General features: G+C 36.9%; 55 protein-coding genes (1 of these 55 running past the window's edge). 34 read left to right on the plus strand and 21 right to left on the minus strand.

All coding sequences use genetic code 11. The annotated features are described in order from the left end of the window. A protein-coding gene (locus SOLCA_RS20655; RefSeq protein WP_014682427.1) for an elongation factor G crosses the window boundary here: on the minus strand, positions 1 to 942 show its beginning. Its footprint begins 1,194 nt before the window's first position; only the first 942 of its 2,136 coding nucleotides appear in the window; it begins with the start codon at positions 940 to 942; the stop codon falls past the left edge of the window. A gap of 300 nt (positions 943 to 1,242) precedes the next feature. Between SOLCA_RS20655 and SOLCA_RS20660 the strand changes: the two genes are divergently transcribed. Further along, the gene (locus SOLCA_RS20660; protein WP_014682428.1) at positions 1,243 to 1,815 is read left to right on the plus strand and encodes a hypothetical protein; all 573 of its coding nucleotides are present in this window, start codon (positions 1,243 to 1,245) and stop codon (positions 1,813 to 1,815) included. Positions 1,816 to 1,845: 30 nt separating this feature from the next. Beyond that, on the plus strand, positions 1,846 to 2,004 hold the full coding sequence (locus SOLCA_RS23305) for a hypothetical protein (RefSeq protein ID WP_157604618.1): 159 nt from the start codon (positions 1,846 to 1,848) through the stop codon (positions 2,002 to 2,004). A gap of 245 nt (positions 2,005 to 2,249) precedes the next feature. On the opposite strand, the gene SOLCA_RS20665 is transcribed toward SOLCA_RS23305, so the two are convergent. Then, a complete protein-coding gene (locus SOLCA_RS20665; protein ID WP_014682429.1) occupies positions 2,250 to 2,801 on the minus strand; it encodes a C40 family peptidase in 552 nt (183 codons plus the stop codon). 382 nt (positions 2,802 to 3,183) lie between these two features. Between SOLCA_RS20665 and pdhA the strand changes: the two genes are divergently transcribed. The 3 genes from pdhA (at position 3,184) to SOLCA_RS20680 (ending at position 6,878) form a co-directional block, all read left to right on the plus strand. Beyond that, positions 3,184 to 4,179, plus strand: a complete 996-nt coding sequence (gene pdhA / locus SOLCA_RS20670) for a pyruvate dehydrogenase (acetyl-transferring) E1 component subunit alpha (protein ID WP_014682430.1) — start codon at positions 3,184 to 3,186, stop codon at positions 4,177 to 4,179. 151 nt (positions 4,180 to 4,330) lie between these two features. Beyond that, the gene (locus SOLCA_RS20675) at positions 4,331 to 5,956 is read left to right on the plus strand and encodes a pyruvate dehydrogenase complex dihydrolipoamide acetyltransferase (RefSeq protein WP_014682431.1); all 1,626 of its coding nucleotides are present in this window, start codon (positions 4,331 to 4,333) and stop codon (positions 5,954 to 5,956) included. Positions 5,957 to 6,158: 202 nt separating this feature from the next. Next, positions 6,159 to 6,878 carry an alpha/beta fold hydrolase gene (locus SOLCA_RS20680; RefSeq protein WP_014682432.1) on the plus strand — a complete coding sequence of 240 codons (720 nt, stop codon included), beginning with the start codon at positions 6,159 to 6,161 and terminating at the stop codon, positions 6,876 to 6,878. 1 nt (position 6,879) lies between these two features. Here SOLCA_RS20680 and SOLCA_RS20685 read toward each other — a convergent pair whose 3' ends face one another. Continuing rightward, positions 6,880 to 7,353 carry a hypothetical protein gene (locus tag SOLCA_RS20685; RefSeq protein ID WP_042480306.1) on the minus strand — a complete coding sequence of 158 codons (474 nt, stop codon included), beginning with the start codon at positions 7,351 to 7,353 and terminating at the stop codon, positions 6,880 to 6,882. A 94-nt stretch (positions 7,354 to 7,447) separates the two neighbouring features. Between SOLCA_RS20685 and SOLCA_RS20690 the strand changes: the two genes are divergently transcribed. The 3 genes from SOLCA_RS20690 (at position 7,448) to SOLCA_RS20700 (ending at position 8,775) form a co-directional block, all read left to right on the plus strand. Then, positions 7,448 to 8,191 carry an SLATT domain-containing protein gene (locus SOLCA_RS20690; RefSeq protein ID WP_014682434.1) on the plus strand — a complete coding sequence of 248 codons (744 nt, stop codon included), beginning with the start codon at positions 7,448 to 7,450 and terminating at the stop codon, positions 8,189 to 8,191. Positions 8,192 to 8,269: 78 nt separating this feature from the next. Beyond that, entirely contained in the window at positions 8,270 to 8,527 is a 258-nt protein-coding gene (locus SOLCA_RS20695; protein WP_014682435.1) for a type II toxin-antitoxin system Phd/YefM family antitoxin, read from the plus strand. Next, complete coding sequence (locus tag SOLCA_RS20700) at positions 8,518 to 8,775, plus strand: Txe/YoeB family addiction module toxin (protein ID WP_014682436.1); 258 nt, start codon at positions 8,518 to 8,520, stop codon at positions 8,773 to 8,775. Before SOLCA_RS20695 ends, SOLCA_RS20700 begins: the two co-directional genes overlap by 10 nt. 49 nt (positions 8,776 to 8,824) lie before the next feature. Here the strand turns inward: SOLCA_RS20700 and amaB are convergent, their stop codons facing one another. Continuing rightward, complete coding sequence (gene amaB, locus SOLCA_RS20705; RefSeq protein ID WP_014682437.1) at positions 8,825 to 10,369, minus strand: L-piperidine-6-carboxylate dehydrogenase; 1,545 nt, start codon at positions 10,367 to 10,369, stop codon at positions 8,825 to 8,827. Positions 10,370 to 10,742: 373 nt separating this feature from the next. Between amaB and SOLCA_RS20710 the strand changes: the two genes are divergently transcribed. Both SOLCA_RS20710 and hisS read left to right on the plus strand, forming a co-directional pair. Continuing rightward, positions 10,743 to 11,195 carry a low molecular weight protein-tyrosine-phosphatase gene (locus SOLCA_RS20710; RefSeq protein ID WP_014682438.1) on the plus strand — a complete coding sequence of 151 codons (453 nt, stop codon included), beginning with the start codon at positions 10,743 to 10,745 and terminating at the stop codon, positions 11,193 to 11,195. An 11-nt stretch (positions 11,196 to 11,206) separates the two neighbouring features. Further along, positions 11,207 to 12,577, plus strand: a complete 1,371-nt coding sequence (gene hisS, locus SOLCA_RS20715) for a histidine--tRNA ligase (RefSeq protein ID WP_157604780.1) — start codon at positions 11,207 to 11,209, stop codon at positions 12,575 to 12,577. Between the two features lie 70 nt (positions 12,578 to 12,647). Here hisS and SOLCA_RS20720 read toward each other — a convergent pair whose 3' ends face one another. From SOLCA_RS20720 to SOLCA_RS20745, 6 genes are read right to left on the minus strand one after another with little or no spacing between them, the layout of a single operon-like run. Continuing rightward, positions 12,648 to 13,955 carry a DUF58 domain-containing protein gene (locus SOLCA_RS20720; RefSeq protein WP_245536731.1) on the minus strand — a complete coding sequence of 436 codons (1,308 nt, stop codon included), beginning with the start codon at positions 13,953 to 13,955 and terminating at the stop codon, positions 12,648 to 12,650. Positions 13,956 to 13,978: 23 nt separating this feature from the next. After that, on the minus strand, positions 13,979 to 14,953 hold the full coding sequence (locus SOLCA_RS20725) for an AAA family ATPase (RefSeq protein WP_014682441.1): 975 nt from the start codon (positions 14,951 to 14,953) through the stop codon (positions 13,979 to 13,981). A 53-nt stretch (positions 14,954 to 15,006) separates the two neighbouring features. Further along, on the minus strand, positions 15,007 to 16,182 hold the full coding sequence (locus tag SOLCA_RS20730; protein WP_014682442.1) for a DUF4350 domain-containing protein: 1,176 nt from the start codon (positions 16,180 to 16,182) through the stop codon (positions 15,007 to 15,009). Between the two features lie 2 nt (positions 16,183 to 16,184). After that, positions 16,185 to 16,910, minus strand: coding sequence for a DUF4129 domain-containing protein (locus SOLCA_RS20735; protein ID WP_014682443.1), 726 nt, complete (start codon positions 16,908 to 16,910; stop codon positions 16,185 to 16,187). Further along, positions 16,894 to 17,784: a hypothetical protein gene (locus SOLCA_RS20740; RefSeq protein ID WP_014682444.1), complete on the minus strand. Its 891-nt coding sequence runs from the start codon at positions 17,782 to 17,784 to the stop codon at positions 16,894 to 16,896. The genes SOLCA_RS20735 and SOLCA_RS20740 overlap by 17 nt, the downstream gene beginning before the upstream one ends. Then, positions 17,768 to 18,778 (minus strand): stage II sporulation protein M, encoded by a 1,011-nt coding sequence (locus tag SOLCA_RS20745; RefSeq protein WP_014682445.1) that lies wholly within the window; start codon positions 18,776 to 18,778, stop codon positions 17,768 to 17,770. Before SOLCA_RS20745 ends, SOLCA_RS20740 begins: the two co-directional genes overlap by 17 nt. Positions 18,779 to 18,824: 46 nt before the next feature. Between SOLCA_RS20745 and SOLCA_RS20750 the strand changes: the two genes are divergently transcribed. The 3 genes from SOLCA_RS20750 (at position 18,825) to SOLCA_RS20760 (ending at position 20,633) form a co-directional block, all read left to right on the plus strand. After that, on the plus strand, positions 18,825 to 19,550 hold the full coding sequence (locus SOLCA_RS20750) for an RDD family protein (RefSeq protein WP_014682446.1): 726 nt from the start codon (positions 18,825 to 18,827) through the stop codon (positions 19,548 to 19,550). Between the two features lie 94 nt (positions 19,551 to 19,644). Continuing rightward, positions 19,645 to 20,007: a four helix bundle protein gene (locus SOLCA_RS20755; RefSeq protein ID WP_014682447.1), complete on the plus strand. Its 363-nt coding sequence runs from the start codon at positions 19,645 to 19,647 to the stop codon at positions 20,005 to 20,007. Beyond that, entirely contained in the window at positions 20,007 to 20,633 is a 627-nt protein-coding gene (locus SOLCA_RS20760; protein WP_014682448.1) for a DNA-3-methyladenine glycosylase I, read from the plus strand. The genes SOLCA_RS20755 and SOLCA_RS20760 overlap by 1 nt, the downstream gene beginning before the upstream one ends. Positions 20,634 to 20,716: 83 nt before the next feature. Here the strand turns inward: SOLCA_RS20760 and SOLCA_RS20765 are convergent, their stop codons facing one another. After that, on the minus strand, positions 20,717 to 21,433 hold the full coding sequence (locus SOLCA_RS20765; protein ID WP_014682449.1) for a hypothetical protein: 717 nt from the start codon (positions 21,431 to 21,433) through the stop codon (positions 20,717 to 20,719). Between the two features lie 132 nt (positions 21,434 to 21,565). Between SOLCA_RS20765 and SOLCA_RS20770 the strand changes: the two genes are divergently transcribed. From SOLCA_RS20770 to SOLCA_RS20835, 14 genes are all read left to right on the plus strand, one after another. Then, the gene (locus tag SOLCA_RS20770; RefSeq protein WP_014682450.1) at positions 21,566 to 22,354 is read left to right on the plus strand and encodes a PhzF family phenazine biosynthesis protein; all 789 of its coding nucleotides are present in this window, start codon (positions 21,566 to 21,568) and stop codon (positions 22,352 to 22,354) included. A 451-nt stretch (positions 22,355 to 22,805) separates the two neighbouring features. After that, on the plus strand, positions 22,806 to 25,244 hold the full coding sequence (gene thrA, locus SOLCA_RS20775; RefSeq protein ID WP_014682451.1) for a bifunctional aspartate kinase/homoserine dehydrogenase I: 2,439 nt from the start codon (positions 22,806 to 22,808) through the stop codon (positions 25,242 to 25,244). A gap of 92 nt (positions 25,245 to 25,336) precedes the next feature. Next, positions 25,337 to 26,263, plus strand: a complete 927-nt coding sequence (locus tag SOLCA_RS20780) for a homoserine kinase (RefSeq protein WP_014682452.1) — start codon at positions 25,337 to 25,339, stop codon at positions 26,261 to 26,263. 93 nt (positions 26,264 to 26,356) lie between these two features. Then, positions 26,357 to 27,673, plus strand: coding sequence for a threonine synthase (thrC, locus tag SOLCA_RS20785; protein WP_014682453.1), 1,317 nt, complete (start codon positions 26,357 to 26,359; stop codon positions 27,671 to 27,673). A 111-nt stretch (positions 27,674 to 27,784) separates the two neighbouring features. Further along, positions 27,785 to 29,191 carry a S41 family peptidase gene (locus tag SOLCA_RS20790; protein ID WP_014682454.1) on the plus strand — a complete coding sequence of 469 codons (1,407 nt, stop codon included), beginning with the start codon at positions 27,785 to 27,787 and terminating at the stop codon, positions 29,189 to 29,191. Between the two features lie 158 nt (positions 29,192 to 29,349). Then, positions 29,350 to 30,750: a class II fumarate hydratase gene (gene fumC, locus SOLCA_RS20795; protein WP_014682455.1), complete on the plus strand. Its 1,401-nt coding sequence runs from the start codon at positions 29,350 to 29,352 to the stop codon at positions 30,748 to 30,750. Between the two features lie 102 nt (positions 30,751 to 30,852). After that, positions 30,853 to 31,653 carry a S1/P1 nuclease gene (locus SOLCA_RS20800; protein ID WP_014682456.1) on the plus strand — a complete coding sequence of 267 codons (801 nt, stop codon included), beginning with the start codon at positions 30,853 to 30,855 and terminating at the stop codon, positions 31,651 to 31,653. 116 nt (positions 31,654 to 31,769) lie between these two features. Further along, complete coding sequence (locus SOLCA_RS20805) at positions 31,770 to 32,777, plus strand: hypothetical protein (RefSeq protein ID WP_014682457.1); 1,008 nt, start codon at positions 31,770 to 31,772, stop codon at positions 32,775 to 32,777. Positions 32,778 to 33,068: 291 nt separating this feature from the next. After that, the gene (locus SOLCA_RS20810) at positions 33,069 to 34,478 is read left to right on the plus strand and encodes a tetratricopeptide repeat protein (RefSeq protein WP_014682458.1); all 1,410 of its coding nucleotides are present in this window, start codon (positions 33,069 to 33,071) and stop codon (positions 34,476 to 34,478) included. A 284-nt stretch (positions 34,479 to 34,762) separates the two neighbouring features. Then, a complete protein-coding gene (locus SOLCA_RS20815) occupies positions 34,763 to 35,542 on the plus strand; it encodes a phosphosulfolactate synthase (protein WP_014682459.1) in 780 nt (259 codons plus the stop codon). Between the two features lie 178 nt (positions 35,543 to 35,720). Next, entirely contained in the window at positions 35,721 to 36,467 is a 747-nt protein-coding gene (locus tag SOLCA_RS20820) for a shikimate dehydrogenase family protein (protein WP_014682460.1), read from the plus strand. 51 nt (positions 36,468 to 36,518) lie between these two features. Next, positions 36,519 to 37,145, plus strand: coding sequence for a gliding motility lipoprotein GldD (gene gldD / locus SOLCA_RS20825; RefSeq protein ID WP_245536732.1), 627 nt, complete (start codon positions 36,519 to 36,521; stop codon positions 37,143 to 37,145). An 89-nt stretch (positions 37,146 to 37,234) separates the two neighbouring features. Beyond that, positions 37,235 to 37,870 (plus strand): MBL fold metallo-hydrolase, encoded by a 636-nt coding sequence (locus tag SOLCA_RS20830; protein WP_014682462.1) that lies wholly within the window; start codon positions 37,235 to 37,237, stop codon positions 37,868 to 37,870. Between the two features lie 43 nt (positions 37,871 to 37,913). Next, positions 37,914 to 39,152 (plus strand): FtsX-like permease family protein, encoded by a 1,239-nt coding sequence (locus SOLCA_RS20835; RefSeq protein ID WP_014682463.1) that lies wholly within the window; start codon positions 37,914 to 37,916, stop codon positions 39,150 to 39,152. Between the two features lie 194 nt (positions 39,153 to 39,346). Here the strand turns inward: SOLCA_RS20835 and SOLCA_RS20840 are convergent, their stop codons facing one another. The 4 genes from SOLCA_RS20840 to SOLCA_RS22600 form a co-directional block, all read right to left on the minus strand. Continuing rightward, the gene (locus tag SOLCA_RS20840; protein WP_014682464.1) at positions 39,347 to 40,828 is read right to left on the minus strand and encodes a lipopolysaccharide biosynthesis protein; all 1,482 of its coding nucleotides are present in this window, start codon (positions 40,826 to 40,828) and stop codon (positions 39,347 to 39,349) included. A 31-nt stretch (positions 40,829 to 40,859) separates the two neighbouring features. Continuing rightward, positions 40,860 to 41,330, minus strand: a complete 471-nt coding sequence (locus SOLCA_RS20845; RefSeq protein WP_014682465.1) for a GNAT family N-acetyltransferase — start codon at positions 41,328 to 41,330, stop codon at positions 40,860 to 40,862. Between the two features lie 113 nt (positions 41,331 to 41,443). Then, positions 41,444 to 42,322 (minus strand): 6-hydroxymethylpterin diphosphokinase MptE-like protein, encoded by an 879-nt coding sequence (locus SOLCA_RS20850; RefSeq protein WP_014682466.1) that lies wholly within the window; start codon positions 42,320 to 42,322, stop codon positions 41,444 to 41,446. Positions 42,323 to 42,328: 6 nt separating this feature from the next. Further along, positions 42,329 to 43,093 (minus strand): class I SAM-dependent methyltransferase, encoded by a 765-nt coding sequence (locus SOLCA_RS22600; protein WP_014682467.1) that lies wholly within the window; start codon positions 43,091 to 43,093, stop codon positions 42,329 to 42,331. 112 nt (positions 43,094 to 43,205) lie between these two features. Here SOLCA_RS22600 and SOLCA_RS20860 point away from each other — a divergent pair, with 112 nt between their 5' ends. Together SOLCA_RS20860 and SOLCA_RS20865 are read left to right on the plus strand one after the other, a co-directional pair. Further along, positions 43,206 to 44,456: a glycosyltransferase family 4 protein gene (locus SOLCA_RS20860; RefSeq protein WP_014682468.1), complete on the plus strand. Its 1,251-nt coding sequence runs from the start codon at positions 43,206 to 43,208 to the stop codon at positions 44,454 to 44,456. A 9-nt stretch (positions 44,457 to 44,465) separates the two neighbouring features. Then, entirely contained in the window at positions 44,466 to 45,257 is a 792-nt protein-coding gene (locus SOLCA_RS20865; RefSeq protein ID WP_014682469.1) for a glycosyltransferase family 2 protein, read from the plus strand. A gap of 112 nt (positions 45,258 to 45,369) precedes the next feature. Here the strand turns inward: SOLCA_RS20865 and SOLCA_RS20870 are convergent, their stop codons facing one another. The 3 genes from SOLCA_RS20870 to SOLCA_RS20880 all read right to left on the minus strand — a co-directional run bounded on the left by SOLCA_RS20870 (position 45,370) and on the right by SOLCA_RS20880 (position 48,908). Next, positions 45,370 to 47,853 carry a YfhO family protein gene (locus SOLCA_RS20870; protein ID WP_014682470.1) on the minus strand — a complete coding sequence of 828 codons (2,484 nt, stop codon included), beginning with the start codon at positions 47,851 to 47,853 and terminating at the stop codon, positions 45,370 to 45,372. 188 nt (positions 47,854 to 48,041) lie between these two features. Then, complete coding sequence (locus SOLCA_RS20875) at positions 48,042 to 48,587, minus strand: exodeoxyribonuclease X C-terminal domain-containing protein (protein ID WP_014682471.1); 546 nt, start codon at positions 48,585 to 48,587, stop codon at positions 48,042 to 48,044. Positions 48,588 to 48,629: 42 nt separating this feature from the next. Beyond that, the gene (locus tag SOLCA_RS20880) at positions 48,630 to 48,908 is read right to left on the minus strand and encodes a DUF4834 family protein (RefSeq protein WP_014682472.1); all 279 of its coding nucleotides are present in this window, start codon (positions 48,906 to 48,908) and stop codon (positions 48,630 to 48,632) included. Between the two features lie 296 nt (positions 48,909 to 49,204). On the opposite strand from SOLCA_RS20880, the gene SOLCA_RS20885 reads away from it, so the two are divergent. From SOLCA_RS20885 to SOLCA_RS20895, 3 genes are all read left to right on the plus strand, one after another. After that, complete coding sequence (locus SOLCA_RS20885; RefSeq protein ID WP_014682473.1) at positions 49,205 to 49,918, plus strand: murein L,D-transpeptidase catalytic domain family protein; 714 nt, start codon at positions 49,205 to 49,207, stop codon at positions 49,916 to 49,918. Between the two features lie 105 nt (positions 49,919 to 50,023). Further along, positions 50,024 to 51,640, plus strand: a complete 1,617-nt coding sequence (locus SOLCA_RS22605) for a L,D-transpeptidase family protein (RefSeq protein WP_014682474.1) — start codon at positions 50,024 to 50,026, stop codon at positions 51,638 to 51,640. A 60-nt stretch (positions 51,641 to 51,700) separates the two neighbouring features. Further along, positions 51,701 to 52,033 carry a hypothetical protein gene (locus SOLCA_RS20895; RefSeq protein WP_014682475.1) on the plus strand — a complete coding sequence of 111 codons (333 nt, stop codon included), beginning with the start codon at positions 51,701 to 51,703 and terminating at the stop codon, positions 52,031 to 52,033. A gap of 46 nt (positions 52,034 to 52,079) precedes the next feature. Here the strand turns inward: SOLCA_RS20895 and SOLCA_RS20900 are convergent, their stop codons facing one another. Beyond that, the gene (locus SOLCA_RS20900; RefSeq protein ID WP_014682476.1) at positions 52,080 to 53,888 is read right to left on the minus strand and encodes a MutS-related protein; all 1,809 of its coding nucleotides are present in this window, start codon (positions 53,886 to 53,888) and stop codon (positions 52,080 to 52,082) included. Positions 53,889 to 54,015: 127 nt separating this feature from the next. Further along, on the minus strand, positions 54,016 to 55,821 hold the full coding sequence (gene typA, locus SOLCA_RS20905; RefSeq protein WP_014682477.1) for a translational GTPase TypA: 1,806 nt from the start codon (positions 55,819 to 55,821) through the stop codon (positions 54,016 to 54,018). A 142-nt stretch (positions 55,822 to 55,963) separates the two neighbouring features. Between typA and SOLCA_RS22955 the strand changes: the two genes are divergently transcribed. Further along, positions 55,964 to 56,125: a FeoB-associated Cys-rich membrane protein gene (locus tag SOLCA_RS22955; RefSeq protein ID WP_014682478.1), complete on the plus strand. Its 162-nt coding sequence runs from the start codon at positions 55,964 to 55,966 to the stop codon at positions 56,123 to 56,125. A gap of 64 nt (positions 56,126 to 56,189) precedes the next feature. Next, a complete protein-coding gene (locus SOLCA_RS20910) occupies positions 56,190 to 56,975 on the plus strand; it encodes a TrmH family RNA methyltransferase (protein ID WP_014682479.1) in 786 nt (261 codons plus the stop codon). A gap of 59 nt (positions 56,976 to 57,034) precedes the next feature. On the opposite strand, the gene ispF is transcribed toward SOLCA_RS20910, so the two are convergent. Then, positions 57,035 to 57,517 (minus strand): 2-C-methyl-D-erythritol 2,4-cyclodiphosphate synthase, encoded by a 483-nt coding sequence (ispF, locus tag SOLCA_RS20915; protein ID WP_014682480.1) that lies wholly within the window; start codon positions 57,515 to 57,517, stop codon positions 57,035 to 57,037. Positions 57,518 to 57,671: the final 154 nt, after the last annotated feature.

Here is a 57,671-nt window from a genome sequence, read left to right on the forward strand (position 1 = left end):
TAAATGTGGTTCAACTAAGGTTTTAAAAATGAATAGTTTGGTTGGTCCAGTGGGGGTAATTGGAACGTCTTTGTCATTATCAGATTTTTCTGGTGGCATTTCAACAGCAGAGGGTGCTACATTATCAATAAAGCCCATCAATCGTCCACTACCCATGTTTTTTCTGCCTGCGAGGCAAAAAACCGGGAATACCTGATGATTCATCATACCTATTTTTAATCCTAGCCGTAACTCATCTTCATCTAAATTGCCTTTTTCGAAATAGAGTTCCATGAGTTTTTCATCGTTCTCGGCCGCTTTTTCAACTAATTCGTTATGAAGCTTATCTGCAAGATTTTTCTCTTTATCTGGTATAGGTAGCTTTTCCGGTTTTCCTCCATTTACCGGGAATTTATACATGGTCATCTTCAGTAAGTCGATGATGCAGTTAAAATCGATGCCCTGATTTACCGGATATTGCATGACGGTAACAGCCGGTCCGAAGAATTTTTTAGCTTCTTCAATAGTTTGGTTAAAGTTTGCTTTGTCAGAATCTAATTGATTAATGGCGAATATGGTAGGTTTTTGATATTGATCAATATAACTCCAGAGAAGTTCTGTTCCTACCTCTACACCATATTGTGCATTTAACAGAACTACGGCTGTGTCGCAAACGCGAATCGAAGAGATTACTTCTCCAATAAAATCATCCAACCCTGGAGTATCAATAATGTTGATTTTGTAATCACGCCACTCGGTGTGGAGGGATGTGGCGTACACGGAGTTGCCTCGCTCGTGTTCTACTTCATGATAATCAGACACCGTTGTTTTTTCTTCAACGGAGCCTCTTCGGTTAATAATTCCGGCTTCAAACAGCATTGTTTCGGCAAGTGTTGTCTTGCCGCTTTTCGCAGAGCCTACTAAAACGACATTTTTAATGTGTTTTTCATCATAAGTTTTCATAAAGTATCATTTAAATTGGTGGATACTTATGGCTTTGGGTCGACTTTGATGGAACTTAGGATTGGTGCGGGCAATGAAAAATTGAATCGAACAAAAGCCTTTTCGTTATATATGTAATTAGAATTCAGTGCCTTAATATAGGCGTTTTTTGCTAAATAAAAAATGAATTATTATCGAATTAAACGATTGTAATAGTAATAATGTTATATAAAAAAATCTTCAAAGAAATTTTATTTCCTCAAATGCATTGTATTGCGAAAAATAGTAACTTCCCCCCTTTATTAATCAAACCCAGAAACAATGAAAAAAACAAGTACTACAATTTCCATGTTTAAAACCTTGGGATTGTTGTCATTAGCACTATTTGCGGCTTCGTGTGCCAACGACCTGAAATTCGTAAGGGTGAAGGGCAATGAGTCTACTATTGCTCAGCGAACAGAAGCTAAAACAGAAACCAGAGCATACGCAATCCAAAAAACAGACGCTCAACAACCTGTAAGAGAAACCGCTCCAGCTAAACCAGAGGGAACAGAAGTGGCTCCTTCAGAGACGTTAATGGCAGAGCAACAAACAAGTACCAGACAATTGGTGCGTGAAGAAATGAAAAAGAACTCAACTTTTAACGGACTTTCTGAGTCTCAACAGCAAAAAGTTGAAAACATTATTACAAAAAGAGTAGATAAAGTTGTGGCTAAGAAAAAAGCTGCATCTCCTGCTCCTGCTCCTAATGTTGAGTTTTCACGTATCATGTTAATTGGTTTAATAATCTTATTAGCAGGTATCTTACTTGGTGCTATTGTTGGCGGTTTAGGCTGGTTAGCATTTGTAGTTGGTTTAGGATTAATTGTATACGGACTGATTATTCAGTTATAAAAATATTTTAATTAATTAGAACTTCTTAATTTGGGAAAACGCTTCCACTTAATTGTGGAAGCGTTTTATTTTTTAGGATTTGCTGATGTCTTCCGATTCACCTCGGTCAATCCAATAGAATTAGCAAAAGACTTTGTTGGAGGTAAGGAGATGGTTTCGTTTTTAAGAGAAAACTTCGAAGAGGTCTAATCTTTGAAATATTTAACTGCTGATGGAATGAAACTGAAGAAAATGGGTTTCCTAGGTTTAGGTTGTAGAACGATGCATAACCACTAAGGTTACTCTTCTCCGGGATTAAATCCTTTAAGATTCATGAAATTTATATAATCACCAACTTCGGGTTGATCATTTTGTCCATTAAGAGAGGCCCAAAGAAAAAGCCCCGTGGTAACGGGGCTCTTAGTATTGATTTTTAGTTTTGATGGTTTTCTAAGTTATTGAATTCTTCCGCCTTTGAAGAAATATCGCTTAAAGTAAGGGTCATCCAAATCGGCAATACTTACTCCTTTTGAAGAAGAAGAATGTGCAAATTTTCCATTGCCTAAATAAACTCCAATATGCGAAATGTATTTTTTACCTATTTTGAAGAAAACGAAGTCACCTTCTTTTAAATTTTCTTTATCAACAGGCTTAACATTTTTATAAAAGTCTCTTGAGTTAGCCCCGCCTAAGAATGCTCCATAAACTGCATCATACATTTTATTCACAAATCTTGAGCAATCGATTCCTTTTCTGGAGTTTCCTCCGAAACGATAAGGAGTTCCTAACCAATCGTAAACAAAATCAAATAACTTGGTGTTAGCTTTAGAAGCTATACTGAAACCAAATAATTGAGAATAATATAAATAACCTAAAGAATCAGGATCAGAGATCTCTTTATCTTCAGGTTTTGATGTAAAAAAATCTTTCAAGCTTTTCGACTGAGCGCTTACCGCATTTGCCGAAATAACGAAAACCAATAGTAGTAATAGTCTCTTCAAAGCCACTTAGTTTGATCGTTTTAATGGTTTGCAAATTAAAATTATTGTCTCACATACACATGCAAAAATGATACAAAACAACAATTCATTGTTTAATCGTATTCCCTTTTACGATTATGTATACTAAAAGTTACAAAACAACTTTAAATTTTCAAAGTCGCAACTGATAAAATATTAATTCAACTAATATTTTGGAGCGAATATGCTTATTGATATTCGGTTATGTTGTTGTGTATGTATTTATGCTCTTTTATTAACAACATTGCTTTGAACGGCAATTGTTATTATAATATTGTTTAAAAAACAGATAAAACAATACACATTTACATTTTGCTTTTTTATTGATACATTTGCCGACACAAAAAATTTAAAAGCTTAAACTTAAAAAATGAGTTCTATAGCAATAACTAAAGAAACTTATCTGACTTGGTACGAACAAATGTACATGATGAGAAAGTTTGAAGAACGTTCAGGTCAGCTCTACGGACAACAAAAAATCAGAGGATTTTGCCACTTATACATTGGTCAAGAAGCTGTAGCAGCTGGTGCCCTATCAGCTACTCGTCCTGATGATGGTTTTATTACTGCATATCGCGATCACGCCTTAGCTTTAGGTAAAGGTGTTTCTGCTCGCGAATGTATGGCTGAGTTGTACGGAAAGGAAACCGGATGTTCAAAAGGAAAAGGTGGTTCGATGCACTTTTTCTCTAAGGAACATAACTTCTATGGAGGTCATGGTATCGTTGGTGGTCAAATTCCACTAGGTGCAGGTATTGCTTTTGCATCAAAATACAAAGGAACTGATGCTGTTTGTTTATGTTTTATGGGTGATGGTGCTGTACGCCAAGGAGCCTTAAACGAAACATTTAACATGGCGATGATCTGGAATATTCCTGTTATCTTCATTTGTGAAAATAACGGTTATGCGATGGGTACTTCTGTTGAACGTACCACTAACATGCCGGATATCTATAAAATCGGATTAGGTTTTGATATGCCTTCTGAGCCTGTTGACGGGATGAGCTGTGAAGCTGTTCACGAAGCAGTTGATCGTGCTGTACAACGTGCACGTGCCGGAGAAGGACCTTCTTTCCTTGAGATTCGTACATACCGTTACAAAGGTCACTCCATGTCTGACCCAGCTAAATACCGTACTAAAGAAGAGGTAGAAGAATATAAGGCTAAAGATCCTTTAGAGCAGGTAAAACAAACTATTCTTCAGAATAAATATGCTAACGAAGCATGGTTTGAGCAAATTGAAGCTAAAGTGAAAGAAGAAGTAGAAGATTCAGTTAAATTTGCTGAAGAATCTGCATATCCAGATCCTTCTGAGCTTTACAAAGATGTTTACGTTCAGAGTGATTACCCATATATAATGGATTAATAATTGCGGTTATGGGTTACACACTATTCATGTTGATCCTTAACACGTAAAAATACTTTAGAGTTATGGGTGTTAAGCAAATAAGGCTTTCCATTCGTAACTCTTACTTTTATAAACGCAACACACAACACTATTTTTAAAAGAAAAATATATGGCTGAAGTAGTACGCATGCCAAAAATGAGCGATACCATGACCGAAGGGGTATTGGCTAAATGGCATAAAAAAGTTGGTGATAAAGTAAAATCAGGCGACGTAGTTGCTGAGGTTGAAACCGACAAAGCTACCATGGATTTTGAATCGTTCCAGGAAGGAACATTATTATACATCGGAGTTGAAGAAGGCCAGGCCGTTCCGGTTGATGCAGTAATTGCTGTTTTGGGTGCCGAAGGTGAAGATTACAAAGCTGCATTAGCTGCCGAAGGTGGAAATGGTAAAGCTGCTGCTGCACCTGCTGAAGCCAAAGCTGAAGCTGCCCCGGCTCCGGTTCAAAGTAGCGCTCCTGCTGTAACTCCTGAGTCTTTAGGTGCTACTGTAATTCGCATGCCTTTGTTAAGTGATACCATGACTGAAGGTGTTATTAACAAGTGGTACAAAAAAATCGGTGATACTATTAAGTCAGATGATACTATCGCTGATGTTGAAACCGATAAAGCTACAATGGAAGTAACTGCTTATGCAGAAGGAACCTTATTATACATCGGTGTTGAAGAAGGTAAAGCTGCTAAAGTGAATGATATTATTGCAATTGTTGGTAAGCCAGGAACAGATGTTAGTCCGTTATTACAGGCTGCGCCTGCAGCTGCTCCTGCTAAAGAAGAAGCTAGTGCTGGATCAACAGCTGCTTCTGCTACATCAGCACCAGTTGCTGAAGCTTCAACAGCAGACGCCAATGGTCGTGTAAAAGCATCTCCGTTGGCTCGTAAAATTGCAGAAGAAAAAGGCATTGACCTTGCCCAAGTAAAGGGCAGTGCAGAAGGTGGACGCATTGTGAAGAAGGATGTAGAGACCTTTACTCCTTCAGCAGCTCCTACCGCTAAAGCAGCAACTCCTGGTGCTGGTGCAACTACAGTTGCAGCTCCTGCTGTTTATGGTCAGGAAAGCTTTACTGAGGTTGCTGTAACACAAATGCGCAAGACAATTGCTCGTCGTTTGTCTGAAAGTTTATTCACCGCTCCTCACTTCTACTTAACCATGTCTATTGATATGGATCAGGCAATGGAAGCTCGCAAGCGTATCAATGAATTAGGTACTATAAAAATCTCTTTCAATGATATCGTATTAAAAGCGGTTGCAGTTGCATTGAAAAAACACCCTAAAGTAAATTCAAGCTGGTTAGGAGATAAGATCCGTTATAACAACCACGTAAATATTGGTGTAGCTGTAGCTGTTGAAGATGGCTTGTTAGTACCGGTTGTTCGTTTTGCTGATACTAAATCATTGTCAACTATCTCTACTGAAGTAAAAGAATACGCTCAAAAAGCAAAAGATAAAAAATTGCAACCAGCTGATTGGGAAGGCTCAACCTTTACCATTTCTAACTTAGGTATGTACGGTATTGATCAGTTTACTGCGATCATTAACCCACCTGATGCTTGTATCTTAGCGGTTGGTGGTATCAGCCAGGTTCCGGTTGTTAAAAATGGACAAGTTGTTCCTGGTAATGTAATGAAAGTTACTTTATCTTGTGATCACCGAGTTGTTGATGGTGCTACTGGTTCAGAGTTCTTACAAACGTTAAAAGGTTTACTAGAAGAACCATTGAGACTTTTAGTGTAATGGTATTCTAAAGAATTTCATAAAAATAAAAATGCGAGATTTTAACAAAATTTCGCATTTTTTATTTTTATAGCCCTTTGTTTCATCAGTTATTTACATGTTGATAAATAGATGCTAAAAAATGGTTCTGACTAATTAATATTGTTTTAGATAAACCTTCAGCTTAATCTTAAAAACTACAAACAATAGCCAGTACTTACCAATGAACACCAAATCAGTATCAACACTAATATTCATTTTAATCACTTTTCTGGCCTGTGGCCAAACTATAAAACCTAAGCAATCCATTCTGTTTGATAAGTCCAGGAATAGGGAAATTCCTATAGCTGTTTATTCAAATGGCAAGGATCAGAAGCAACCTGTCGCGATTATTAGCCACGGTTATGGAGGAGGAAATACAGCCTATGGATTTATAGCGAACCAATTGGTATCCCTTGGGTATTATGTTGTATCCATTCAGCATGATCTTAAAGGAGATATTCCAATGCCTACTTCAGGAGATATTATGGTGGTTAGAAAACCTTATTGGCAACGCGGCGTCGATAACATTCAGTTTGTAATAGCGGAATTAAAAAAGATTAAGAAGAACCTGGACTTTAATAAATTACTTTTAGTTGGTCATTCCAATGGTGGTGATATGTCTATGCTGTTTGCTACAGAATATCCCGATCAGGTTGATAAAGTTATTTCTCTTGATAACCGGAGGATGACAGTTCCACGCACGCGAAGCCCACGAATTTTATACTTAAAGGCTACTGATACAGAACCTGATCCCGGAGTTCTTCCAACAGTAGATGAGCAGGAAGAGTTTAGTATCAGTATTGTTTATCTAAAAGATGGAAAGCATAATGATCTCTGGGATGGAGCATCTACAATAGTCAAAAAGGAAGTAATGGGTGCAATTGAAGGTTTTCTAAAATAGGTTAATGGAGTTCATCCAATTCTTGTTGGTAATCAAATTGCAAATCTTCGTGTAGTTTATCAATGGCTTTATTGATTTTTTTTAATTGTTGCTGATAAAGGTTCGTAAGCGCAGTGCTATTGTGAATTCTAATTCCAGATTTTTTCATTTTTCTACAGAAATAGATCAACAGTTCGGCTTCAGTTTCTTTATGTCCAGAATATTTGATGAACTTATTCGTGGTTCGTAATGTTTTTCGGAGCATTTTAGAACCTAAATACAAATTGTTTTTGGGGATTAACTCAAATTGCTCATCGATCAATTCTTTTATACTCTCTATATAGCCATGCTCATTATCCGACTCAAAAAGCAAATATGTGAGTAATTCTTTATTCTCTTTTTTGTACTTAGTGATTCTTAAGCAAATCTCAACTAAGCGATTCGGTTCCAAACCAAGAAGTTCTTTTTTTAATTCATTAAGAGATGCCGCTTTCATGCCGACAAAATAAGCACTTTTTAACGGCAAGTGTGCAAGGTCATTAGTTCTATTTTATAAAAACAGTATTTTCGAGACTTTAACAAATACCCCAATGCCAACACATCAACAACCAAACTTAATTGAAAAAATAACTCAATTTATATTTATTTTTTGCGGAATAGGTTTTATTCTAACACTGTCAGGATTATTGGCTTACTCAGCTTATGCCGTTATTCCATCAAGTCCTTTTCGCGAGCTAGCAGCGATAATAATTGTTTTAATGGTACTTACCTTACTGTTTGCCATCCTTAGCTTTTGGGCTTCACGCAAACGGATAAAAAACATCTGGAAAACAGTTGAAGCTAACTTCAACCAACATGAATCGGTTTCAAAAACCGATTATTTGATTAAACGAATAGCTTTTAGTCTTGAAGAGTTCAATGCCAGTACAAAGTGGATGTATCGAAATGTACGGTTGTATAAATATTCTACTGTTGTGCTTTCTGGTTTGGCAACGGTAATTCTAGGGCTTAATTTTTCCTACTTCTTTAGTGAACGTACAATTTATCTGAGTGTAACCAAAGACATTGCATTGGTGTTAAACACTGTTGTTACAGCATTAGCAACCCTATCAATTTTTTGGAATGTAGATAAATACTGGATCCAGAACAAGATTATTAAACACCAGCTTCGACAGCTTAAAAGTTCCATAGAATTTGAGCGTAGTGAAAACCGGGAACTCACGGATGAGCAATTGAAGTCATATTTCAATAAACACCAACGTATTTTGAGGGAGTTTCATTTGTATTGGGAAGGAGTTATGACCGAGAAGGATAATGGGGATAAAGATCATTGATATGTAGATGCAAAGCTTATAATCCTCTTGTTATTTATTAAAAACGTACGTATTTTTGTACTTAAATAATGGAGTTTTATGAAAGTCATTAATTATTCTGATCTACGAGAAAACCTCAAATCAAATCTAGATTATGCTCTTGAAGATGAAGTGACTGTTAAGCGTCCAAAAGGAAAAGGTAATGTAGTTATATTATCAGAAGAAAATTATACATCTATTATGGAGACCTTACATTTAGTTTCAACAGAAGCAAATAGAAAACATTTGATCGAAAGTATTAAACAGGTTGAAGAAGGAAAAGTTACTTCAATTAGTGTTGATGATTTATGGAAGTAGTTTTTTCGGAAAAAGCTATTGAAGATTTGTGCTTCTGGAAAGAGTCTAATAACATAAAAGCGCAAGAAAAAATAACTCAATTGATAAAATCCTTTATGGAAAGCCCTTTTAAGGGGATTGGGAAACCTGAGCCGTTAAAATATGGACTTGCCGGTTATTGGAGCCGTAGAATTACAGCGGAGCACCGATTAGTTTACAAAGTTGACAATGATAAACTGATAATCATTGCACTTCGATTTCATTATTAGAAAAAAGAATGCTAGCAAAGAGTTTTTCTCCTTGCCAGCATTTTAATAGCTACAAATCAAACTTAATTCCTTGTGCCAACGGCAAATCATCACCGTAATTTATGGTGTTAGTCTGGCGTCGCATGTATACTTTCCATGCATCTGAGCCTGACTCACGACCTCCACCGGTTTCTTTTTCTCCTCCAAAAGCTCCTCCGATTTCTGCACCTGAAGTTCCAATATTGACGTTCGCAATTCCACAATCTGAACCTCCGTGCGATAAGAACTTTTCAGCTTCTCTCAGATGGGTAGTCATGATTGCTGATGATAGACCTTGAGGAACACCATTTTGTAGTTCGATAGCTTCTTCAATGTTTTTATATTTCATTATGTACAAGATCGGAGCAAAAGTCTCATGCTGAACGATCTCATAATGGTTTTCGGCTTCAAAAATAGCTGGTTTAACATAGCAACCCGATTCAAATCCGTTACCCGCTAAAACGCCACCCTCTACTACAATAGTTGCACCTTCACTTTTTGCCTTTTCGATAGCATTTAGATATTGCTGAACCGCATCTTTGTCAATCAGCGGTCCAACATGGTTTGTTTCATCCAATGGGTTTCCGAAACGTAGTTGAGTGTAGGCATTCGCTAGTTTGGTTTTAAATGCTTCGTAAACCGATTCATGAATAATTAAACGACGGGTTGTAGTACAACGTTGTCCGGCAGTACCAACTGCACCGAACACCACACCCGGTAATGCCATATTCAGATCTGCATGCTCAGAGATAATGATGGAGTTATTTCCTCCTAATTCCAACAAGCTTCTGCCCAAACGTTGACCAACAGCAGCTCCAACGGCTTTTCCCATACGAGTTGACCCAGTTGCCGACACCAATGGAACGCGGGTGTCATTCGACATTAATTCACCAATAGTGCGGTCGCCGATAATTAAGCAGGAAACGCCTTCTGCAATCCCATTTTTCTCAAAAACTTGTGCAGCAATTTTTTGACAAGCAATGGCTGTTAAAGGAGTTTTTTCTGACGGTTTCCAGATACAGACATCGCCACAAACCCAAGCTAAAGCTGCGTTCCAAGACCAAACGGCCACCGGAAAATTGAACGCTGAAATAATTCCTACGATACCAAGTGGATGGTACTGTTCATACATACGATGGCGCGAACGCTCCGAGTGCATTGTTAGTCCATATAACTGACGAGATAGCCCTACCGCAAAGTCACAGATATCGATCATTTCTTGTACTTCACCATAACCCTCTTGCAAGCTTTTTCCCATTTCGTAAGAAACAAGCGCTCCCAATGCTTTTTTCTTAGCACGTAATTCCTCTCCGATTTGTCTCACGATTTCCCCTCTCTTAGGCGCAGGAACTAATCGCCATGTTTTGAATGCTTGTTGAGCTGTTTTAACCACGTGGTCATAATCTCCGGCAGATGCAAAAGAGGCAGTAGCTATCGTTTTTCCATCAACAGGAGATACTATCGTTTTTGAGGTTTCACCGTCACCAGTAGCCCAGTTCAAACCAGTGCTCCAAGCCGGATTATGCGCAGTAATTTTTAATTCTTCCAGAATGGAAGGGATATCAATAAGGTTCATAAAATTCTATCGGTTTAGGGTAAAAATATCAATATTAGTTCATAGTTCATAGATCATGGATCATGGATTTGGTTGATAGTCCATAGTCAATAGTCAATAGTCAATAGTCCATAGTCCATGGTTTCTTGTATAATTGAAATAAAGGTTGAATAAAAAATATGCAAAGGCTCCTGGTTCATGACTGTCGACTCAAGACTGTTAACACGGTTTCTTGTAAAATTGAAATAAAGGTTGATTAAAAATTATGCAAAGACTCCAGGCTCATGACTCAAGACTGTCTACTATGGACCATGGTCCAATTTCCCCCCATGATCTATGAACTATGATCCATGAACTATTAACCATAATCTCAACATTCTACTATCTTTGCAGCATGAAAATTTTGATGGTTTGTTTGGGCAATATTTGCCGATCGCCGATGGCAGAAGGCATTATGCGTGATCTGATCAGGAAGAATAATTTAAATTGGGAAGTTGATTCTTGTGGTACGGGAAGCTGGCACATTGGCGAAGCTCCAGATAAACGTGCTCAACGCACAGCACAAAGCTTTGGCGTGGATATAACCAGTTTGCGGGCGCGACAATTTTCGATAGCTGATTTTAATGAGTTCGACCGTATTTATGTAATGGATACATCTAACCATCAAAATGTATTAAAAATGGCTCCAGACGAGCAAAGTAGGCAGAAAGTTGATCTTTTGCTAAACTCATGTATGCCCGGAGAAAATTGTGAAGTGGCTGATCCTTGGTTTGATGAATCGTTGTTTATTCCGGTTTATAAGCAAATTGAGCAGGCCTGCCAGAAAATAATAGAAAGTAATAGATAAGCTAATAAGTAATACAGATAATGAAACCAAGTATCCCAAAAGGAACACGTGATTTTTCCCCGATTGAAGTAGCTCGCAGAACCTATATATTCGATACCATTAAGAGAGTGTTTCAAAAATACGGCTATCAGCCTATTGAAACTCCTGTAATGGAAAACCTTAGCACCCTTACCGGAAAGTATGGGGAAGAAGGTGATCAGTTGATCTTTAAAGTGTTGAACTCAGGTGACTTTTTGTCGAAGGTTGATGCTCAAAAATTAGAAGCAAAGAATTCAAAGTCAGTTACCTTTGATATTTCTGAAAAAGCCCTTCGCTATGATTTAACAGTTCCATTTGCTAGGTATGTGGTAATGCATCAGAACGAAATCGCAATGCCATTTAAACGTTACCAGGTTCAGCCTGTTTGGCGTGCTGATAGGCCTCAGAAAGGACGCTATCGCGAGTTTTACCAATGCGATGCCGATGTGGTTGGGTCTGAGTCATTATTGAATGAAGCAGAGTTTGTTTGTATTTACGATGAAGCCCTTTCAAACCTTGGCCTGCAAGATTTTTCCATCAAGATCAATAATCGTAAAATCTTAACTGGTATAGCTGAGATTATTGGTAAACCAGAGTTAATCGTTGATATGACAGTTGCCATCGATAAACTGGATAAGATCGGTTATGATGGTGTGGTGAAAGAGTTAATAGAGCGAGGATTTACCGAAAGTGATGTAGAAGTTCTTCGACCGTTTATTGAGCTGAAAGGATCTAATGAAGAAAAATTAGCCGTTTTAAAGCAAAGCCTCGCAAACTCTCCAACCGGAAAAAAAGGTATTGAAGAGCTGGAAACCATATTTTCCTATTTAACATCTTTTAAGCTAAATAAAGCAACTGTTGAGTTGGATATTACCTTAGCCCGTGGATTGAATTACTATACAGGAGCCATTTTTGAGGTAAAATCTAACGAAGTTCAGATGGGGTCAATCGGTGGCGGTGGTCGCTACGATGATCTTACAGGTATGTTTGGTCTAAAAGGAGTAACAGGCGCAGGTATTTCATTTGGAGCTGACCGTATTTACGACGTGATGCTTGAGTTAAATTTGTTCCCTGAAAGTGCAGTTACTTCAACCAAGGTGTTATTAACCAATTTTGATGCCGCAGCAGAGAAATATGCACTTCCTATACTGGTGCAACTAAGGACTAATGATATTAATACTGAATTGTATCCGGCTTCAGCGAAATTGCAAAAGCAAATGAAATATGCTGATGCCAAACAAATTCCGTTTGTTGTTTTAATCGGAGAGGAAGAAATGCAATCAGGTAAGCTTACCTTAAAAAATATGCAAAGCGGTGAGCAGGAGAAGCTAAGTGTAGAAGAGATAATTAAAAAACTAAAATAAAGGATCACGCAAAGCCGCGAAGGAGCAAAGTATTATTCTTTGTGCCTTCGCGGCTTTGCGGTTAAAACCCTTATATCAGGCCTCTTGATTTAAATTCAAGGTATTTATTCAGCGTATTTACTGTCAGTTTTGACGGAGGTGTTAACACTGTATGAATTCCGTGTTGATTAAGCTCTTTAACGATTAATTTCTTGTCGTAAGAGAACTTTTCAGCAATTGTTTTAAGGTAAATATCCTCTGTGTTTTCCGGTTTAGAGTCGAGTAATTCCTCCAATTCTGTATTTTCAAAGAATACCACTAACAACAAGTGATGTTTAGCCAGGCGTTGTAAGTAAGGCAATTGTCTGCGCATTCCTGCCCGACTTTCAAAGTTCGTAAACAGCACCAGTAAACTGCGCTGATTAATATTTAACCGGATATTGGCAAACAAAGACTCATAATCAGACTCCTGGTAATTGGTACGCTGGTTATAAAGTAATTCCAAGATATGCTGTAGATGCACCGGCTTTTTGTCGGCTTTCAATACACTGCTGATTCTGCTTGAGAAGGTGATGATTCCGGCTTTATCTCCCTTTATCATTGCCGAATTAGCAAGTACCAGCGATGCATTGATAGAATAATCCAATAAGCTCAATCCCTCAAAAGGCATCTTCATTGCACGCCCTTTGTCAATGATGCAATACACCTGTTGCGATTTTTCATCCTGATAGTTATTAACCATCAGAGACGATTTGCGCGCAGTGGCCTTCCAGTTAATAGTTCGGGTGTCATCGCCTGGTACATAAGCTTTGATTTGCTCAAACTCCGAACTATGACCTATTCTACGAATCCGTTTAATACCTATTTCCTGTAACCGGTTGGAGATAGCCAATAATTCATACTTCCGCATTTGAATGAATGACGGATAAACTGGTACTGTTTTCCCTTGTTCAAAGCGGAATCGGCGACGAGCCAATCCAATTATCGAAGAAATGAAAATGTTAATGGCCCCAAATTCATATTCGCCCCGTTTTACAGGTCGAAGTAGATATTTTAATTTTTTTGTCTGCCCCTTTTTTAATGATTCTTTAAAAAGAGCGTCCCTTTTCTGAAACTGATGAGGGATCTCATCAATCACCTTTACGTTTACACTGAAATTGTATTTGTTTTCTAAATACAGAATGATCTCATTTTCGCTTCCATTTGACAACTTTTCAGCCATGAAACGACGACTGAAAAAAGCCTCTTTAATGCTGAATAAGGAGATGAAATCAATGGCTGTTAAAAGGATGAAAATGGCAAAAAGAAGCTTTGCCGGTATAAATAATACCGGGATAAAAAAAGCAATAACAAACAATAATCCGCAGGCTATTAAGGCGGCGAAAAATCTATTGCTCAAGTATAAATCCTTGATAAAACGCACTATCTCGGAACTTCAAGTTTTTGAACAATGAGTTTAATAATATCATCAGCGGTGGCGCCCTCCATTTCTTTTTCTGGAGAAAGAATGATGCGGTGGCGCAAAACCGGATAAGCCAATTCCTGAATATCTTCAGGTGTTACGAAATCCCTTCCTCTGATTGCTGCTAATGCTTTTGATGCATTTAGGATAGCGACAGAAGCTCTTGGTGAAGCTCCCAGGTACAGAAATTTGTTATCACGTGTACTGTTAACGATTTGAGCAATATACTCGATCAATTTTGGTTCAACGTGCACCTGACGGATCTTCTCTCGCAAAAAGGCAATCGTATTTGAGTCTAAAACCGAAGAAATTTCATCCAGTTTATTGGCAAAACCTGTGTGATGACCATTTAAAATTAGGATCTCTTCAGCTAAAGAAGGGTATTTTACCTCGATCTTAAAAATAAAACGATCCAATTGTGCTTCTGGTAAACGATATGTTCCTTCCTGGTCAATTGGGTTTTGGGTTGCCATTACCAAAAAAGGAAATGCCATCGGATAGGTTATGCCGTCATTTGTTACCTGACGCTCCTCCATTACTTCAAATAATGCAGCTTGAGTTTTTGCAGGTGAACGGTTGATCTCGTCAATTAGAATAATATTAGAGAATATTGGACCTTGCTTAAACTCAAAATTAGAGGCTGACGGATTAAAAACGGATGTTCCTAAGACATCAGATGGCATTAAATCAGGAGTAAATTGAATACGGCTGAAATTAGATTTAATGGTTTTAGCCATCAATTTAGCTGTAAGCGTTTTAGCTACTCCCGGAACACCTTCAATAAGTACGTGTCCATCAGCAAAAATTGCTGTAATGAGTAATTCGATGAACTTTTCTTGGCCAACAATTACCTTGGCTAGTTCTTCTTTTATTTTAGAAACGCTTTGATTCAATTGTTCAAAGTCGATGCGATTTTGAAATGTTGTTTCTTCCATTGGTCTTTATGTCTCTACTAACTGCAGAATCAGCTTTCACCTTTTCGCGGTTGTTATTTCTTTACAAATTCGAAAAATTCTTCAATTAAATCGTTTAGCAAAAGCAGATCAGCTTCTGATAATAGGTATTCTTCGGGACGCGATTTGATCCAGCGGATCATTTCAAATAACTGTTTGGTTTTAACTTTGTCCCAACCAGTTTTTTCAGCAATATGCTCAATAAATTCATCATCAATTACATTGGTTCTCTCAAAAAACTTGGTTCTTATAAATTCAAGCAAATAATTGATCTTTTTTAAAGCAGCATCATGATGGTCGCCTTTGTTAAAGTATAAGGCTCCAACAACCTTGGTAAATTCTAAGGTATTATTAGGTAAAGGTGTAATAATGGGAATAATCCGCTGGCGACGTTTACTTTCAAAAATAATGAAGATAATAATCCCCAATATCATGATGTAGTAAGCCCATTTTAGCGATGGATGTTCCATTAAAACTCTGAAGACATCATCTTCTCCAACTCGTCCTTGTTTGGTGTATTCATCCCAGATCACCTGTTTTATCGGCAAATAAGAAAGGCATTGGAAAGCGTAATCCTTGGTCGCATTGTCGAGTACAAAGTAATTGGAGAAAGCGGTAGAATTAACATTCAAGTAAACATGACCTTTTCCATGTTTTATTTTCACAAAGTCGGGTTTGCCGGATGATTTTCTACCCAAAACGACTGTTGTTTTGTGATTTAACGAGTCAAAAAAACTATTTTCTCTGGGCGAGATAAACTTAAAATTTCTTCCTTTGCCAACATTTAATAGTTTGGTTACGTATTGTTTTTCCTCAAAATCGGCGCCGGTATGAACTTTTAAGGTGTCAGCAAAAGGGCCATTAAAGGTTGTTGCTGCAATAAATAAATCATTCCCTTTAGCAACGAATTTTAAAAGTTCTTTGGTGTCATTTTCATCGGCAGCAAAATAACTGGTAACGAAAATGTAATTTCCCTTGTTGTTATTGGTTTCTGTAAGTTGGTTAAATGCAGGCAAGCGACTTGAAGAAATGGATTGTTTCGGAAACACATCCTTCAACAGCTCAAAAGTTGCATAGGAGCCAAACGGTATCTTATCCTTATTTGATAAGGTAATTCTCCAATCGATTGGTTTCGGACGATAATATTCAATTAGCCCAAACGCAATAATCATGGCCGCAAGAATGGCAATATATTTACGGTTTCCTTTCATAGTCAGATGATTTGTTGATGAAAGGATAAAAACGATTGTCGAATAGCGTTAAATTCATTTTCAGCCAGATCGAACTCTCCGTACCAAACAAATTCGAATTGATGTGTCATTTGCTGAAAACCCTCTTTCAGATGCAATGCAGATAGCTCTGTGATATAATTATGGTTAGTTTTTTCAGGCTTCCAGGTAATCATGGAACGGTTGTTCAATTCTTTTAATGTTTTTAGGTAGTACAAACGAACTGCCAAGCGGAAGTTTCTGTTATCAATGGCATCGGCAATTAATTTGTCAAAATCCATTATCCTTACATCTTCATGTAGGGTTTCATAAGGAAGATCGATATCTGCACTCCTTCTGCTAAATAATGCAGTCAGGTTAATTCCCAGCAATTTTAAAATAACAAAAGTAGCTGTACCGGCAATAATAAGAATGAAAACATATTGCCAGAAGTTACCGTAATTTAGTCCTGAAAATAATCTATCAAACAATCTGTAAACCCATTGCCAGAATTTCCCCCACCAATCGGTTTGAGGTGCAATGTCTTTTTTATACTGAAACTCGGGGTCAGAGTTGAACTTCTCAATACTTGAGTTTAAAGGCAACCGTGTTAAAACCCGAGTTGTATCGTTGGGGCATGAAATAGCCGGAGAGGCCGATGCGAATCCGGCACTGGTTCTTACTGCTGTTAAAAGAATTAAAAGAAATAATACTCTAAAAGTCGCCTTCATTATCATTAATGGGTTGACTTTTGCCTAATTTATCTACTTCTTCCAATAACCCAACACCTTCTTTACGTTCAACAAGGTTGAAATATTGAAAAGCCATTGCCAAAGCTGAGAGTGAGTATAGCAGTACTGTTCCGACAGTGGAAATGACTGTGCTGATAATAAAAAAGAAATTGTTAGAATCATTTACCTCACCAACATGGAAAGCTTTTGCAAATGTGATAATATAAAGTGGAACATTAAAAACCACACCCATCATTCCTTGTATCATTGAAATAATGAAAATGAGACCAAATGTCGACCACCATTTTCCACGGATCAAGTAAATACATCGCGATATTAATTCGAAAACGTCGATTTTTTCCATCGCAATAATGATCAAGGCTAGTTGAAATGCAACGGCGAGGTAAATACCTGGAATAAGGAACACCAAGGAGGCAAGCATCATAGTGATACCAAGTACAATTATCGCAAAGAATGAAAAGAAAAACTTCTGTTTTACATGCTCCCAAACCATATCCGTAGTAATAGGTCTGTTTTTATCTTCTAAATAAGCGACCAAATAGCCATAAACCGACTGGAAAACAAGGATAAATGAAATGATCAGAAACAAAATCGCGAGGAAATAGTTCGGATTAAAAAGGTCTCTGAAGATATTATAGTTGCCAATTGTTTCTGATGGATTTTCATTCAAAGCAAAGTCCATAAACCTTGACTGATGTAATCCCATGAAAATTCCACCTAATAAGGAGGTAGGTCCGGCTATAAACAACAGACTTCTGAACAATGGTTTAAAGTTCTGTTGGAGAAAAGTAAAGACCGCATTTATCTTCTGCCCAAAATCACGTTCCTCTCTTAAATTAATCTTGTACTGCATTTAGTGGTTTAGTTAAACGATATGGATATATGATGAAATAATAAATTACAAAGCTTAAAGAGGCAAGTATAATAAATAAACTTAACGCCATTGGCATTTGTGTATAGCGGGTAATAAAGCTTTCGAGAAAGCCAGCCATAATAAATACTGGAACCAGTCCGATTACTATTTTAAGGCCGTTTCTTGCACCTTGTTTAAAGGATTCTAACCGCGAATAGGTTTTAGGGAATAAAATGCTGTTACCCATTACCAAACCGGCACAACCAGCCAAAATAATTGCCGAAATTTCTAGCGTTCCGTGTATCCAGATCGACAAAACGGAGGTGAGTAATAATCCTTTTTGATAAAAGAAGAATTGAAAAGCGCCAAGCATAACGCCATTTGAGAATAAGATCCACGCGGTACCAAGCGAAAACAACACCCCTGCAACAAATGCCATAAACGATACTTTTATGTTGTTGATGGTAATACCCATAAACATATCCGCTTGTCCCTGGCTTTTGTAGATAGCCATTGGGTCTCCTTTTTCAATATTGGCGATTGTTTGGTTTACATAAGTATCTCCAAGAATCAATCGTACAAAGGTCTCGTCTTTAGCTGCAGAAAGTACTCCAATAGACATTCCTATCATAAATAGCAGGAACGAATAGAGTAGTTGCTTGCGGTGTGTGGCAAGCGTTAATGGAAGCTCATATTTCCAAAACGTAACAAAACGGTTTTTACTTTCCTTTTTGTTTTTGTAGATATTTAGATAGAACTTTGATGTAACCGCGTTTAGGTAGCGAGTGGTCGCAGAATCAGCATAAAACGTACGTGAATAAGCTAAGTCGTCTGTAAGTTCTATAAAATTCTCAGCAATTTCATCAGGACTTCCATCTTTGTTGTTCTCAAAGTTTTTCCACTTTTGTTCGTTCTTTTGTACAAAAACTACTTCTCGCATATCAGACTCGCTCTCGTTAAGGTAAATGCTATGAAACTTTAAAGTATCAGCCAAATATATTTATTTTCGCTTCAGAAAAAATTTTTGCAACAAAATCTTTATGAGTACCAACATCTCAGTACAAACCGCACAAAATGTTTACCTCGACTATGAATTAGCGAGTGTTGGAGACCGAATATTGTCAACCTTAATTGATTGGCTGATCATTGTAGTTTATTTTCTGTTTTGGGTTGTTGTTTTTTCAACGATTAGTCAGGAGCCTGGTTTTGCATTTTTATCACTGCTATCATTACCGGTTCTGTTCTATCATTTATTGATGGAAATTTTCTTCAATGGACAGTCAATTGGTAAGCGGGCAATGAAAATCCAAGTGGTTAAACTAGATGGAAGCACCCCTTCAATTGGAGATTATTTGCTGCGTTGGTTATTAAGAATTATCGATATCAGTACTTTTTATGGTGTAATAGGCTTGGTTACCATTGTTGCAAATGGAAAAGGTCAGCGAATTGGTGACCTTGCTGCCGGAACCACGGTAGTTAAGTTAAATAGTAATAAAGATTATCACGACATCCCGGTTACGCGTATTGATCCAAGTTATAAAGTTAATTTCCCAGAGGTTACTTTGTTAAATGATGCAGATATCAACCTTATTAAGAAGATCATTAATCGAAGTTTAAAAGCAAATAGAGAAGATATGCTTGGCCCTGTTGCCAATAAAGTGAAAGAGATTACAGGGGTTCAATCACCTTTGAGTGATTATGTTTTCCTACAAATCGTGATTAGCGATTATAATCATTTGGCAGGTATTACAGAATCGGTTGGATAGTTTTTTAGTACAGAGTCCAGAGTGCTGAGTCTTCACTTTACACTCGGTGTTGAATTTTCGTATGTTTGGGATATTTATACTCTCAAAATCTACCATGGGTACGTTCAGACAACTGCTTGTTTATAAGAAAGGCTTTGAATTAGCACAAGAAATTTATAGCATAACTAAAAATTTTCCTAAAGAAGAGTTATACAGCCTAACGGATCAGATCAGAAGAAGTTCTCGATCTGTTTGTGCGAATATTGGGGAAGGTTATAGGAAAAGAAAATATCCAAAACATTTTATTTCTAAATTATCCGATTCTGATATGGAAAATTCAGAAACCCAGGTTTGGCTTGATTTCGCATTAGCAAACCATTACATTTCTCAACAGATATATTTAGAACTCGATAATAAAGCGGACGAAATCGCTCGTTTGCTAAATTATATGATGAATAATGTCGAAAAGTTTCAATAATGGAAAAAAGACTCAAAACTCAAGACTCAGAACTCGAGACTAAAAAAAACGGACTCAAAGCTCAAGACTCAGAACTAACAAGATGTGCCTGGTGCGGTACAGATCCTATTTATCAGAAATACCATGATGAAGAATGGGGTAAGGAAGTAAGGGATGATAAAACAATGTTTGAATTCTTGATTCTTGAAGGAGCTCAGGCAGGTTTAAGCTGGATAACAATTTTGAGGAGAAGAGATAACTATCGAAAAGCATTTGCCAATTTTGATGTTAAAAAAGTAGCCGCTTTTACAGAGAAAGATGTTGAGCGATTGATGCAGGATGAGGGAATTATAAGAAACCGACTCAAAATTAATGCAGCAGTAACCAATGCAAAGCTTTTTATTGATATTCAGAAAGAATTTGGCAGCTTTTGCGATTATATCTGGGGTTTTGTTCCGGAAGGAAAACCTATCATAAATAACAGAGCATCAACTAAAGAGGTGCCTGCCCGTACTGAAATTTCAGATGCCATAAGTAAAGACATGAAAAAAAGAGGATTTAAGTTCTTTGGAACCACAATCTGTTATGCACATATGCAAGCTACAGGTATGGTAAACGATCATACCAATGATTGTTTTGCTAAATAAAAATCTCGCAAAACCGCTAAGTCACAAAGTTTTTCAAATTATATAATGAACTCTTTGCGTCTTAGCGGCTTTGCTTGATTTATTTATATTCCAATCATTCTGTTTTCCCATTCATCTAAGCGATGTTCATTGCGGTCTACTTTATACACATACATGAACATGAAGTTGGCTGCGAGAGCCCCGAATGTATGCCATAAAAAATGAGTGCCCATCGGCAAAATACCCCAACTGTCACTTATTCTGAAGAATAAAGCTAAACCAAAAGCCCCTAAGGCAAAGACAACCAATTTCCATTTATAGAAATTATTTACCAGTAAATGCGAAAATGTAGGACCTACTACAATTGCAGCCATAAATGCATAGTTGATATTAATGGCGAAATGCGAATGCTCAGAAATGCTGAACTTCCATACAATACTTTGAATGATTAAGGCTCCTATAATTACTGATACGGCATAATATCTTTTTCGGGTAACTTTATACAAAAGATAAACACCTGCCATAAAACATAGAATAAGAATCGGAACCCAATCCATCAGTAGGAATGTATGAGACTCTCTGAAGGCGTGATAAAATGTACCGCCTACGGAGCCGATACCAAGAAAAATTATACAGGTAGTCAGAAACCAAAATTCCTTATATCGACCTTTTAATTTTAGGACCCAATACACCGTCATTCCGACAAAAAATAAGCAGGAAAGTGCATTGAATGGTTCAACAATGAAGTGATCAAGGTTGGTTTCAGTGTAAACAGGTCCACCGTCGGGCAGCAGCTGTAGTAAGGTAGAAAAGAGTGGCATATAATCCTCCTTTTTTAATGATTTTAACCTAAGTAGAGACGAATTGTTTGGGATTATTTAATATACGAAAAATTTACATGCTTAAACTGTACCAATAATTAAATTGCAGCTTTTTAAAGCCAAATCTTTGATATGAACATCAAAATATACCAGATTGATGCTTTTGCATCGCAACTTTTCAAAGGTAACCCAGCAGCGGTGTGTCCTTTAAGTGAGTGGTTACCAGATGAGAAGATGAGGTTAATTGCAGCTGAAAATAATTTGTCGGAAACGGCCTTCTTTGTTCAAAAAAATGGACAGGTAGAACTACGTTGGTTTACCCCAAAAATAGAGGTTAATTTATGCGGGCATGCAACTCTTGCTACTGCCTATGTTTTCTTTGAAGAAATGGGCTATCCGGAGGATGTAATCAGGTTTCAGACTAAAAGTGGAGAGTTAACAGTTGAAAAGAGGAACCACATGTATATGCTAAATTTTCCGGCAAAGCATGCTGAACCCACATCTGCATACCCTCAACAAATGTTAGATGCACTCAAGTGCAATCCAGTAGAGATACTTAAACATACAAACGACTTTATTGTTGTGGTAAGGACGCAACAGGAAGTGGCGCAATTGAGTCCTGATCATACTTTATTAAAAAACTCAGGCATTAGGGCCGTGGGGGTTACTGCTGTGGGAGATGAAGTTGATTTTGTTTCCCGGTTTTTTGCTCCGGGTTCTGGAGTTGATGAAGATCCTGTTACAGGTTCTGTGCACACCATGTTAATTCCTTATTGGGCTAAAAAACTTAATAAAGAAGTTTTTTATGCAAAACAACTCTCAGAACGCGGAGGCACGTTGAAATGCAAACTAATTGGTGATCGTGTAGAAATAGGTGGCGCTGCTAAACTGTTTCTTAAAGGAGAAATTTACCTGCATTAACAAAAAGGCCGTTTTGGGTAACTGTACTAAGGTCATAAGGACTTGAGGATCACTAAAAGGAAATTAGTGTTGGACATCGTAAAAGTGCATATAGTAGTTTTGTGTAAACTTTACACTTAGAATATCTTCGATCCGAACAAAAAAGAGAACTTAATACTTTTTAACAAGGTCTTTTTAACAAAAAAATTTTGAGATTTTGTTAAAAGTCATAAGTTTGCAATTAATAATTGAAAAAATTGAAACCAGCGCAATTACATATTGAAAGTTTAGCAACCACTACCCCAGTGGCTGTCTGCGCTATTTCTACAATTATTACAACCACAATTATTACCCCTTGGGGGGTATAGCTATATAATTCCGCGCCTACGGGCATTCTGTAAATCAATCAATCTTTTTAAATCTTTAGAAGCCAAACGTTTAAGTTTTAGGCATAACCCGTTTATACACATTTATGAGAGTTTTAAAATTTGGAGGGTCATCAGTAGCATCAGCAGAGAATATAGAAAAAGTGTATGCTATTGTAAAAGACAAATCAGAAGAGGGAAAGTTGGCCGTGGTTGTTTCGGCATTGGGAGGGGTAACGGATAAATTAATTGCTGCCGGAAAAGCAGCTGCTGAAGGGAATGAATCTTACAAAGATATTTTAGCTGAGCTCGAAGAGCGTCATTTGGCAGAGGTACGTAAATTAATACCAATTGCCAATCAAAGTGCGGTTCTTAGTCAGGTGAAAAAGTTGTTAAACAATTTAGAAAGCACCTGTGAAGGCGTTTTCCTGATTGGTGAATTATCTAAGAAGACGCTGGATCGTATAATGTCAAATGGTGAATTATTATCATCTTACATTATCAGTGAACGAATGAAGGTTGATGGGTTAAATGTGTCGCTAAAGGATTCACGTGAACTAATAAAATCAGATTCGAGCTTTGGCAAAGCAGTTGTTGATTTTGAAACTTCTAATCTTCGGATATGGCAATATTTCAATCAGGCAACTAACGTCACTATTTTACCAGGTTTTGTGGCGTCAAATGATATAGGAGAAACTACTACGCTTGGCAGAGGTGGTTCTGATTATACTGCTGCAATAATAGCAGGAGCATTAAATGCTGAAACATTGGAAATATGGACTGATGTAAGCGGAATGATGACTGCAGATCCTCGTGTAGTTAGCCAAGCCTATCCAATTCAAAAAATATCATACGGAGAGGCTTTTGAACTGTCGCACTTTGGCGCAAAAGTGATCTATCCACCAACTATTCAACCGGTTTTAGAAAAGAAAATTCCAGTATGGGTAAAAAATACTTTTGCCCCTAATGACATAGGAACCCTTATCCAGGAAAATGGAAATGGATCTGATGTAATGGTAAAAGGAATTTCAAGCATTAATAAGATCGCATTGCTTAGCTTGGAAGGAAGTGGAATGGTGGGTGTTCCCGGATTTTCAAAACGTTTATTTGAGGCACTTGCACAAGAGTCGGTAAACGTTATTCTTATAACTCAAAGCTCTTCTGAACATTCTATTTGCGTGGCAATTAATGAAGCGGATGTAATAAAAGCCAAAACCGCTATCGACAGTGAGTTTGCTTATGAGATCAGCGTTAAAAAAGTTGATCCATTGTCGATAGAACGTGAACTTTCAATTGTTGCATTAATTGGCGATAAAATGAAAAACCACGCGGGTGTGAGCGGTAAAATGTTCAGTGCTTTGGGACGAAATGGGGTAAATATCCGAGCAATTGCTCAGGGTTCATCAGAGAAAAATATCTCCACAGTAATTAATGAAAAGGATGTAAAAAAAGCACTGAATGTACTGCACGAAGAATTTTTTGAAACACCTACCAAACAGTTGAACTTGTTTATTGCCGGAGTTGGAAATGTAGGCGGGAAATTATTAGAGCAGCTTCAAAAACAACAACAATTCTTAAATGAGGAGTTGGGCTTGAATGTTCGCGTGGTGGGTTTGGCTAATTCTAAGAAGATGGCTTTTAATGAGGAAGGTTTTGATCTTTCCAATTGGAAAGCTGAATTAGATAAAGGAGAAGCAATGCAATTAGCGGCTTTTGCTAAACACGCGAAAGCAAAAAATATGCGTAACAGTGTGTTTGTGGATAACTCTGCCAGTGAAGAAGTGGCTAAAATTTACAGTGAGTTTTTAAGAGGAAATATTTCTGTTGTAACCTGTAATAAAATTGCGGCTGCTTCTGAATATGAGAATTACCGCAAGCTTAAGCTCGAAGCTCGTGCTCACAATGTTTCTTTCTTATTTGAAACCAATGTAGGAGCCGGATTACCAATCATTGGTACTTTAAACGATATGGTTCGCAGTGGAGATCGTGTTCGTAAGATCGAAGCGGTTCTTTCCGGTAGTTTGAACTTTATCTTTAATAATTTTAAAACCGGGGTTTCGTTTGAAGAAATTGTTCGTCAGGCGCAAACCGAAGGCTATACCGAACCAGATCCACGTATCGACCTTACAGGCACTGATGTCAAGCGTAAGATATTAATCCTGATCAGAGAAAGCGGAGTGGCTATGGAGATGAATGATATAGCATCTGAGCCGTTTATGCCTGCTGATTGTTTGGACGGAACCGTAGATAATTTCTTCTTGAAACTGAAAGAGCACAAGCTGGTATTTGATGACATTTATAAAGAGGCAGCAGCCAAGGGAGAGAAATTAAAGTTTGTAGCCACCTATGATAATGGCAAAGCCTCTGTCGGATTAAAATCAGTAGCTCCCGATCACCCACTATATAAATTAGATGGAAAAGACAATATTGTTTTGTTTACAACAGATCGCTACCCTGATCAGCCGTTAATTGTAAAAGGTGCCGGTGCCGGGGCGGAAGTAACAGCTTCTGGAATTTTTGCAGATATAATTAAAACTGTTTTATAAATAACCGTAAAGGCACAAAGGCGCTAAGGATTGATTGCAAAAACTATAAGAAAACTTAGTGTCTCTGCGTCTTAGCGGTAAAACAAATCAGAATGAACGAAATAAGAGTATTTACTCCCGGAACTGTTGCAAATGTTGCATGTGGTTTTGATGTTATGGGATTTGCATTAGACAGTCCGGGCGATGAAATGGTCGTAAGGAAAATAACAGAGAAAACAGTTCGTATCTTAAAAATGGAAGGTTTCAATCTTCCCTTAGAAGCCCATAAAAACGTTGCCGGTGTTGCCCTGCTGTCAATGTTAAATGAGTTAAATGACAATGTTGGTTTTGAAGTTGAGATCTATAAAAAGATAAAACCAGGGAGTGGTATTGGTTCAAGTGCGGCCAGTTCTGCAGGAGCAGTGGTTGCAGCCAACAAACTCTTAGGTGAACCATACTCCAACACTGATCTTGCCCGTTTTGCAATGGAGGGTGAACGTTTGGCTTCTGGTACAGCTCATGCTGATAATGTTGCTCCGGCAATTTTTGGTGGTTTTACCTTGGTTAGAAGTTATCACCCACTTGATATCATTAGCATTGATACTCCTGATGAGCTTTATGCAACAGTAATTCATCCGCAGATTGAAGTAAAGACTTCGGACGCTCGTGAGATATTGAAAAGAAATCTCTTACTGAAAGATGCAATTCGTCAATGGGGCAATGTAGGAGGACTTGTAGCGGGATTAATGCGTTCGGATTATGAGCTAATAGGTCGTTCATTGGAAGATGTTATTGTTGAACCAATACGCTCTATATTGATTCCGGCATTTCAGGAGGTGAAATTACGGTCAAAAGAAGTTGGTGCTTTAGGTGGTGGAATATCAGGATCAGGCCCTTCCATATTTATGCTCAGCCGTGGACAAGAAACGGCCGAAAAGGTGAAAGCTGTTATGGCCGAAACATATGATAAGGTCGGAATCGATTATGATATTCATTTATCGAAAGTAAATAAACAAGGAGTCAAAATATTAGGTCGATAGTCGATGGACCATAGACCATAGTAAAAATTAAACGATAAAATTTTAGACCATGGTCTATGGACTATCCACCATGGTCTAGAAAACCCAAAAACTATGAACTATTTCAGTCTAAACCACAACACGCCAAATGTGAAATTCAGCGAAGCGGTGATTCGCGGATTAGCACCCGATAAGGGGCTGTATTTTCCGGAGTCAATAACACCTTTGCCTAAAGAGTTGATCGATAACATTGATAGCTATAGTAAGGAAGAAATTGCATTTCAAGCGGTTCGTCAGTTTGTAGGGGATGAAATAAGCGAAAATGAGTTGCGTCGGATCGTTGCTGAAACTATCAATTTTGACTTTCCATTAGTAGAAGTAGAGCCTGATATTTATTCGCTTGAGTTATTTCACGGTCCAACATTAGCGTTTAAAGATGTTGGAGCCCGCTTTATGGCTCGTTGCTTGAGTACATTTTCGAAATTTGATGAAAAGAAAGTAACCGTTTTGGTAGCAACTTCGGGCGATACAGGAGGAGCTGTTGCTGATGGATTTTTAGGTGTTGCAGGAGTAGATGTGGTAATTCTTTATCCAAGTGGTAAGGTTAGTGATATTCAGGAAAGACAGTTAACAACTTTAGGGCAAAATATTAAAGCGTTCGAAGTGAAAGGAACTTTTGATGATTGCCAGCGAATGGTAAAAACAGCGTTTCTGGATGAGGATTTGAACAAAGTGTTAAATCTTACTTCGGCGAACTCGATAAACGTTGCCAGATGGTTGCCTCAAATGTTTTATTACTTTTTTGCCTACCAGCAGCTTAAAGACAAGAGCAAAAAGCTGGTTGTTTCAGTGCCAAGTGGTAATTTCGGAAATATCTGCGCCGGAATGGTTGCTGCAAAACTAGGATTACCTGTTAGTTTATTTGTGGCATCTACTAATGCTAATAAAGTGGTAACTGAATATTTATCAACCGGTGCTTATGAGCCTAAGCCTTCGGTTCAAACGATATCCAATGCAATGGATGTTGGTGATCCAAGTAATTTTGTGCGTATAAAACAACTACATAATGCTGATTTCAATTTGTTGAAGTCTAACTTGTTAAGTTATAGTTATTCTGATTTTACCACCCGTGAAGTAATGGCGGAAGTTAGAGAGCGCACAGGCTATATTTTGGATCCGCATGGGGCTGTCGGTTACTTAGGTTTAAAAGAGTCCTTAAGAAATAGGCCATATGCTCAGGGAATTTTCCTTGAAACTGCCCACCCATGTAAGTTCATTGACGTGGTTGAAGAAACGTTAAATGAAAAAGTGGTTATTCCTGAAAAACTTCAGTCATTGATGGAGCGAAAAAAAGTTTCCATTGTTATTGATAAGGATTACGATGATTTAAAACAAATCCTTCTTCATCAGTCAGATGTTCTTGCAGTTTAGGAGCGATTTTTGTTAATCTATTATCACTAATTGAAACAGAGTGCTTTAGATAAGAATTCTTTTCACATTAGTGATAATATTTTTAACTTAATACTTCTTAACCAAGCGTTCATGAAAATTAAATCTACTGCCTCAAAATGGCTGTTATTGGCGTTGTTATCACTAACACTCCCAGCTGTTTTAACTACCTCCTGTAAAAAAAGCTCAAACAATAATGATGACGTCACCCCCCAGTCGGGCGACGTTCGGGATAGTGTTTACATGGTCGCAGAAGATGTATACCTGTGGACCGATCAGCTTCCAACTTTAGCAGCATTTAAGCCTACCTCGTATCCGGGACCGGATGAAGTTATTGAGAAGATTAAAACTTACAGTCCACTTTTAAACGGTAAAAATATTGATCATTATAGCTTCGGACTTCCAAAGGAAGAGTACGAAAATCTAGCAAGTGGAAATGAAACAGATTATGGTTGTGGATTTAAATTCGTAAGAAGTGCTGGTAGCGATTACTCTGATGACCTTAGGATTTCTTATGTGTATAGCAATTCTTCTGCTGGTACACAAGGAGTAGCGAGAGGTTGGAGAGTAATGTCAATTAATGGAATTGCCGCCAATACTAATAATGTTAATAGTTTAAACACCGCCTTAAATACCGGAACTGTTTCAGTGCAGTTTAAAACTCCGGCCAACGACACAAAAACGCTAACATTAGCCGCAGGACTATATACTGCAAATACAGTTGTTAAGTGCACTACTTTAACAGTTGGCACTAAAAAAGTCGGCTATATTATGTTCAATACATTTTTCGGCACTGCGATTCCTGAAATTAATACTGCCTTTGCTGATTTTGCTAGCAAAAATGTAACAGATGTAGTGGTGGATTTGAGGTATAATGGTGGTGGCCAGGTAAATATCGCTGAACATTTTGCAAATTTGTTAGCTCCTGCTTCTGCTAAGGGTAAACAAATGTATACTGATCAGCATAATGCACTTTTAACAAGCTTAGGGTGGAATGAAACCAAAAACTACGACAATGAAGCCCGTAGATTACCATTGTTAGAAAAGGTAGCATTTATTGGCACTGCAGGAACGGCTTCTGCCAGCGAGTTATTGATCAATGTGTTAAAACCTTATCTGGGAACCAATCAGGCTTTGTTTGGAAGTACAACCTATGGAAAACCTGTGGGCTTTTATCCAATTCCTGTTAATAGAAATAAGCAAGATGAATATTATACCTTGATTGTTGCTGTAAAAACTACTAATTCAGCGGGTAATAGCGATTATTACCAAGGGTTCACTCCAGATGTGCCAGCAGTTGATGATCTGACTCACGATTTTGGTGATCCTGAAGAAGCTTCATTGAAAAGCGCTTTGGCATGGATTGAGAGTGGAACATTGTCGGCCTCTACCCGCGCTATTGAATCAGTTACACGTCAAAGTCCGATGATTGACGCTGCCAATATAAAGTTTGACCGTTCATTTAAGGGAACCATTTTTAAAGAGAAAACGAAAAAGTAGTTTAGTTTGATCAATATACCCGGGCGCCAGAATAAGGCGCCTGATTTATTTTCTGGCAAATACTTTTAATATAAAATGATAAAATACATGCCATTGGCTGATAAAAAAACTAAATTTGCCCGCTAAGAAAAACGATCTTTTTATTCAATATACTTCACATGGAATATCGCATAGAAAAAGACACTATGGGCGAAGTGCAGGTACCTGCAGATAAATTTTGGGGGGCTCAAACCCAACGCTCAATTGAAAACTTTCAAATTGCACAAGACATTAATAAAATGCCTAAAGAAATTGTAAAGGCATTTGCATACCTGAAAAAAGCTGCTGCATTAACCAATTTAGATGCAGGTGTTTTGCCTAAAGAAAAGTCAGACTTGATCGGTAAAGTTTGCGATGAAATTTTGGAAGGCAAGTTGGATGACCAGTTTCCATTGGTTGTTTGGCAAACCGGCTCAGGAACACAATCAAACATGAACGTAAATGAAGTAGTTGCTTACCGTGCTCATGTATTAAACGGTGGTAAACTTACTGATAAGGATAAAGTATTAAATCCTAATGATGATGTGAATAAATCACAATCATCAAATGATACTTTTCCAACAGCAATGCATATTGCTGCTTATAAAATGCTGATTGAAACCACTATTCCGGGTATTACAAAGTTGAGAGATACTTTGGCCACAAAAGCGGAAGCATTTAAGCATGTGGTTAAAATTGGCCGTACGCACTTTATGGACGCTACGCCATTAACCTTAGGTCAGGAGTTTTCAGGATATGTGTCGCAATTAAATCATGGTTTAAAGGCAATCAACAATACATTAGCTCATTTATCTGAATTAGCATTAGGGGGTACGGCTGTTGGTACCGGTATCAACACTCCTAAAGGTTATTCTGAAAATGTAGCTAAGCATATAGCTAATTTAACAGGACTACCATTCGTTACTGCAGAGAATAAATTTGAAGCATTAGCTGCTCATGATGCAATTGTGGAAGCTCACGGTGCTTTAAAAACTGTAGCAGTTAGCTTGATGAAAATCGGTAATGATATCCGTATGCTTTCGTCTGGTCCTCGTTCTGGTATCGGTGAAATTCATATTCCAGATAATGAACCAGGTTCATCAATTATGCCAGGTAAAGTAAATCCTACTCAATGTGAGGCGATGACCATGGTCGCCGCTCAGGTATTAGGTAATGATGTAGCGATCAATATCGGTGGTTCAAACGGTCATTTTGAGTTAAACGTGTTTAAACCAATGATGATCTATAACTTCCTGCATTCTGCACGTTTAATTGGCGATGTATGTGTATCATTCAATGATAAATGTGCTACCGGAATTGAACCAATTGAGAAGAATATCTCTAATCACCTTAATAATTCGCTAATGTTAGTAACCTCTTTGAACACAAAGATTGGTTATTACAAAGCGGCTGAAATTGCTCAAACAGCACACAAACAAGGTAAAACCTTGAAAGAAACAGCTGTTGAATTAGGTTATGTAACCGCTGAGCAGTTTGACGAGTGGGTAAATCCACTTGATATGGTTGGTGAGATCAAATAAAGTTCGTTAACTAAAAAGAACTTAACAATTTATTAATGCCTTCATCAGTTTGGTGAAGGCATTTTTTCATTTACTTTTGTCGCCAACTGAAAAATATAATTCATGAAGTTTTCTAAAGTATCTCTGCTAATTATTTCCGCTCTTTTTCTCTTTCTTACAGGTAATCCATTAATCAGTAGTGCATGGGGTAAAACCGGACACCGGATTGTGGGTGAAATTGCAGATCGCCATTTATCCAAAAAAGCAAAAAAAGCCATTAAACAACTATTGGGTGCTGAGTCAGTAGCGATGGTAAGTGACTGGCCCGACTTTATTAAGTCTGATCGTAAGTACGATAGCACACAGGTTTGGCATTATATTAATTTTGAGGATGGCTTAAATTGTGAGCAGATCAAACATAAGTGTGAAAATGATTCTACAAACCTTGCTTATGGAATTCGTAAAATGATCAGTATTCTTAAAGATAAAAACAGTTCAGCTTCTCTTAAAAAAGATGCAATGAAGTTTTTGATCCATTTAATAGGAGATGCAAACCAACCAATGCATATTGGTCGTCCTACTGATAAAGGAGGGAATGATGTAAAGATGACTTGGTTTAAACGTACTACCAATCTTCATAGGATCTGGGATGATGATTTTATCGAGTTTCAGGATTTAAGTTATACTGAATATGCAATAGCTTTGAATCATCCGACTGCGGAGCAGATTGAAGCTTGTAAATCAACGGATCCTGCAGCGTGGTTCTGTGAAACTTATGGTTTAAGCCGTAAACTATATGCAGACGCTGAAAAGGAAACCGATGTTGGATACAAATATAATTATGTCTTCTTGTCGGCTATGAATGAGCAGTTGCTGAAGGGCGGTTTACGCTTAGCTAATGTGCTGAATGAGATCTACAAGTAACCAAAGAAAATAAGTGAGAAAAATGCGAAACCGACAAGTTTCGCATTTTTGTTAATTCTATATCTACTTCTGAATTATAAAAATATTTTTGCTAAAAACTTTTTAAACTATTTTTAATGAAATTTAAAGGATTTTTAATTCTTTCTACCCTCTCTATCTGCCTGTTTTCTTGTTCTAAGTTTGAATATGCAGACATTATTACTAAAGTTGATAATAAAGGGGAAGTGAAAAAGATTAAGGATAAGAACGGAACCTTGTCGAGTGAGTTTTTCTACGATGAATATGGACGTTTAGAAAAATTTGAAAGCTATCAGATGGCAAATGGTAATTCACAATTTAATAGTAAGAGAAAAGTATTGCAAGCTATTGAAGCAAAGAAAAATGCAGTAAAAGGAATCGAAAGTTCTACCAAAATAACGGATGCACTTGCTACAGGAAGCATATCGTACTATCGCAGATTCCGTTACTCATCATCCGGAACATTAGCTTCAATTGTCTCTTATTATTATGACAACTCAACTAATAAGTTAATGATTGGTGACTCAACAGTTTATGTGGCAAACAAAGATGGAAAGCTTGTTTCAGGAAAGCTATGGAATTTTTATGATTATGCACCTGATGAGCCTGAGTTTGTTAATAATGAAACTTATTATTATGATGCCATCGGTCAATTAATAAAAATTAAATACGATTTCATTGATTACCCTGAAGAAAACTATGAAGATGTATTTACATACGATGCAAGGGGAAATGTTGTGCCGAAGGCTTTAGTGGCAGATAAGGTGGGTGATGAAAGGCACGAAATAACGCGGGTTGTAAAGTATGATAACAGTCCAAATGTTGTCGGATCGAATGGTATCCTGTTATTACTTGGCTCGCAATCTGATAATGGAGTTTTGTACCTGTCAAAAAACAATGTGCTCGAAAATATCGATGAAGAGAAATTTATAGCAACTAACGGTTCATCTCGTTCATTGACCGCTAAGGCAAAATCTGTTTTTGTTTATGGCGCTAATGGTAAACCAACTTCACAGGAAGTGGTAATTACTAATACTGCTAACATCTATGGCAATATTAATTCCTCCACAGTTTCATATAAACACTTCTTTGAATATGTGCAGTAATAGCAAAGCCGTTCCAAATCGAACGGCTTTGTTGATTATGTCTCTATTAGACTGGCCTGAGTGTTAATTAACAACATCAAACTAAAAAAGTATATCTTTGTTATAATTAGTGCTTAAACACAGGAGTTTTAGCATTAATAGTGGATATGTGGAAAAAAAGGACCGCTGTGGTTGGAAGATAAATTCTATCTTTTCAATAATTTAAAAAACCAGCACGATAATTGGAGGTATCTGTCTGTTCAGTGCGCTGATTTTACACGTTTCGTTCTTTTTAACCTTTGAGGAATAATCATGTTTGACGACGATTTTGAATTCGACAACCCAGAAGAGGCACGTTCTTCGGTTGAGCGATACGAGGAGATGATTCGAAACAAGGATCAGTACTTTTTTGATGCTGATGCGTTTGAGAAAATTATCGATTATTATATCGAGAAAAATGACCCAATCAAGGCAATGCAGGTGGTGGAGTATGCATTAAGCCAGCATCCTTATGCTTCTAACTTTTTTATAAAACAGGCTCAGTTATATATGATGACGAGCCAAACAGCTAAAGCTTATAAGCTTTTGGAAAAAGCAGAAAGCCTGGAGCCTTCGAATGGAGATATTTATATTTTAAGGGGTAACCTGCTTGAAAACCAGGAACGCCATCAGGAAGCGCTCGAGAATTACCAGAAAGCATTATTGTTTGCCGAAGATTCTGATGAGATATGTTTGCAGATTGCTTACGTTTATCAGAACCTGGGTGCTTATGAAGATGCTATTGTGTATTTAAAGAGATGTCTTGAGGCCAATATGGAACATCAGGATGCTTTATATGAATTGGCTTTTTGTTACGACGTTTTAGATAAGCAGGAAGAAAGCATTCATTTTTATGAACAGTATATAGATGAAGAGCCTTATTCTTACGCTGCCTGGTATAATTTAGGTAACGCCTATATAAAACTCGAAATGTATGAAAAGGCTATTGATGCTTATGATTACGCTATCCTGATAAAGGAAAACTTTGCTGCTGCTTATTTCAACAAAGGAAATGCACTGGTGGGTTTGGAGCGTTACATGGAAGCTATCAATGTTTATCGCCAGACTTTTGAGTATGAGCAACCGGATGCAGAAACTTATTGCTGCATGGGTGAGTGTTACGAAAAACTGGAAATGATGGATGAAGCCCGTTCTTTCTATAAAAAAGCAGTAAAACTAGATGCCCGCTTGTCTGAAGGCTGGTTTGGTATCGGCGTTACACTTGATTTCGAAGAGCGCTGGTTTGAATCGCTGCATTTTTATAAAAAAGCATTGGAGCTAGATGCTTCTAACCCGGAATACTGGTTTGCTTTAGGTGATTCACATTCTAAACTTGGGAATGTGGAGGAGGCTGAAGAAGCTTATGAAAAGGTAATGGAATTGGCGCCGGATGATATAGAAATATGGCTGGATTATTCTTCACTAATGTTTGAGGAGGGTAAAAATGAGGAAGCAATTGCTATCATTTCAGAAGGTATAAAAAACAATACGGGAGCAGCTGAGCTTTATTACCGTATGGTTGCTTATTTGTTTGCGAATGGGCAGTATAAAGAAGCAATCAGTTACCTTGAGCAGGCACTGATAGCTGATCCAGAAAAATATGAGTTACTTTTTGAGTACTTACCGCAGCTTCAGAATAACAAAGTGATCATTGATATTGTTAATCGTTACATCGGTGAATAACATCACGATGTTAATAAGATAATTTTAGTCCCCGGAAAGGAAAAGCCCGGGGATTTTTTAGTTTAAAAGCATTAAATAATACAATCTAATCTGTTTTTAGTCAGTGTTTTAAATTGATATAATGGGCTAAAAATAATTTTTTTAACAGTTTATCGTTGGCAAAAAAACTAAGTTTGGATTGTTAAAACATTTGGTATTTTAAACACTTAGGCTTTATTTTGCGAAGCCTTATTAAAAGGGAGTGTTATTGAGAACAATTCCCATAAGGATTTAGTTAATTTGAAATGAATTATAGTTTGAAATACGTTCCAGAGAGAGAAGCCAAGCCCCGCGATAAAGGCATTACCATGGTAATGGATAAAGGGCTTAGTGTTAATGAAATAGAAAACTTTCTTTCTGTTGCCGGCAATCATACCGACTTGGTTAAATTAGGATGGGCAACATCATTCGTTACCCCAAACTTACAGGATAAGTTAAATGTTTATAAAGATGCCGGCATACCAGTTTATTTTGGAGGTACTCTTTTTGAGGCATTTATCATCCGTGGTCAGTTTGATGATTATTGTCGCATTTTAGAGAAGTATAAAATGGAGTATGCAGAGGTTTCTGACGGCTCTATTACGATTCCTCATGATGTTAAATGTGAGTACATCCATAAACTTAAAAAGAATGTAACAGTTATTTCTGAAGTAGGTTCAAAAGATGATACTGTTATTATTCCTCCTTACAAGTGGATTCAATTGATGCAGGCGGAGATTGATGCCGGATCATGGAAAGTTATTGCTGAAGCACGTGAAAGCGGTAACGTAGGTTTATTCCGTGGTAATGGTGAAGTTCGTTCGGGCTTAGTTGAAGAAATCCTGACTAAAATTCCTCAGGAAACAATTATCTGGGAAGCACCACAAAAATCACAGCAAGTTTGGTTCGTTAAACTAATCGGAGCAAACGTAAACCTGGGAAATATTGCACCTGCCGAAGTTATTCCATTAGAAACAGTTCGTTTAGGTTTACGTGGTGATACTTTTAATCATTTCCTAAAGGATTTTGATATCCCAGTGATGTAATTGACAACTCACTATAGAAAGGGCAAAAACGACAGCTAAAGTTTTTGCCTTTTTTTCTTAAGGTTAATTGATCACTAAACATCAATTCCGATAACCGTTTTTGAACTTAGCTTAACTTTCAAGGCTTTGTGAATTGCTACACGGTATTACTTTTACCATTATCTCTTGTTTTGACAATATGAAAAAATTCGGACTTATTGGTTTTCCTCTTTCACATTCTTTCTCTCAGAAATATTTTACACAAAAATTTGAACAGCTCGGCTTAGCCGATCATCAATATAATTTGTATCCTATTGAAGAAGCCAAAATGTTGTTGGATATAATTAATAACGACCATGATTTGGTTGGTATTAATGTGACCATTCCGCACAAAATTGCGGTTATGCCTTTGCTTGATACGTTGGATGATGTGGCTAAGGGTGTAGGAGCTGTAAATGTGATTAAAATAACTCGTAACGAATTTGGAAAGGTAGTGCTAACCGGATCAAATTCTGATGTGGTGGGTTTTAGAGAATCATTGCGGCCATTATTGAAACCGAGCCATAAGAAAGCATTGATATTAGGTACTGGTGGAGCATCAAAAGCGGTTGAGTATGCGTTAAATGAGCTAGGAATTACTTATAAGTTTGTGTCTAGAACAGCAGCTCAAAATAATTATACCTATGAACAGCTCTCAGGGGAATTAATGAAAGAGTATTCAGTAATTATTAACTGTTCTCCATTAGGAACATACCCCAATATAGATGCATGTCCGACTATTCCGTATGAGTTTTTGACCTCCAATCATCTTTTATATGATTTGGTTTATAATCCGGAGGAAACTCTTTTCATGAAAAAAGGAAAAGAGAAAGGCGCAATCGTGAAAAATGGATTGGAAATGCTGCACCTGCAAGCCGAAAGATCATGGGAAATCTGGAATAAATAATTTGGGTACCGAATCGCTATAAATTGTACCTTGCAAACCAAATCAAGAACTTTGAACAGTCATAAATTGTATTCAACAGCGCTAAAGTTATTTATTAACAATTATTTTCTTGCAATTGTTATGGTTGCAGGTTGTTTTTCAATCGTTTCATGTGAACAGGTTTCTACTCCTAAACCGAGAGGATATCATCGTATAGATTTCCCCAAAAAGATCTATAAGCGTTTTGATGAAGGCTGTAAATTCTCATTTGATATTCCCGTATATGCAAATGTGAGCAATGATAAGAATTCTGATGCTCAACCTTGTTGGATCAATGTAAATTATCCTCAATTTAACGGCAAACTTCATATCAGTTACCATAATATTAATGGTGACAAAAGGAAATTAGTGAAGCTTACGGAAGAAAGCAGAGGACTTGTTTTTAAACATACCATTAAAGCAACAGCCATCGATGAAAGTATTATAAGTGATAAAGCAGATAATGTCTATGGTACTTATTATTCTATTGATGGAAATGCTGCATCGGCAATTCAGTTTTATCTAACAGACAGCACTCAACATTTTTTAAGGGCTGCATTGTATTTTAGTTCCGAACCGAAGCTAGATTCTATACAGCCGGTACTCAACTACATCAAAAAGGATGTAGATGTAATGATAAAAAGTTTTAAGTGGAAATAAATTCGAAATTAGATCTTTGGATAAATTTGAAGCATTGTGAATTCTTCTCAAATTAACCAACGTGTAAAATTTCCCAAATTATTAAGAACGTGATTCAGGTACATTATCTTACTTTCAATCCCTATCAGGAAAACACTTATATCTTATTTGATGAAACACAGGAATGTGTAATTATTGATCCAGGATGTTATAATGCATCGGAACAGAATGCACTAAGTGATTTTGTTACTTCAAATGGACTTAAACCGGTTTTATTATTAAATACTCATTGCCATATAGATCATGTACTGGGCAACAAGTTTGTGTTTGATAATTATGGATTAAAACCTTATTTCCACAAAGAAGAGCAATTTATTTTGGATGCAATTCCCGGATATGCGCCTTCAATGGGGATGCATTATGAGCTATCTCCTACTGTTGAACGTTATTTAGAAGACAACGAGGTTATTTCCTTTGGCTCATCTTCAGTAGCATGTATTTTTACGCCTGGTCATTCTCCAGGTAGTCTTTCTTTCTACAGTAAGGACGATCAGTTTGTAATAGGTGGTGATGTGTTGTTTTATCAAAGTGTTGGCCGTACCGATTTACCGGGTGGAAGTTTTCAGGTATTGAAAAATAGTATAGAAGAACGTCTATTTCCATTAGGAGATGAAGTGAAGGTTTATCCTGGACATGGTCCTGCCACTTCTATTGGATTTGAACGCCTACATAATCCGTTTTTGTAACGGTAAGTTTTACGTATAATTTATTAGCGATAAAGACTCATTAATGAATCTGGCACTATATTTTGCTAAGCGATACTTATTTTCTAAGAAATCAACTAATGCCATTAATATCATTTCTGCCATTTCGATGGTGGGTGTTTTAATTGGTACAGCCGCGTTGATCATTATTTTATCAGTATTCAATGGCTTTGAAGTTATAGTCCTTTCGTTGTACAATAAGTTTACCCCTGATATTAAAGTTGAAATTGCAAAGGGAAAAACATTTGATCCTACGAATAAAGCATTTGCAGCTGTAAAAAATAATCCATCCACGGCTTTTTATGTTGAATCACTGGAAGAAAAGGCGTTGTTACGTTTTGGAAAGAATCAATACATTGCAACCATAAAAGGGGTTAGTAATGATTTTCTTAAAACACACTCCCTGGATTCAATGATTATTAGAGGGGAAAATGTGTTGAATGAGGCAGGTGCGCCAAGGGCCGTTATTGGTAGTGGTGTTGAATATTTCCTCGCGCTTAACATTAATTCGGATGAGCCATTAATAGTGTTTTCGCCTAAAAAGAAGATGGGTAATTCAATTGATCCCTCCAATGATTTAAATCGCAATGAAATAATGGTTTCCGGTGTGTTTCAGGTTCAGCAAGACTTTGACTCGAAGTATGTTTTGGTTCCGTTGGAATTTGCCCGCAATCAAATGGAAGAACCAGTTAACGTGTCTTCTATTGAACTGTATACAAAACAGGGAACTGATATTGCTAAGTATAAAAAGGAGATCCGGGAGCAATTAGGTGCCGATTACAGAATACGTGATCGATTTGAGCAGAATGAATTGCTTTATAAAATACTTAATTCTGAAAAATGGGCTGTGTACCTAATCCTGACCTTTGTTTTAATAATTGCCATCTGTAATATCATTGGCTCTTTAACCATGCTGGTAATCGATAAGAAGAAAGATATTGCCATCTTGTTTAGTATGGGAGCCAAAGAGAGTATGGTGCGTTACATCTTTTTATTTGAGGGATTACTGATATCTATGGTTGGAACCATAGTTGGATTATCACTGGGCGCACTCTTCTGTTATATACAACAACGTTTCGGCTTAATACGAATGGGACAGTCGGGGTCATTTATTATGGATAATTATCCGGTTGATATGAAATTCCGAGACTTTGTGCTAGTGTTTATTACGGTATTTGCTATTTCTTTCGTCGCCTCCTGGGTTGCGTCGCGTTTAAGCGTCCGCAACTTCACTAATGTAAGAGAAGAGTTGACTGAACAATAGTTTAGTCTTGAGTCTTTAGTTCTGAGTCTTGAATCCCTTTTTAGCCTAAGATTTTTACTTAAAAGTATGAGTTTGGATCCACAAAGTCTGATCTAAAATTCAAAGTGTACGAACTTAGAACTCCTAAGTTTCCTCTTGTCAATATTCAAGACTAAACACTCTCGACTCAAGACTGAATACTCTCGACTCTTAACTCAAGACTTCAGACTCCGGACTAAAAACTTATCAATTAATTCGTTCATTTCAGGAGATAATTTAAGCCAGTAAATTGCTCCAACATAAAGAATTGTTATTAATGTTGAACGAACAATAATATCTGCGATGAAATTAGGTAAGGCAGGTAGTAAGTAGTTTAGGGCAAGCACAGCCATGCCAATAATAAGAATAGCCAGGTTTTTCCAGCTGTAGGGTTGTAAGCCAAATTTTACCCAAACAAAAATATACCTGAATAAATTAAACAAGAATGTTCCCGATGCTGCAGCAATTGCAGCCCCGGCTAATCCGTAGCGTGGAATAAATAGATAATTGGCGCCAATTATAACTCCGATAAGTGCTACAAAGAAATAGGTATCAAACCTGAAGTATTTTGATGTGGCGAGTATAACCCCATTTACCCCGGTAACCATATCAAATAAGCTCCCTAGGCCCATAAATAAAATCACATATTTGCCTGCTGCATATTGTGGAGGTAATAAATGAAAAACATTGTTAATGTTAGCCCAAATACCAATAAATAATAAAAGTCCTATCAGTAATTGGTTGATACAGCTTTTACGGTAAACGGATAATATACCGGCCATGTCATTGTCTTTCCATTTATCAGCTAAAACAGTACCTGCAATTCGGTACATTACACGTGCCGGCATAGCAATTACCGTTGCAAAATACACAGTAATGCCGTATGTTCCAGTTTCGCTTAAACCCAGCAAATTACCAATCATGATTTTATCAATGTATTGAATGATCATGGTAGTAAAACCACTAATTACTGCAAAAGAACTGAAGCTTACCATTCCTTTTACCAATCCCTTATCAGGAAAGTTGAGGTCTGGAGTAAAATTAAGCTGTTTGTCTCTCGCCAGTTTTATGGTTAAAATGAGCGTAGGCAGCATATTGGCAATTAGCCAGATGTAGATGAAATGGTTAAAGTCAACGGTAAATACGATTAGTAAAACCATTGAAAGTGCAACAAAAAATTTTTGATAAAATTCTCTTAGTGCTGTTCCTGTAACGGTATCGTATAAAGCTCTGTTATAGTTGTCTAAAACGCCAAAAAACAAAAGAAAAAAGGCTAATCCCCAAAGTGTTATTCCATAGTTAGAGAATATAATTGAATAGCTTTCGCTAGTACCCCAGAAAAAATTGCCGAATAAAGTAATGCCGATTAGGCAAACAGAAAAACCAACCAATGAAACAGCACTGGAAAGGAATAAGAATCCGTGATGATTTTTATGGTCACTTCTGAAATAAGGAAAAAAGCGAACCGAAGCTGCCTGAAAGCCTAAACTGGCTACCTGAACAATAATGGCCGAATAAGAAAGCAATAGTTCAAGAATACCATTCTCTTCGGTCGATAAACAGCGAGGTCGTAGGAAAATTGTTGTTACAAATCCAACGACCACGCCTAAATATGAATAAATAGTGCCTTTTATTGTTTGTTTCTGGATTATTCCCATCCCGAATGCTTAATGGATGATAAGGAGTTTGTTATGATTTAGTATTAGTAATGGTATAAACAAAACTTGGGATGTCATTAACAGTAGTTTCTTTTTCGAAGGTAAAGCCCGAATGCTCAAATGCACGAACAGAAGCCATATTTTCTTTACGAATATAGGCACGTACAAGATCTCCCGGAAACAAGCTGAAAAAGTACTCACACGCATCCATAATCATTTGTTTGGCCAATAACCTCCCGCGGAAATCCTTGTCAATCGAAATACGAATAATAGTGTCACTATTATGACGCTCGAACCTTATTTGACCAATAGCCATTCCTGTTTCATATTCAAACACCAACATAAGTGAGTTTTCATCTTTTAAACTCGCATTAAACCAGTTTACATGAGTTTGATAGTCAATTTTTTTCTGGCTATATGAGTTTTTACGAGCTTGATCTTCATTAGCCCATTTAAAATATAAATCAACGTCTGTTGGTTTCGCTAAGCGGTGAATAATCATAAAGATTTTTAAATTGTATTTCTACGCCAATTTGGGAATAAGTAAACTGTGAATGATGTTGCCTAACAAAATTCAAACCACTAATATAAAAATGCTTATTGGATTTTATTGCATCAAATACGATCAAATGCGTCGATATAGCTTTTTTCGCTTGCATTAAGTACTCTCACGTTTCTGAATCGGGCATATCGGGCCAAAATTTTGTAACTATAAAATGCTTTCGACAATGAGTTAAAAAAGCTATGAATGCCATATTCCTCTGAATTAAAAGCCCTGCTTTTCATATTTATTGTTTTCCCCTGCTGATTATAGAAATGCTTGTCTTGGGTAATGACATCATTATGTTCATCAACAGAAATTTGTTCATGCCATGAATGATCTGCTCCTAGAATATAGATTTCCTTGAATTGCATATTCGTCGCTATGAAAATGTTGGCAGCTAATATATTCTGGCATTGAGGCATCGCTAAATTGCGCTTAAAGAAGCTGAATTTAATTTTCTCGTAGCCTTCAAAAACAACGTAGTTATAAAAATGAAGTTGGATGTTTTTATTTAGTTGAGGAAGACTCGTTATAAAGGTGTTTTTTGCCGATGTTGCGGGAACAAACAAGTCCAAAGGCCAATTAACATCTCCTATAAGGTGCTCATATGTTTTTTTAACAGACTCAATTGGGGTGTCTGTTCCATTATAGTTACTAAAAAAGGGATCCAGGAAAACGTAATTTTCTGGTTTAAGGTCTGTGAAAACTGCTGCACAAGAAAAGCTATTTATAGCAAACAATACATTTTGGCGATCATGTAGTTCAGTGGTTAATTTCTCAAGCGAGGAGGCTAATGATGGCCCATTACCTAAGATGTAGCATTTTTCAGTGCGTGCTTTTGGAGGCTTCAATCCAAATTTTGAGCGAATTAACACTTTACATATAGAACCTATGGTAACAAAGAATAATCTAAGTTGATAAAAAACAGCATTGACAATTTTTTCAATCATGATAATTTACTTCTTACTACCCCAGATAAAAATGTAAGGAGATAATAGTCTACTTTCTACCGGAATAATCTTAGTAAACACCTTTCCGGAGAGCCAGCAAAGTTTAAATAAAAATTTCACAATTGCCGATTGTTCTTTTTTGTTTTCAAGCCAGATAGAGAATTTACCATAATATCCATACTCTTTCACTTCTAATCCGAGCTCTTCATAGATACTTTTCAAAAGCTCAGGATTCATAGAATTGATATTATGCTTGTCGTAATTATTACGGTCGAATTTTCGTTGAAACCATCCATTTACACCGGTAAAGTTGGGTAAGGTTAGGAGAAGAACTCCGTTTTGGTCCATAAAGTCTACATGACGCTTGATAATGTCTTTTGTATCCTGAAAATGTTCGATCAATCCACAGGAAAAAACTAAGTCAAACTTTTCTCTTTCTCCTTCATCAAATAAATCACCCTGGATAAAACGAATGCTATTCTCTGGGATATTGTTAAACTTTTCAAGGTTATTAATAATACCTGAATGAATAAAGAAATCAAGCAATGTTGTTTTCTTTTTCAGGTATTTGGTAAGAAACAAAGAAAAATAGCCGGGAAAACCACCCAGTTCTATTGCTGATTTAACAGGTTTGGCTTCGCAAACTCTCCCGAAGATTGGAGAGAATACGTAATTGATATCTATTTCGTGTAAAATATCTGTTTTAGTCTCCCAATAGTTAGACCAGAACGCTTGGTCGGTTAGCTTATTTTCTGCGGTTTCTGCTTCCATTCTCTAACAAGAAAATTAATGGTTCGAATATGTACTTTTGTTTAGATACTTTATAGTTGAAAAGAGCCTGTAAGATTACGGATAATTTGAGAAAAAGCGAATCAGATAGTTAATGAAAATACTACATATTAATAGTTATGATGGAAGTGGTGGTGCTGCGCGAGCTGCATTGCGGCTAAATGAGGCATTAAAAATACAAGGAATACAAAGTGAGTTAATCGTTAACTATAAGTATGGCAATGATCCGGAAATCAAAACCTTTTCGGATAGCAAACTTTCGAAGCTTTACTCCTTATTTCTTATCGGATTAGAACAGGTTCTTACCAAACTTCAGATCAAGAACATTAAAGTGCCTTTTTCCATTCCATTTATAGGTAAAAGTATTGAGCACCATCCTGCTGTTCAAAATGCGGATATTCTTCATTTACATTGGACTAATCAAGGTTTTTTGACTGTCTCATCATTGAAAAAACTCTTAGCATCAGGTAAACCGGTAGTGTGGACATTTCATGATAGTTATGCTTTTACCGGAGGATGTCATGTTCGTTATACGTGCGAAAATTATAAACAGGAGTGTGGCAATTGTCCGGTTGTAAAAAATGCCCATGCTAATGATGTATCACACCGCTTTTGGAAGAAGAAGCAAGAAGTGTATTCACAATATCGGTTTTCAATAGTAACTCCAAGCAACTGGCTGGGAAGGGCTGTAAAATCGAGTTCTCTGTTAAGTGACTTTTCATTAAATGTGATTCCTAATGCGATTAATGCCGAATTGTTTCGTCCCTTGGATAAAAAAGAGGCACGAAAACTATTAGGATTACCTGAAGATAAGTTTATTATGTTGAGTGGATTCATGCCTTCAAAGGTTGATAAGCATAAAGGAACTTCCTATTTGGCAGAAGCCATAGAGATTTTGGCTGATCAGATTGATCACGAAAAAATAGAGTTGGTAATTTTCGGAAATAAAACCGGTGCAGAGTTAATCGATTTTAAGCTCAAAGCATCTTATTTGGGTACAATCAGTAATGATGAGTTATTAACCGTTGTTTATTCTGCAGCCGATGTGTTTTTAACAACTACACTTGAAGATAATTTACCTAATACTGTTATGGAGAGTCTTTCTTGTGGAACACCGGTGGTTTCTTTTATTACTGGAGGTGTGCCCGATATGGTAAAGCATAGGGAGAATGGTTATTTGGCGATATATAAATCTGCAGAAGATTTTGCAAAGGGCATTACGTGGGTAATGGATCATGAAAATAAATCAACATTAAATCATCAGGCCAGGGAAACTGTACTTGCCAATTTTAGCTTGGAGGTTGTTGCCAAAAAGCATATTGAACTTTATAGAACACTCATTTAATACTTACATATGCAGGGCGGATACAGAAATAAGCAAGATTTAAATTATGAGGCCAAGCCGGTTTTAAGCGTTATCACGATTGTTTATAACGGATCGGGTTTTATTGAACGAACCATAAAGAGTGTTGTTAATCAATCTTATAAAAATATTGAATATATAATTATCGATGGGGCTTCAAAAGACAATACACTTGAAATTGTGAAGCGTTACGAGGAAAATATAGCTCTTTGGATCTCTGAAAAAGATAAAGGCATATATGATGCAATGAATAAAGGATTGCAATTAGCAAAAGGTGATTATGTAATCTTTATGAATGCTGGAGATCAATTTCATAATGAGACAACAGTTAAACGTATTTTTACCACTAATGCTAATGCTGATATTTATTATGGTGATACATTGATTGTGGATGATGAAGGGAGAAGTTTGGGTCCCAGACGTTTACGTCCACCTGAAAAACTTACATGGAAAAGCTTTCGAATGGGAATGCTTGTATGTCATCAATCGTTTATTGTAAAACGAACGCTTGCTCCTTTATATGATCTCAATTATAAAATCGCAGCAGATATCGACTGGTGTATAAAATGTATGAAGCAAGCAAAAACACTTGAGAATGTACATTTCTATATTGCTAATTACCTATCGGGCGGTGCCTCATGGCAGAACCAAAAGAAAGCATTAAATGAGCGCTTCAATATTATGAAGAAGCACTACGGAATAGTTTCGGTGATTTCATCGCACATGGCTATTGTAGCCAGATTTGCTGTTCAGAAAATTCAAGGCGGAAAAATGACAAATTAATAGTTCTACTATCATAAAAGCAAAAAGCGGTTTCTGAATGAAACCGCTCTTTGCTTTTATATAATTTCTTAGGAGTGACTCAAGGCTTATAACTCAAGACTCCTTACTAAAATTAAGCTTCAACTTTCTCGGGAGTTTCGTTTTTCTTTTTTCTAAGGTTAACAAATATAGCTCCTGCTAAACCTGCAACTAACAAGATTGAAAAAGCTAAAGAGATTTTCTCTCCTGTATAATAAGATTTAGGCTCAAATCTGAATTCAATTGTATGCTTACCTGGTTCTAATTGCATCCCACGTAATAAGAAATCTACACGGAAATACTTATGTGGTTTTCCATCAACAAATGCATCCCATCCTTTTGCATAGTAAATATCTGAGAATACTGCTAGTTGGTTAGTTGATGAATTAGATTCATACACTAATTTTTCAGGATGATAGCTAACCAATTTAATAGTAGCAGTAGTGTCAAAATCCATTTTGGTAATATCTACATCCTTGCGGAAATCTTCACCAATGATAGCAGACGTTTTGGGATTAACATGATCTAAAGCAGCTAACTCTTCGTTTGCATTGTTTGCAAATTTAACACCGCTTACAAACCATGCATTACCCAAAGCTTGGTCATTATGGACTACTCGGGCTCCTTTTGCACTATCAGGCATTATAATGTATTTAGTGTTAAGCATGTTAAATGCCCAAGGATTACCTTTAACCAATTGACTATCGATCAAGTTTTGATAACGTTTCAATTTAGCTGCATGGTAACCTCCAATACTTTTGTGAAATCTTGAAGTTGCAGGGTTCGCAAAAGCATTGCCTATCATATCATAAACACGATAGTATGGATCTGGATCTTGTTTAATCTGAAGGTCTACTTCACGAGGTTGAGTTGCTTGAGATAGCATACGTTTCTCTGTAAAATTTTCATCTTTCAGGTAACGTTTATCAATACCCCACATGTCAATTACTAATGCTAAAACTAATGCTAAAGCAGCATACTGAGCTTTGATCTTTTCTGTAACAAATGCCCAAATTATACCAGCAGCAATAAGAACGAATACTAACGAACGGAATGCGTCAATACGAGCAATATTTAAACGATCTGCCTCAACCGCTGCCATTAGTGAATTACCAACATCCTTGCCGCCCATAGCTTGCAACTGAGCTAACAAATTAGCATCGTTAGGCGATTGAGCCGATAAGAATAAGCCCGGCAGTGCAGTAAAGATTAATAAAATTCCTCCAACACCATAAACAGTATATTTAAGGTTTTTTAATATCTTTTCTTTAGCAATTTTGCCTTCAAAAATTTGGTTAAGAAGGATCATTGCTAAAAGAGGAATCATAATTCCTGCAATAACCAATATTGATTCAACAGCGCGGAATTTGCTATAAAGAGGGAAATAGTCAAAGAAAATATCTGAGAACCACTGGAAGTTTTTGCCCCATGATAATAGGATGCTTAATAAGGTTGCAATAGCAATACCCCATTTTAAGCCACCTTTTACTAAGCTTAAACCCAGGATAAATAAAAAGACAACAATAGCCCCGAAGTAATATGGGCCCGATGTAAACGGTTTGTCGCCCCAATAGCGTGCAGCTCCTCCAATTTGGGCTGCTATTTGAGTAGCATCCTGAGGTGGAACGTTGTTTTTAATAAGTTCAGCGTATACTTTAGATTTAGGAGTAAATGGAATTCCGTTAGCTCCACCATATGCATCGGGAATAAGAAATGTAATTGATTCTCCAACTCCCTGACTCCATTGATAAGCATATTCTTTATCAAGCCCTTTAGAAGCTTTTGTAGTAGCTGCTGCCTGCACAAGATCAGATTTGCCACGAATAGTCTCATTAGCATATTCATAGTTAACCCAAAGTGTGCCGAAGTTTACACCAACACCAATTATAACACCTGCTAATAGGGTAACTCCAGATTTTACAAAGTCAACGATGCGTTTTTGGTGGATAGCTTCTACTAATTCTGCTATAACAATCACTAAAATACCTATCATTAAATAATAAGTCATTTGTAAGTGATTTGAGCGAATTTCCAAGGCTAAAAATAAGGCTAATAATGAGGCTCCTGCCAGGCGTTTGCCTCGGAAGGACATTATCACAGCACCTAAAATAGGGGCAAAAAAGGCAATAGCTAATGCTTTACCTGTATGTCCTGCCTCAATGATAATAAAGTTATAGGATGCAAAACCAATGGCAATTGCTCCTAAAAAACTCAACCAAGGTTTAAAGCGAAGCATTCTGAATAAAAAGAAACCTCCGAATAAATACAACAATACAAAGTTGATTGGATTCGGGAATACTTTATTCCAGATATCAATAACGTGAGAAGCTATATTGGCCGGATATTGTGTCCATATTTGATAAGATGGCATACCTCCAAACATAGAGTTGGTCCAAAGTGGGCCTTTTCCATCCTTTTTGTAATCCATTATTTCCTGTTGAACAGAGCCTGCGTTCATAACGTCGCCCTGTATGAGCTTTTTGCCTTGAACAACCGGGCTGAAATAAATGAAACAAATTACAACAAACAGCAAGAGGGCCAATAGATTAGGCCAATTTTTCTTAAACCACTGGGTCATTTTTTTTGGTCTTTAACATGTTAAAACGGCCAAATATAGAAAAATGAATTAACTGTAAAAGGAATGTTATGCCAACTAAGTTTCGAACATGCGGTTGGCTGCTAAAAAAAGAAAATTATGTAGTATCTAAAAATGACAAAACCGTCCTGGCTTAGGCGAGACGGTTTTGTTATTATATTATAAATTCATTAATTCCATTCGTCTTCTTCATCATAATTTCCATCCCAATCATCTTCTTCCGAGTCTAATCTCTCAAATGGAAAATCTTCTAGCGCATCGTCGTCTTCAAGCAAGTCGTCATCAACGTTTTCAGCCGACTTAGGTGTATGAGGTTGTTTCGTTCCTGGAAATTCGCCTTTAACTTCGGCTTCAAGACTTGCAGCCTCAAGACTTAAAATATCGTCTGCATCATCGTCTTCTGGCAAACCAAATTCATCTTTCCAAGCTTGTTCATCGAAATAATCATAAGTTCCTTCTTCGTCGTCTTCGTCAATATCCATTTCTTGTTTCCATGCAGAATGCTTATCAGCAAGGTTTTGAAGTGCAATTGCAGAAAGATCCAATTCGGGGTTTAATTTCTTTAAATCTTCAATCACCGGTCCTGCTATGAAAAAATCTTTCTCATTGATAGAGCAGGTATTAATATATTCCGGATCGATTTTAACAACGTCTTGTAACGTTTTTCCTTCGTACTTGCCAAATTTAAATTCCGATTCCAGATCGTAAAACTTCATGTTTGTTTTATTAGGTGTTTAAATGATTTGAGCGTTATTGAATTATTTCACTTCTTCGTAATCAACAAACTCCCCAGCATTATCTAAATTAGGTTTGCGTTTGGCTGGTTGTTGAGGTGTTTGGTCCACATACATTTCGCCTTCTCTTTTGTTATTAGTAGCAGCATATTGTTGCTGCTGTTGACGATAGAAATTTTCTGCTTGTTGACTTGCTTTATTAACAACCTTACGGAAAATAAACGGAGCAGCCAACCTCAATAGCATTCTTAACAACCAAAATATCAGGATAAGTTCAAGTATGAATTTGAGTATCGTTCCCATTTAAAAGATAATATAAAATACAAAAATACGACTATTAACGATTTTCAACGTCAATTGATTGTAACGATTGGGAAATACTAATTATTTGGTCCTGAATTGATTGATGTTGAGGCAATTTTAAATTGTATAATAAGTGTAGAATAATATCTACACTTATTAATTCAATTAAAGGGTTAATAAAATTTATTTTTTATTTAGAATAAATTACCATAAATTAACTTTCAATTATTTGTAACCCAGCGCTTTATATTGTCGTAAAAAACATTGTTTGTAAACTTAAAACTGGAGAACTTATAATGAAAAGTAAAGTAGGGATATCATTATTATTGGTTTTCACACTTTTATCAGGAAATACCTACTCAGAGTATTACCTGAATTCTAAGGTCAACGCAGCTCTAACAGTAACAGAAAAGAAAGCTGACGAGAGTGCCATTGAGGCCGAATTAATCTACAGTACAGTAGGACTAGACCGCTATATTAATAAAGATATCTGGAATTATGCACTAATTGGTTTCAGAAAGATAAATCCTCAAAAACAAATATTAGCAATTATAGATTTTAATAAGCCTTCAAATGAAGAGCGTCTATTTATCGTAGATGTAGCTAAAAAAGTTTTATTGTTCCATACTTTGGTTGCACATGGTAAGAATTCGGGAGGTGAATACGCGACTAACTTTTCCAATACTGAGGGGTCATTGAAAAGTAGTTTAGGCTTTTATCTAACCGGTCAAACCATTATTAGCCCTAAACACGGTTATGCAATGTTATTGAATGGTTTGGAAAGAGGAATTAATGATAATGCTCGTGATCGTGAAATAATTGTACATTCAGCAGATTATGTTTCACAATCATTCATTGCCCGCAATGGCATGTTAGGTCGCAGTTGGGGATGTCCGGCTTTGCCTAAAGAACTTAATAAGCAAATTATCGATGTGATAAAGGGAGGTGCAGTATTGTTTATTGCTGGAAATAACCAGTCTTATTATCAAAAATCAGCTTACTTGCATTAGTAGATTAAACCATATATTGTTAACGAGCCTCCTTTTTGTTAAATTAAACTAAACAGGAGGTTTCGTTTTTTTAACTTAGCCCCTATCTAAATTTTCTCTCTCAAAATGAAACTGTGGGCAACATTCATTTGGGGTTCTCTATTTTGTTTCACCCTTACCGGTAAATCGTTATCAGTAGGGCATTCTCTACTTTTGCGCGACTCCCTTTTTACATCAATCGACAGTAGCGTTGTTATAAAACAATTAGAGTTAGACTCCTCCTTAACATCTCTTTCTTCAGCTATTCTTACTTTTTATCGTAAACGACACTTTGATTATGTATGGTTTACCCCTAAAGGCCTGAATGAGCCGGCCAGAAGTTTCAAGAATATGCTCCAGAAGTATAATCAGGCAGGCATTATGCAGTATGGAATCTTGTGGCCCTCAGTAAAAGAAGGAATAAGAAAATTTGAAAATGGTACGGTTGATACCAATAAATTAGATAGTTCACGTTTAGCCCTTGAATTGCAATTAACGGGCAATTTTTGTCAGTTTATCCATAGTAATTTTTTAGCGAATAAGTCCATTGCTGAAGAATGGTATATGCCATCGGACACGCTATCAATTGATTCTGCTGTAAAAAGAGTTTACAGTCAAGAATACAGCTTGGATAGTATACTTTTTTCAAAGCAAATCATACAACTAACTAATCAACTTCGCAAATATGAAAAGTTAAGGCAAAATCACTCATGGTCTGTTATTACCCTGCCTGGTAAAGCTTATAAAGTTGGAGATAAAAATAGTGTTTTAAAAGCTATTAAACAGCGCATTGCTGTGTTAACTGATTCAACTTACACGGATACATCTTCTGTTTTTACTCCTCAATTAAAAAGCATGGTTTTGCGAATGCAGAAAAATGCAGGAATAGCCTATGATGGAATAATTGGCAGAGAATTTATGGAGCTAATTAATATCTCTCCAGTCGACCGTATTATGCAAATCCTGGTAAACATTCAGCGATTAAAGTGGATGCCTGATATTAATTACAATGAGAATGTGATCGTAAATATTCCTGAGTTTGCCATGCATGTTTTTCAAGCGGGAGAGCTTTGCTGGAGCAGTGCGGTAGTTGTTGGTAAGCCCAGTACTTCTACGGCAGTTTTCTCAGGGAATATGAAATATATTGTTTTTAGTCCATATTGGAATGTTCCTCCATCCATAATTAAAAAAGAGGTAATTCCGAGTGTAAAGAAAAATGGTAATTACATTTATAAAGAACGACTTGAGTTTTCACAAAATGGAAAGCCTGTTCCTGCTGTTGCAATTGATTGGAGTAAATATCCTGAAAACCCATTTCCATACAGTATTCGACAGAAGCCAGGCAGAAACAACTCATTAGGGTTGATTAAGTTTTTATTCCCCAATGAGTATGATATTTACCTTCATGATACACCTGCTAAAGGATTATTTAATTCGGCATCACGTTCTTTTAGTCACGGATGTATCCGAATATCCGAGCCACAGAAATTTGCAGAACATTTGTTAAGAAATGACCCGGCATGGACAAAAGAGAAAATTGCTTCATTGATGAAAAGTGGTAAGGAAACTTGGGTTACTTTAATACCGCAGATTCCGGTTTCTATAAACTATTTTACCGCCTGGGTGGATAAAAATGGAGAACTTAATTTTAGAAACGATATTTATGGTTTAGATAGAGAACTGGGCAAGCTTTACTATAAGTAAAAAATAGTAACCTTTAGGTGATTGTGGGCGTTTAATGATTAAAACAATTCATTACTATTCATGATCATCTTTGGGCAACGATCAAGTCACATCGCCTCATTTACAATTCCTGCTCACAATTGCAACTATTGCAGTACCGAAGGGCAAATGACAATGTCTTTTTACGGACGTTACGCACATGTTTATTGGATTCCCATGTTTTCATTGGGAAGGACTGTGGTAACTCAATGTATGCATTGTAAACAAGTACTGGAAGAAAATCAGTTTTCACCAACAATTAAAGATACAAGGGAATTATTAAGGCCTGAAACCAAAATTCCATTTACACATTTCATTGGATTAGGAATAATTGGTGCAATTTTGTTATATGTAACAACTGTTGCTGTCTTTTAACAACTATTGCTGGTTGTAATTACAATCAGCAATAGTTGATTTAAATTTATTCGACTTCAATCCCAATTTGTTTTAACAATAAAGATGCGTTGAACGTTTTACACTCTCCTTTTTTAAATTTATAATCGAAGTGCATCTCGTCATTTTCTACCTGAATGTCAAAATAAAAATTACGAACGTAGTCTGGGTATTTTTGAATAAGGTGGGCAATTTGCAGATCATGAGTAGCAACAATCCCTACGCCGTTTTGAGCAACCAGTTTTTCAACTACTGCTTTTGATCCACGGTATTTATCAACAGAGTTAGTTCCGCGCAACATTTCATCTATCAGGAAAAATGTTTGAGGCTGATCTTTTACAACTTCAAGAATCATCTGTAAACGATCTAGCTCAGCTTTGAATGTTGATGTGCTTTCATTCAACGAATCTCTGATTCGCATATAGCTGACCAGATTAATTGGGGAGAGTTTCATTGTCTTGGCAACGACAGAAGCGCCGCTAAGAGCCAGTACGGCATTAACACCTAAAGTACGCAAGAAAGTGCTTTTTCCTGCCATATTAGAGCCTGTAATTATATCTATCTTGTTTTCATTACTGAGTTCGTAGTCGTTAGCAACCCGAATGTTCTGGTCAATTAATGGATGTGAAATGCCTTCGGCAACATATAAGTACTTTTCACTCTCCACAACTTCGGGGTAACAATTTTCCGGATGATTTACCTCGAATGCTGCAAGACTGTTTAATGCTTCAAAAACGGCTAGATGTTCAAAAGCTTCGCCAATGGCTGCTTTATTTTGGGTTTTCCAATCTTCAATAGCGAAAACCTGTCGAAGGTCCCAAAGGAATATGGAGTTTAATACAATGCCAACATATATATTTAAACGATAATCAAGCTTTTTAATTAAAGCTGAAAGTTGATTGATAGCACCTGAAATCCTATGGTTTTCTTTTCCATTTACGTTGTTTGATAGTTCAGTACAAAGTGCTGTATTCCATTTTTCATCCTCAATCGCTTTAAATGCGGCGGAAAAAAGGCCCAATGTTTTACCTGTTTTTCCTATAAGCGCATCAGTTTTGTTTACATACAACTGGTGACGAAAAACAATCGCCAAGTGAATTAACGAAAGAATAATTAATAACCCGCTGACAGAAGGATTTAAAGAGGAGAAGATCAGAACGCCTAAAAACAAAAACGGAGCAATACTTATGACATAAAATCTCAGTATACGCATGGGAACCACGGGTTGATTAATATAATTTACAAGCTTATCTATTAAGCTATTGTCGGCCTTATTGTTAAATAATAAGACTGCTTGAAAATGGGTTCGCCATTCATCCTTGCTGGCAATTTCTTTAATGGCGCTTTGTCTTTCGGTTACAGTGGCAGTCGCTGTTGGTGCCTTAAACCAGTTCGCAAGAGTATTATTTCCTAAGAAAGTTGAGCACCTGTTAATAAAATGAAATAATGAACGATTGCCGAAAATATCCAGATCGGATGTGTAATGATGATGGTCATCCATAAACCGTTCTCCATCATCATAAATATTCGTTCTAAAGATTTTATTGGCAACTTCGTTTTCAATGATCGACTTTAGATTATGTAGGTAATCTTTTTGTCCTTCATATTTACTTTGCTTTGAAACTAACCAGGCAAATAAGAAGATAATAGTAAACGCAATCAAGCTGCTTATCCATGGATTGCCATACTGTAGTGAAAGAAAGAAGAAAAGAAACCCTCCAATAATTGTTGCCAATCGTGCTAATGAATAGTTGTTTACCAGTTTGCTGTAGCGCTGAATTTCATTCGTTAAGTAGGTAATGCGATTATTGTATTGGTCCATTAAACCAGTAGCCATAGTAATCTCTTTATAGATAAGCTTCAAAAATACGTAATAAATTAAAACGCCACCGCCCAATCTTTATGATCGGGCGGTGGCGTTAGCTATGTTTTTGTTACCTTAATTGGTAACTATATTTTGGTAATTATGCTTTTTTCTTAGCAGCAACCAAGCGTTCGTTCTCTTTCAAAATGATTTTACGTAAACGCATGCTTACTGGAGTTACCTCCACGTATTCGTCAGCCTGAATGTATTCCATTGCTTCTTCTAAAGAGAACTTAGTTGCCGGGGCAATACGAGTTGCATCGTCTTTAGAAGTAGTACGGAAGTTGGTTAACTGTTTACCTTCAGTAATGTTTACGGTTAAGTCTGAATCGCGGCTATGTTCACCGATAATCATACCTTCATAAACTTCTTCTCCCGGATCAACAAAGAAAATACCACGATCTTGCAACTTATCGATACGATATGCTGTTGAAGAACCTTTATCCATAGAAACCAATACTCCAGCCGAACGCTGAGAGATTTCACCTTTCCAAGGCTCATATGATTTGAAACGGTGCGCCATAATAGCTTCACCGGCAGTAGCAGTTAGTACACTGTTACGTAAACCAATGATACCGCGAGATGGAATTTCAAACTCAAGGTGTTGTAAGTCGCCTTTAGGCTCCATTACTAATAATTCACCTTTACGCATAGTTGCCAACTCGATTACTTTACCCGCAGTTTCAGCAGGTACGTCAACGATTAAGGTTTCAATCGGCTCACATTTAACACCGTCAATTTCTTTGATGATTACCTGTGGCTGACCAACTTGTAATTCATAGCCTTCGCGACGCATGGTTTCAATTAAAACCGATAAGTGAAGAATACCACGACCGAATACTAAGTAAGAATCATTTGAAGCAGTAGGCTCAACTTTTAATGCAAGGTTTTTCTCCATTTCCTTCTCCAAACGCTCAATTAAGTGACGAGAAGTAACGAATTTACCTTCTTTACCAAAGAATGGTGAGTTATTGATGGTGAACAACATGTTCATTGTAGGTTCATCAATGTGCATTACCGGTAATGCTTCAGGATTTTCAAAATCGGCAATAGTATCACCAATGTCAAAACCTTCAATACCAACTACGGCACAAATATCACCTGCTTTTACTGTATCTACCTTTACTTTACCTAAACCTTCAAAAGTGTAAAGTTCTTTTACACGCGATTTAACCAGTTTGCCATCTTTTTTCATTAATGTAACCGGTTGGTTTTCAGAGATGCTTCCGCGTGCAACACGACCAACTGCAATACGACCTACGAATTTAGAGAAATCTAAAGAAGTGATTTGCATTTGCAAAGTACCTTCAGAAACGGGAGGTGCTGGAATGTGTTCAATAACAGCATCTAAAAGAGCAGTAAAGTCTTCAGTTTTAACTTTATAATCCGTGCTCATCCAGCTGTGCTTAGATGAACCATATAGAGTAGTGAAATCTAACTGTTCCTCTGTAGCTTCAAGGTTGAAGAATAATTCAAAAACTTTCTCCTGAACTTCATCAGGACGGCAGTTTTCTTTATCAACCTTATTAATAACTACAATAGGTTTTAAGCCTAAAGCAAGTGCTTTCTGGGTTACGAAACGAGTTTGAGGCATTGGGCCTTCAAAAGCGTCTACTAATAATAATACACCGTCAGCCATTTTCAATACGCGTTCAACCTCGCCACCAAAGTCGGCGTGGCCTGGAGTATCAATAATGTTGATTTTGGTCCCTTTATAGTTAACCGAAACGTTTTTTGAAACGATGGTGATACCACGCTCACGCTCCAGGTCGTTATTATCAAGGATTAACTCACCTGCATCCTGGTTATCACGGAACAACTGGCAAGTGTGTAAGATTTTGTCAACCGTTGTAGTTTTACCGTGGTCAACGTGTGCGATAATCGCAATGTTTCTAATGTTTTGCATCCAACAAATAGCTTTCAAAAAAATCAGGGTGCAAAGATACGTATATTAATTTGAATATTTTTAGGATGAATGAAATTGAAAATGACTTGTTTATGATTTTTTAACATTGCATATAGGGTAGGTAATAGATAACTTTGTAAATATGATTCAACAAATTTTAGTAGGATTAGTATTCCTGATCGCTGTTTGGTATGTTGGCCGGATGGTCTATAGGCAGGTAAAACCAAAGAATAATAGTTGTGGTTCAAACTGTAAATGTGGTGTAGATTTTAGTGATATAGAGAAGAATATATCTAAACAATAATAGCATCTTCCTAAATCTTAAATAAATCATCAATTTTGCGCTTCAACTTTGATTACTATTATTCATGCTTGATATAATATCCTCAACCCAAAATCCTAAAATAAAAAACGTATTAAAGCTGCAGGAAAAGTCATCCGAACGCCGTAAGCAACACCTGATTGTTTTTGAAGGAAATCGGGAGTTGGATTTGGCATTAAATGCAGGATTTAACATAAAGACGCTTTTTGTATGTAAGGATGTTTGGGGTGATGAGCGGATTGAAGGGGTGAGCCAGCGGGATATTTTTTATATAAGTAAAGATGTTTTTGATAAGATCGCTTACCGCGAAGGCTCTGACGGTTTAATTATTGTTGCTGAACCCAAATACTTAACGCTTGAAACCTTAGCGCTTTCTCCAAATCCCTTCCTGATCATTTTAGAAGCGGTTGAAAAGCCGGGTAATCTGGGTGCTATTTTAAGAACAGCAGACGCTTCACAAGCAGATGCAGTTATTGTTTGTGATCCTCGTACAGACATCTATAATCCCAATGCAATACGGTCAAGTGTTGGTTGTGTGTTTACAACACAGATTGTCGCCTCAACTAATGAAGAAGTATTAGCCTGGTTAAGAAGTAAAGGAATAACAAGTTACGCAGCAGCATTAACAGCAACTGAATTTTACCATGAAACAGATATGGCCAAACCTTGCGCCATTGTGATGGGTACTGAGGCTACGGGTTTAACCGATCATTGGTTAAGCGGGGCCAATAAGCAGATTAAAATTCCGATGAGGGGAAAAATCGATTCTCTAAATGTTTCTACAAGTACTGCAATTTTAGCTTTTGAAGCCATGCGCCAAAGAGGTTTTTGACCATAGTCAATAGATTAATGATAAAATAAAAACTATTGACTATGGATTATAATCTATGGTCAAATTTTATAAATCAGGGCAACAGCAGAAGCTGTAACTCCTTCATGTCTTCCAATAAATCCCAACGTTTCATTGGTAGTTGCTTTAATCGAAACAGCATCTTCATCGATTCCCATTTTCTCTGCTATTGCTTTTTGCATGGCAGGAATGTGCGGATTGATTTTTGGTGCTTCTAAACAAACAGTACAATCAATATTGCCGACTTTATATCCTTTTTCGCCGATGATCTTCATGGTTTCTTCCAATAAGATTAAACTGCTGATACCTTTCCAGCGAGCATCGGTATTTTTAAAATGAAAGCCAATGTCGCGTAAGTTTGCAGCGCCAAGTAAAGCGTCACAGATAGCGTGTAAGAGCACATCGGCATCAGAATGTCCGAATGCACCTTTTTTAGCTTCCTCTAAATATACTCCTCCTAAATAAAAAGGGTGTCCATCGGCAAGTTGATGAACATCAAAACCAAAACCTATTCTAAAATTCATTATAATGATGCTAAAGTTTTTCCTGAGTGGCAAAGATGCAAAATTTAAACTAGGCACCTAAAATTAAGCCCGCTTTCGGGTGGGTATTTGGTCTTAACCGGATAAGATTTTTCATAAAAAAAGCCCACCATCAAGTGAGTTTTATCTTATAAGA

Origin of the sequence: Solitalea canadensis DSM 3403 (assembly GCF_000242635.2) — a bacterium.
GTDB classification, from domain to species: domain Bacteria; phylum Bacteroidota; class Bacteroidia; order Sphingobacteriales; family Sphingobacteriaceae; genus Solitalea; species Solitalea canadensis.

What these genes read in the sequence shown, in the direction of transcription:
- SOLCA_RS20695 (WP_014682435.1), top strand. Translation starts at nt 8,270, where the DNA reads ATGAAAGTCATTAATTATTCTGATCTACGAGAAAACCTCAAATCAAAT.
- SOLCA_RS20675 (WP_014682431.1), top strand. Translation starts at nt 4,331, where the DNA reads ATGGCTGAAGTAGTACGCATGCCAAAAATGAGCGATACCATGACCGAA.
- SOLCA_RS20865 (WP_014682469.1), top strand. Translation starts at nt 44,466, where the DNA reads ATGCAGGGCGGATACAGAAATAAGCAAGATTTAAATTATGAGGCCAAG.
- typA (WP_014682477.1), bottom strand. Translation starts at nt 55,821, where the DNA reads ATGCAAAACATTAGAAACATTGCGATTATCGCACACGTTGACCACGGT.
- thrC (WP_014682453.1), top strand. Translation starts at nt 26,357, where the DNA reads ATGAACTATTTCAGTCTAAACCACAACACGCCAAATGTGAAATTCAGC.
- SOLCA_RS20680 (WP_014682432.1), top strand. Translation starts at nt 6,159, where the DNA reads ATGAACACCAAATCAGTATCAACACTAATATTCATTTTAATCACTTTT.
- SOLCA_RS20870 (WP_014682470.1), bottom strand. Translation starts at nt 47,853, where the DNA reads ATGACCCAGTGGTTTAAGAAAAATTGGCCTAATCTATTGGCCCTCTTG.
- SOLCA_RS20790 (WP_014682454.1), top strand. Translation starts at nt 27,785, where the DNA reads ATGAAAATTAAATCTACTGCCTCAAAATGGCTGTTATTGGCGTTGTTA.
- SOLCA_RS20815 (WP_014682459.1), top strand. Translation starts at nt 34,763, where the DNA reads ATGAATTATAGTTTGAAATACGTTCCAGAGAGAGAAGCCAAGCCCCGC.
- SOLCA_RS20755 (WP_014682447.1), top strand. Translation starts at nt 19,645, where the DNA reads ATGGGTACGTTCAGACAACTGCTTGTTTATAAGAAAGGCTTTGAATTA.
- SOLCA_RS20660 (WP_014682428.1), top strand. Translation starts at nt 1,243, where the DNA reads ATGAAAAAAACAAGTACTACAATTTCCATGTTTAAAACCTTGGGATTG.
- SOLCA_RS20750 (WP_014682446.1), top strand. Translation starts at nt 18,825, where the DNA reads ATGAGTACCAACATCTCAGTACAAACCGCACAAAATGTTTACCTCGAC.
- SOLCA_RS20900 (WP_014682476.1), bottom strand. Translation starts at nt 53,888, where the DNA reads ATGGCTACTGGTTTAATGGACCAATACAATAATCGCATTACCTACTTA.
- SOLCA_RS20885 (WP_014682473.1), top strand. Translation starts at nt 49,205, where the DNA reads ATGAAAAGTAAAGTAGGGATATCATTATTATTGGTTTTCACACTTTTA.
- SOLCA_RS20725 (WP_014682441.1), bottom strand. Translation starts at nt 14,953, where the DNA reads ATGGAAGAAACAACATTTCAAAATCGCATCGACTTTGAACAATTGAAT.
- SOLCA_RS20895 (WP_014682475.1), top strand. Translation starts at nt 51,701, where the DNA reads ATGATCATCTTTGGGCAACGATCAAGTCACATCGCCTCATTTACAATT.
- fumC (WP_014682455.1), top strand. Translation starts at nt 29,350, where the DNA reads ATGGAATATCGCATAGAAAAAGACACTATGGGCGAAGTGCAGGTACCT.
- SOLCA_RS20780 (WP_014682452.1), top strand. Translation starts at nt 25,337, where the DNA reads ATGAACGAAATAAGAGTATTTACTCCCGGAACTGTTGCAAATGTTGCA.
- SOLCA_RS20820 (WP_014682460.1), top strand. Translation starts at nt 35,721, where the DNA reads ATGAAAAAATTCGGACTTATTGGTTTTCCTCTTTCACATTCTTTCTCT.
- SOLCA_RS20880 (WP_014682472.1), bottom strand. Translation starts at nt 48,908, where the DNA reads ATGGGAACGATACTCAAATTCATACTTGAACTTATCCTGATATTTTGG.
- SOLCA_RS22955 (WP_014682478.1), top strand. Translation starts at nt 55,964, where the DNA reads ATGATTCAACAAATTTTAGTAGGATTAGTATTCCTGATCGCTGTTTGG.
- pdhA (WP_014682430.1), top strand. Translation starts at nt 3,184, where the DNA reads ATGAGTTCTATAGCAATAACTAAAGAAACTTATCTGACTTGGTACGAA.
- amaB (WP_014682437.1), bottom strand. Translation starts at nt 10,369, where the DNA reads ATGAACCTTATTGATATCCCTTCCATTCTGGAAGAATTAAAAATTACT.
- SOLCA_RS20700 (WP_014682436.1), top strand. Translation starts at nt 8,518, where the DNA reads ATGGAAGTAGTTTTTTCGGAAAAAGCTATTGAAGATTTGTGCTTCTGG.
- SOLCA_RS20875 (WP_014682471.1), bottom strand. Translation starts at nt 48,587, where the DNA reads ATGAAGTTTTACGATCTGGAATCGGAATTTAAATTTGGCAAGTACGAA.
- SOLCA_RS20710 (WP_014682438.1), top strand. Translation starts at nt 10,743, where the DNA reads ATGAAAATTTTGATGGTTTGTTTGGGCAATATTTGCCGATCGCCGATG.
- SOLCA_RS22605 (WP_014682474.1), top strand. Translation starts at nt 50,024, where the DNA reads ATGAAACTGTGGGCAACATTCATTTGGGGTTCTCTATTTTGTTTCACC.
- SOLCA_RS20850 (WP_014682466.1), bottom strand. Translation starts at nt 42,322, where the DNA reads ATGATTGAAAAAATTGTCAATGCTGTTTTTTATCAACTTAGATTATTC.
- SOLCA_RS20910 (WP_014682479.1), top strand. Translation starts at nt 56,190, where the DNA reads ATGCTTGATATAATATCCTCAACCCAAAATCCTAAAATAAAAAACGTA.
- SOLCA_RS20760 (WP_014682448.1), top strand. Translation starts at nt 20,007, where the DNA reads ATGGAAAAAAGACTCAAAACTCAAGACTCAGAACTCGAGACTAAAAAA.
- SOLCA_RS20765 (WP_014682449.1), bottom strand. Translation starts at nt 21,433, where the DNA reads ATGCCACTCTTTTCTACCTTACTACAGCTGCTGCCCGACGGTGGACCT.
- ispF (WP_014682480.1), bottom strand. Translation starts at nt 57,517, where the DNA reads ATGAATTTTAGAATAGGTTTTGGTTTTGATGTTCATCAACTTGCCGAT.
- SOLCA_RS20685 (WP_042480306.1), bottom strand. Translation starts at nt 7,353, where the DNA reads ATGAAAGCGGCATCTCTTAATGAATTAAAAAAAGAACTTCTTGGTTTG.
- SOLCA_RS22600 (WP_014682467.1), bottom strand. Translation starts at nt 43,093, where the DNA reads ATGGAAGCAGAAACCGCAGAAAATAAGCTAACCGACCAAGCGTTCTGG.
- SOLCA_RS20730 (WP_014682442.1), bottom strand. Translation starts at nt 16,182, where the DNA reads ATGAAAGGAAACCGTAAATATATTGCCATTCTTGCGGCCATGATTATT.
- SOLCA_RS20805 (WP_014682457.1), top strand. Translation starts at nt 31,770, where the DNA reads ATGAAATTTAAAGGATTTTTAATTCTTTCTACCCTCTCTATCTGCCTG.
- SOLCA_RS20735 (WP_014682443.1), bottom strand. Translation starts at nt 16,910, where the DNA reads ATGAAGGCGACTTTTAGAGTATTATTTCTTTTAATTCTTTTAACAGCA.
- SOLCA_RS20800 (WP_014682456.1), top strand. Translation starts at nt 30,853, where the DNA reads ATGAAGTTTTCTAAAGTATCTCTGCTAATTATTTCCGCTCTTTTTCTC.
- SOLCA_RS20810 (WP_014682458.1), top strand. Translation starts at nt 33,069, where the DNA reads ATGTTTGACGACGATTTTGAATTCGACAACCCAGAAGAGGCACGTTCT.
- thrA (WP_014682451.1), top strand. Translation starts at nt 22,806, where the DNA reads ATGAGAGTTTTAAAATTTGGAGGGTCATCAGTAGCATCAGCAGAGAAT.
- SOLCA_RS20860 (WP_014682468.1), top strand. Translation starts at nt 43,206, where the DNA reads ATGAAAATACTACATATTAATAGTTATGATGGAAGTGGTGGTGCTGCG.
- SOLCA_RS20690 (WP_014682434.1), top strand. Translation starts at nt 7,448, where the DNA reads ATGCCAACACATCAACAACCAAACTTAATTGAAAAAATAACTCAATTT.
- SOLCA_RS20770 (WP_014682450.1), top strand. Translation starts at nt 21,566, where the DNA reads ATGAACATCAAAATATACCAGATTGATGCTTTTGCATCGCAACTTTTC.
- SOLCA_RS20845 (WP_014682465.1), bottom strand. Translation starts at nt 41,330, where the DNA reads ATGATTATTCACCGCTTAGCGAAACCAACAGACGTTGATTTATATTTT.
- SOLCA_RS20840 (WP_014682464.1), bottom strand. Translation starts at nt 40,828, where the DNA reads ATGGGAATAATCCAGAAACAAACAATAAAAGGCACTATTTATTCATAT.
- SOLCA_RS20740 (WP_014682444.1), bottom strand. Translation starts at nt 17,784, where the DNA reads ATGCAGTACAAGATTAATTTAAGAGAGGAACGTGATTTTGGGCAGAAG.
- SOLCA_RS20835 (WP_014682463.1), top strand. Translation starts at nt 37,914, where the DNA reads ATGAATCTGGCACTATATTTTGCTAAGCGATACTTATTTTCTAAGAAA.